This window comes from Actinomadura rugatobispora (assembly GCF_042656285.1).
Taxonomy (GTDB): domain Bacteria; phylum Actinomycetota; class Actinomycetes; order Streptosporangiales; family Streptosporangiaceae; genus Spirillospora; species Spirillospora rugatobispora.
Genome location: NZ_JBHSON010000083.1, coordinates 1 through 52,776, shown reverse-complemented (window position 1 = coordinate 52,776; position 52,776 = coordinate 1). Strand labels below are relative to the sequence as shown.

The 52,776-nt window shown below is 72.4% G+C and carries 44 protein-coding genes; 12 read left to right on the top strand and 32 right to left on the bottom strand.

The features are described 5' to 3' along the window. Positions 1-407 precede the first annotated feature (407 nt). Both ACFPZN_RS42110 and ACFPZN_RS42105 read left to right on the top strand, forming a co-directional pair. Positions 408-587 carry a hypothetical protein gene (locus tag ACFPZN_RS42110; protein WP_378288205.1) on the top strand — a complete coding sequence of 60 codons (180 nt, stop codon included), beginning with the start codon at positions 408-410 and terminating at the stop codon, positions 585-587. Between the two features lie 140 nt (positions 588-727). Continuing rightward, entirely contained in the window at positions 728-1,711 is a 984-nt protein-coding gene (locus ACFPZN_RS42105; RefSeq protein WP_378288204.1) for a hypothetical protein, read from the top strand. A gap of 398 nt (positions 1,712-2,109) precedes the next feature. Here ACFPZN_RS42105 and ACFPZN_RS42100 read toward each other — a convergent pair whose 3' ends face one another. Genes ACFPZN_RS42100 through ACFPZN_RS42080 form a run of 5 tightly spaced genes read right to left on the bottom strand, consistent with a single transcriptional unit; the run spans position 2,110 to position 8,698 of the window. Next, positions 2,110-2,709 carry an alpha/beta fold hydrolase gene (locus ACFPZN_RS42100; RefSeq protein WP_378288203.1) on the bottom strand — a complete coding sequence of 200 codons (600 nt, stop codon included), beginning with the start codon at positions 2,707-2,709 and terminating at the stop codon, positions 2,110-2,112. 10 nt (positions 2,710-2,719) lie between these two features. Further along, positions 2,720-3,934: a cytochrome P450 gene (locus ACFPZN_RS42095; RefSeq protein WP_378288202.1), complete on the bottom strand. Its 1,215-nt coding sequence runs from the start codon at positions 3,932-3,934 to the stop codon at positions 2,720-2,722. Between the two features lie 49 nt (positions 3,935-3,983). After that, positions 3,984-6,260: a CoA transferase gene (locus ACFPZN_RS42090; protein ID WP_378288201.1), complete on the bottom strand. Its 2,277-nt coding sequence runs from the start codon at positions 6,258-6,260 to the stop codon at positions 3,984-3,986. 4 nt (positions 6,261-6,264) lie between these two features. Further along, on the bottom strand, positions 6,265-7,905 hold the full coding sequence (locus ACFPZN_RS42085; RefSeq protein ID WP_378288200.1) for an N-acyl-D-amino-acid deacylase family protein: 1,641 nt from the start codon (positions 7,903-7,905) through the stop codon (positions 6,265-6,267). A gap of 49 nt (positions 7,906-7,954) precedes the next feature. Continuing rightward, positions 7,955-8,698 (bottom strand): SDR family NAD(P)-dependent oxidoreductase, encoded by a 744-nt coding sequence (locus tag ACFPZN_RS42080; protein WP_378288199.1) that lies wholly within the window; start codon positions 8,696-8,698, stop codon positions 7,955-7,957. Positions 8,699-8,864: 166 nt separating this feature from the next. Between ACFPZN_RS42080 and ACFPZN_RS42075 the strand changes: the two genes are divergently transcribed. Together ACFPZN_RS42075 and ACFPZN_RS42070 are read left to right on the top strand one after the other, a co-directional pair. Beyond that, entirely contained in the window at positions 8,865-10,325 is a 1,461-nt protein-coding gene (locus tag ACFPZN_RS42075; RefSeq protein ID WP_378288198.1) for an aldehyde dehydrogenase, read from the top strand. A 136-nt stretch (positions 10,326-10,461) separates the two neighbouring features. Then, complete coding sequence (locus ACFPZN_RS42070) at positions 10,462-10,800, top strand: hypothetical protein (protein WP_378288197.1); 339 nt, start codon at positions 10,462-10,464, stop codon at positions 10,798-10,800. A 75-nt stretch (positions 10,801-10,875) separates the two neighbouring features. Here ACFPZN_RS42070 and ACFPZN_RS42065 read toward each other — a convergent pair whose 3' ends face one another. Genes ACFPZN_RS42065 through ACFPZN_RS42045 form a run of 5 tightly spaced genes read right to left on the bottom strand, consistent with a single transcriptional unit; the run spans position 10,876 to position 18,036 of the window. After that, positions 10,876-11,202 carry a hypothetical protein gene (locus tag ACFPZN_RS42065; RefSeq protein WP_378288196.1) on the bottom strand — a complete coding sequence of 109 codons (327 nt, stop codon included), beginning with the start codon at positions 11,200-11,202 and terminating at the stop codon, positions 10,876-10,878. A 53-nt stretch (positions 11,203-11,255) separates the two neighbouring features. Beyond that, positions 11,256-11,981 (bottom strand): EthD domain-containing protein, encoded by a 726-nt coding sequence (locus ACFPZN_RS42060; RefSeq protein ID WP_378288195.1) that lies wholly within the window; start codon positions 11,979-11,981, stop codon positions 11,256-11,258. Beyond that, positions 11,978-15,511, bottom strand: coding sequence for an indolepyruvate ferredoxin oxidoreductase family protein (locus tag ACFPZN_RS42055; RefSeq protein ID WP_378288194.1), 3,534 nt, complete (start codon positions 15,509-15,511; stop codon positions 11,978-11,980). Before ACFPZN_RS42055 ends, ACFPZN_RS42060 begins: the two co-directional genes overlap by 4 nt. Continuing rightward, on the bottom strand, positions 15,508-16,758 hold the full coding sequence (locus tag ACFPZN_RS42050; protein ID WP_378288193.1) for a metal-dependent hydrolase family protein: 1,251 nt from the start codon (positions 16,756-16,758) through the stop codon (positions 15,508-15,510). Before ACFPZN_RS42050 ends, ACFPZN_RS42055 begins: the two co-directional genes overlap by 4 nt. A 48-nt stretch (positions 16,759-16,806) precedes the next feature. Next, positions 16,807-18,036, bottom strand: coding sequence for a cytochrome P450 (locus ACFPZN_RS42045; protein ID WP_378288192.1), 1,230 nt, complete (start codon positions 18,034-18,036; stop codon positions 16,807-16,809). Positions 18,037-18,280: 244 nt separating this feature from the next. On the opposite strand from ACFPZN_RS42045, the gene ACFPZN_RS42040 reads away from it, so the two are divergent. The 3 genes from ACFPZN_RS42040 to ACFPZN_RS42030 all read left to right on the top strand — a co-directional run bounded on the left by ACFPZN_RS42040 (position 18,281) and on the right by ACFPZN_RS42030 (position 23,879). Further along, on the top strand, positions 18,281-19,780 hold the full coding sequence (locus ACFPZN_RS42040) for an aldehyde dehydrogenase family protein (protein WP_378288191.1): 1,500 nt from the start codon (positions 18,281-18,283) through the stop codon (positions 19,778-19,780). A 256-nt stretch (positions 19,781-20,036) separates the two neighbouring features. Further along, positions 20,037-22,775, top strand: a complete 2,739-nt coding sequence (locus tag ACFPZN_RS42035; RefSeq protein ID WP_378288190.1) for an ABC transporter permease subunit — start codon at positions 20,037-20,039, stop codon at positions 22,773-22,775. A 27-nt stretch (positions 22,776-22,802) separates the two neighbouring features. Next, positions 22,803-23,879, top strand: a complete 1,077-nt coding sequence (locus tag ACFPZN_RS42030; RefSeq protein ID WP_378288189.1) for a phosphotransferase — start codon at positions 22,803-22,805, stop codon at positions 23,877-23,879. A 21-nt stretch (positions 23,880-23,900) separates the two neighbouring features. Here ACFPZN_RS42030 and ACFPZN_RS42025 read toward each other — a convergent pair whose 3' ends face one another. The 7 genes from ACFPZN_RS42025 to ACFPZN_RS41995 all read right to left on the bottom strand — a co-directional run bounded on the left by ACFPZN_RS42025 (position 23,901) and on the right by ACFPZN_RS41995 (position 31,335). Then, positions 23,901-24,737, bottom strand: a complete 837-nt coding sequence (locus ACFPZN_RS42025) for an MBL fold metallo-hydrolase (RefSeq protein ID WP_378288188.1) — start codon at positions 24,735-24,737, stop codon at positions 23,901-23,903. 41 nt (positions 24,738-24,778) lie between these two features. Continuing rightward, on the bottom strand, positions 24,779-25,639 hold the full coding sequence (locus ACFPZN_RS42020) for an SDR family NAD(P)-dependent oxidoreductase (RefSeq protein WP_378288187.1): 861 nt from the start codon (positions 25,637-25,639) through the stop codon (positions 24,779-24,781). After that, positions 25,629-26,735, bottom strand: coding sequence for an NAD-dependent epimerase/dehydratase family protein (locus tag ACFPZN_RS42015; RefSeq protein ID WP_378288186.1), 1,107 nt, complete (start codon positions 26,733-26,735; stop codon positions 25,629-25,631). The genes ACFPZN_RS42020 and ACFPZN_RS42015 overlap by 11 nt, the downstream gene beginning before the upstream one ends. 112 nt (positions 26,736-26,847) lie before the next feature. Next, the gene (locus ACFPZN_RS42010) at positions 26,848-28,020 is read right to left on the bottom strand and encodes an amidohydrolase family protein (RefSeq protein ID WP_378288185.1); all 1,173 of its coding nucleotides are present in this window, start codon (positions 28,018-28,020) and stop codon (positions 26,848-26,850) included. Positions 28,021-28,195: 175 nt separating this feature from the next. Beyond that, on the bottom strand, positions 28,196-28,912 hold the full coding sequence (locus tag ACFPZN_RS42005; protein ID WP_378288184.1) for an ABC transporter ATP-binding protein: 717 nt from the start codon (positions 28,910-28,912) through the stop codon (positions 28,196-28,198). 11 nt (positions 28,913-28,923) lie between these two features. Beyond that, a complete protein-coding gene (locus ACFPZN_RS42000) occupies positions 28,924-30,126 on the bottom strand; it encodes an aromatic ring-hydroxylating oxygenase subunit alpha (protein ID WP_378288183.1) in 1,203 nt (400 codons plus the stop codon). Between the two features lie 36 nt (positions 30,127-30,162). Continuing rightward, entirely contained in the window at positions 30,163-31,335 is a 1,173-nt protein-coding gene (locus ACFPZN_RS41995; protein WP_378288182.1) for an ABC transporter substrate-binding protein, read from the bottom strand. A 337-nt stretch (positions 31,336-31,672) separates the two neighbouring features. Between ACFPZN_RS41995 and ACFPZN_RS41990 the strand changes: the two genes are divergently transcribed. Next, entirely contained in the window at positions 31,673-33,217 is a 1,545-nt protein-coding gene (locus tag ACFPZN_RS41990) for a CoA-acylating methylmalonate-semialdehyde dehydrogenase (RefSeq protein ID WP_378288181.1), read from the top strand. 21 nt (positions 33,218-33,238) lie between these two features. On the opposite strand, the gene ACFPZN_RS41985 is transcribed toward ACFPZN_RS41990, so the two are convergent. The 5 genes from ACFPZN_RS41985 to ACFPZN_RS41965 form a co-directional block, all read right to left on the bottom strand. Continuing rightward, positions 33,239-33,952 (bottom strand): TetR/AcrR family transcriptional regulator, encoded by a 714-nt coding sequence (locus tag ACFPZN_RS41985; protein WP_378288180.1) that lies wholly within the window; start codon positions 33,950-33,952, stop codon positions 33,239-33,241. Positions 33,953-34,241: 289 nt separating this feature from the next. Next, complete coding sequence (locus ACFPZN_RS41980) at positions 34,242-35,747, bottom strand: class I adenylate-forming enzyme family protein (protein WP_378288179.1); 1,506 nt, start codon at positions 35,745-35,747, stop codon at positions 34,242-34,244. Positions 35,748-35,955: 208 nt separating this feature from the next. Beyond that, positions 35,956-36,435: a hypothetical protein gene (locus tag ACFPZN_RS41975; RefSeq protein ID WP_378288178.1), complete on the bottom strand. Its 480-nt coding sequence runs from the start codon at positions 36,433-36,435 to the stop codon at positions 35,956-35,958. A 14-nt stretch (positions 36,436-36,449) separates the two neighbouring features. Then, positions 36,450-37,058, bottom strand: coding sequence for a TetR/AcrR family transcriptional regulator (locus ACFPZN_RS41970; RefSeq protein ID WP_378288177.1), 609 nt, complete (start codon positions 37,056-37,058; stop codon positions 36,450-36,452). A 146-nt stretch (positions 37,059-37,204) separates the two neighbouring features. Next, a complete protein-coding gene (locus ACFPZN_RS41965) occupies positions 37,205-37,528 on the bottom strand; it encodes a hypothetical protein (RefSeq protein WP_378288176.1) in 324 nt (107 codons plus the stop codon). 296 nt (positions 37,529-37,824) lie between these two features. Here ACFPZN_RS41965 and ACFPZN_RS41960 point away from each other — a divergent pair, with 296 nt between their 5' ends. The 4 genes from ACFPZN_RS41960 to ACFPZN_RS41945 all read left to right on the top strand — a co-directional run bounded on the left by ACFPZN_RS41960 (position 37,825) and on the right by ACFPZN_RS41945 (position 41,030). Beyond that, on the top strand, positions 37,825-38,286 hold the full coding sequence (locus ACFPZN_RS41960; protein ID WP_378288175.1) for a pyridoxamine 5'-phosphate oxidase family protein: 462 nt from the start codon (positions 37,825-37,827) through the stop codon (positions 38,284-38,286). A 118-nt stretch (positions 38,287-38,404) separates the two neighbouring features. Then, entirely contained in the window at positions 38,405-39,025 is a 621-nt protein-coding gene (locus ACFPZN_RS41955) for a carboxymuconolactone decarboxylase family protein (protein WP_378288174.1), read from the top strand. Between the two features lie 228 nt (positions 39,026-39,253). Beyond that, entirely contained in the window at positions 39,254-39,820 is a 567-nt protein-coding gene (locus tag ACFPZN_RS41950) for a TetR/AcrR family transcriptional regulator (RefSeq protein WP_378288173.1), read from the top strand. A gap of 445 nt (positions 39,821-40,265) precedes the next feature. Continuing rightward, complete coding sequence (locus ACFPZN_RS41945) at positions 40,266-41,030, top strand: SDR family NAD(P)-dependent oxidoreductase (RefSeq protein ID WP_378288172.1); 765 nt, start codon at positions 40,266-40,268, stop codon at positions 41,028-41,030. Between the two features lie 63 nt (positions 41,031-41,093). On the opposite strand, the gene ACFPZN_RS41940 is transcribed toward ACFPZN_RS41945, so the two are convergent. From ACFPZN_RS41940 to ACFPZN_RS41895, 10 genes are all read right to left on the bottom strand, one after another. Next, the gene (locus tag ACFPZN_RS41940; RefSeq protein WP_378288171.1) at positions 41,094-41,705 is read right to left on the bottom strand and encodes a GTP-binding protein; all 612 of its coding nucleotides are present in this window, start codon (positions 41,703-41,705) and stop codon (positions 41,094-41,096) included. Beyond that, positions 41,686-42,069: a DUF742 domain-containing protein gene (locus ACFPZN_RS41935; protein WP_378288170.1), complete on the bottom strand. Its 384-nt coding sequence runs from the start codon at positions 42,067-42,069 to the stop codon at positions 41,686-41,688. The genes ACFPZN_RS41940 and ACFPZN_RS41935 overlap by 20 nt, the downstream gene beginning before the upstream one ends. A gap of 4 nt (positions 42,070-42,073) precedes the next feature. Continuing rightward, complete coding sequence (locus tag ACFPZN_RS41930; RefSeq protein ID WP_378288169.1) at positions 42,074-42,535, bottom strand: roadblock/LC7 domain-containing protein; 462 nt, start codon at positions 42,533-42,535, stop codon at positions 42,074-42,076. Continuing rightward, positions 42,532-44,898, bottom strand: a complete 2,367-nt coding sequence (locus tag ACFPZN_RS41925; protein ID WP_378288168.1) for a sensor histidine kinase — start codon at positions 44,896-44,898, stop codon at positions 42,532-42,534. The genes ACFPZN_RS41930 and ACFPZN_RS41925 overlap by 4 nt, the downstream gene beginning before the upstream one ends. 96 nt (positions 44,899-44,994) lie before the next feature. Next, positions 44,995-46,425, bottom strand: a complete 1,431-nt coding sequence (locus ACFPZN_RS41920; protein ID WP_378288167.1) for a FadD3 family acyl-CoA ligase — start codon at positions 46,423-46,425, stop codon at positions 44,995-44,997. A gap of 7 nt (positions 46,426-46,432) precedes the next feature. Beyond that, complete coding sequence (locus ACFPZN_RS41915; protein WP_378288166.1) at positions 46,433-47,611, bottom strand: amidohydrolase family protein; 1,179 nt, start codon at positions 47,609-47,611, stop codon at positions 46,433-46,435. 145 nt (positions 47,612-47,756) lie between these two features. After that, complete coding sequence (locus ACFPZN_RS41910) at positions 47,757-48,962, bottom strand: CaiB/BaiF CoA transferase family protein (RefSeq protein WP_378288165.1); 1,206 nt, start codon at positions 48,960-48,962, stop codon at positions 47,757-47,759. Beyond that, positions 48,959-50,401 carry an aldehyde dehydrogenase family protein gene (locus ACFPZN_RS41905; RefSeq protein WP_378288164.1) on the bottom strand — a complete coding sequence of 481 codons (1,443 nt, stop codon included), beginning with the start codon at positions 50,399-50,401 and terminating at the stop codon, positions 48,959-48,961. The genes ACFPZN_RS41910 and ACFPZN_RS41905 overlap by 4 nt, the downstream gene beginning before the upstream one ends. A gap of 325 nt (positions 50,402-50,726) precedes the next feature. Further along, positions 50,727-51,518, bottom strand: coding sequence for an enoyl-CoA hydratase (locus ACFPZN_RS41900; protein ID WP_378288163.1), 792 nt, complete (start codon positions 51,516-51,518; stop codon positions 50,727-50,729). Between the two features lie 10 nt (positions 51,519-51,528). Further along, the gene (locus ACFPZN_RS41895; protein ID WP_378288162.1) at positions 51,529-52,677 is read right to left on the bottom strand and encodes an acyl-CoA dehydrogenase family protein; all 1,149 of its coding nucleotides are present in this window, start codon (positions 52,675-52,677) and stop codon (positions 51,529-51,531) included. Positions 52,678-52,776: the final 99 nt, after the last annotated feature.

Below are 52,776 nucleotides of genomic sequence, written 5' to 3'. Positions count from 1 at the left end.
CAGCTCCTGCTCGACCGCGGCCGTGGTCGGCTTGTCGGACTCGGCCACCACAGCCTCCGTGCTCGTTCCGGTTGTCATGTGTCACTCCATGATCAGGAGTTACACCGAAAACCGTACAGTCCCGGAGGAGGGGGCCGACCGGGACGGTGGTCACCGCGTGCACGAGCAGTTCGGCCAGTTCCCTCGGACGGCTGAGGAACGGTGAGTGCGAGGCGTCGATGGTGAGCGGCTCGACACCGAGCCGCCGCACGACGGCGTCCGAGAGCCAGCGGGGTTCGGAACTGTTGGCGGGAGAGTGTTCATGAGTGTCCATGAACAATCAGGAATGCCCGTGGTGGCGTGCCGCCACAGTGTACGAGCAATCAAATCGATTGCACGTTCGAACAGCCTCACTTAAAGTGTTCGCCATGTCGCGTTCCGCTTCCAGGGTGGTGGTCGCCGACGAGACGGCCCGCGGCGATGCACCCGCCCCCCGAGTCCGCGCCGCGTCCGGCATGCGTGCGGCGTCCGGGGTGCGTGCGGTTGCGGCGCCGTTCGTGGCGGCGGGCCCGTCGGGGGTGGCGGTGCGTGACCGTTTCAGGGCCTGACCGCTGCCGACGAGCAGGTGCTACGGCTGGTAGGAGCGCATCTGGGTTCGCAGGCCGCCCGGGATCTGAAGGCCCGGTGCGGCGACGGCCTGCACCATGATGCGGATCGGTGGGCGGCGCGTAAGCGGGAGTTGACCGGGGTGTCGTCGGCGCGGTGGGCCGGTTCGATCACCAAGGCCACCCATGACCAGTGGGCCCTGGCCCGGCGCGCCCAGCAGGCCCACATCCAGGGCCTGGAGGCGGGGGTGCGGACGCTGGAGCACCGACTGTCCCTGCCGATCGGGGCCGAAGGCACCAAGCGCGCCCCGGGCGGGTACCGGTCCCGGCGCGAGTGGTTTCACAAGTCCCGCCGCCTGGGCGTCCTCAAAGACCGCCTCACCCGTGAGCGGGCCGACCGGGACGCCGGGATCGTGCACGTGGTGCGCGGCGGAACCAGGCTCGCCCGCACCCGCCACCACCTCGACGCCGCCGGGCTCACCGAGCAGCGGTGGCGGGAGCGCTGGGAGGCCGGACGCCGGTTCCTGCAGGCCGATGGCGAGAGCGGGAAGCGGTACGGCAACGAGACCATCCGCCTCACCCCCGACGGCCAGGTGTCGATCCGCCTCCCCACCCCCCTGGCGTCCCTGGCGAACGCTCCGCACGGCCGCTACGTCCTCACCGCCCGCGTCGCGTTCCGGCACCGGGGAGCCGAGTGGGCCGACCGCATCGAGGCCGACCGTGCCGTGGCCTACCGCATCCACCACGACCCCGAACGCGACCGCTGGTACCTGACCGTGTCCTGGCAGCGCACTCCTTCCCGCACCCTCCCCCTCCGGACGGCGTATGCGCGGGGTGTGATCGGGGTGGATGCCAACGCCGACCACCTGGCCGCATGGCGGCTCGACCCCTGCGGCAACCCCGTCGGCGACCCGCACCGGTTCGACTACACCCTGACCGGAAGCGCCTCGCATCGCGACGCGCAGATCCGGCACGCTCTGACCCGCCTGCTGCACTGGGCCGCGTCCTGCGGCGTCACCGCCATCGCCATCGAAGACCTCGACTTCACCGACGGCAAGACCCGGGAGAAGCACGGGCGGCGCAGGCGGTTCCGCCAGCTGATCTCCGGCTTCCCACCGGGAAACTGAAGGCACGGCTGGTGTCGATGGCGGCCGAAGCGGGCTTGGCGGTCGTGGCCGTCGACCCGGCCTACACATCCAAGTGGGGTGCCCAGCACTGGCAGCAGCCACTGCGCACCCCTGACCGAGAAGTTTCCCGGCACGATGCCGCGAGCATCGCGATCGGGCGACGCGCCCTCGGGCACCCGATCCGGCGACGGACGGCACCGCCCCCTGCCCACCAGAGCGATGAGCAGGGGCATCGGACCGCCCAGGCCCGACCCGGCGCACGCGAGCGCGAGGGAACCCGCCCACCCATCACGGAACGTGCACACGATGCACCCAGCCGGACGGGCAGACGAACGCGGGCGACCAGCGCATCCAACACCGTTCGGGATACGCGCAGTACCCAGAGCCGACATCAGATGTCACTCCTGGACACTGTTTAGGAACGGTTTCGCCCGGTCCTGGTCCGCCTCCCAGAACCGGGGAATCGACACCGTGGCGCTGTGGTAGTCGCCGAACGACTCGGGCGTGAGCCGTTCGAACGCCCATCGGGCGGTCGGCTCGTCGCAGTCGTGGTGGAAGAAGTCCCGCGCGCCCTCGTAGTCGGCGAACTCCATCCGCCCGTCGTCGTGGAAGCGCAGGTACCGCAGCATCCCGGTGACGTCGCCGTCGATCTCCCCGTCCTCGGCGTCGCGCATCGTCATGGCCTCGGGGATGGTGCGGCCCTCGCGCGGCAGCCCGGCCGCGAGGTACACGACGTGGCGCACCAGGCCGGTCGCCGCGTCCGCGGCGACCGTCGCGTCGTAGCCGCCGCCCGAGTGCCCGACCAGGACGTCGCCGGGCCGCAGCACGGACACGATCGCGTCCCGGCGGTCGCCCAGATCGCCCTCCTCGTCGCGGCGCTCGCCGTGCCCGGGCAGGTCGACGGCGACGGCCCGGTGCCCGAGCCGTTCCAGTTCGAGGATCGTCCGGCTCCAGCACCACGCACCGTGGAAGCCGCCGTGGACCAGGACGAATCTCATGGGCGGGGGGTCAGGACCGCGGGCCGGGGGTGAAGGTGATGGGCACCGACAGCGGGGCGCGGTTGAAGGTGGAGTGGAAGTCGATGTCGGCGTCCGGCTGGAGCCTGACGTCGACGAGCCGCTGCGCGATCTCCTCCAGGGCGATGCGCAGGTTCATGCGGGCGAGGTTGGAGCCGACGCAGCGGTGCGGGCCGGCGCCGAAGGCGATGTGGCGGTTGCTGGTGCGGTCGAGGTCGAAGGAGTCGGCGTCGGGGAACTCGGCCTCGTCGCGGTTGGCGGAGGCCCAGTAGATGAGGATCTGCTCGCCCTCCTTGATCTGGTGGCCCTCGAACTCCACGTCGTGCCTGGCCGTCCGGCCGATGCAGATGAACGAGCCGTCCAGGCGCAGCAGTTCCTCCACGGCGGCGGGGATCCGCTCGGGGTTCGCGCGGAGCTCCTCCAGGATCTCGGGGTGCTCGCAGAAGCGCTGCATCGCGGCGCCCAGCACGCCGGCGGTCGTCTCCAGCCCGCCCAGCACCAGCAGCTGGACGGTGCCGATGACCTCCTCGTGGGTGATGGGACGGCCCTCGACCTCGGCGTTCATGACCGCGTCGACGACGTCGCCGCGCGGCTCCTCCTTGCGCCGCCGCTCGATGAACTCGCTGATCCATCCGGCGAGCTTCATCAGGCAGTCGCGCGACTCCTCGATGTGCGGCAGGGAGGCCATCGTCGCGTAGTGGTTGACCTCGTCCAGGTCGTCGGAGGGCGCGTGGAGGGCGAGGTCGAAGAACGCCAGCCCGGGGTAGGGGCGGGCGAAGTCCTTCATGAAGTCGCACTCGCCGCGCTCGATGAAGTCGTCGATGAGCCCGGTGACCAGCCGCCGGGTGGGCTCCTCCCACGGCGCGATCTTCGCGGGGGTGAAGTGGACGTTGATCAGCCGTTTGAAGGTGCGCTGCAGCGGCGGGTCGATGGTGACCGGCAGGACCTTCATCCCGGCGCCGAGGTTGGGCACCGTGATGCCGAGCTCGGAGCTGAAGGTCTTCCAGTCCTGCGCGATGCGCAGCACGTCCTCGTACTTGGTGGCGTACCAGAACCCGCCGTACTGGTCGCTGTGCGCCACGGGGCACTTGGCGCGGGCGCGGGCCAGCGTCGGGTGGAAGTCGCGGGCCAGCTCCGGCGACAGATGGTCGAAATGGCGCTCGACCCATTCGTCGGTGATCGGTCCGCCCGACGCGCTCGTCTCCATCAGATCTCCTTCTCCGGCGGCCCCTTGCCGGCCGCTGTTCATAGCTTCGTCATTCATCCTGTCGCCGCCGTGCGCCGGTGGTGCCGGCCCCGGCGGCGTCGAGGCCCAGTTCTCGCAGCACCTCGTCGGTGTGCTCCCCGAGCCCGGGTATTCCCGCGGGGGCGGGAGTTTCGGGGCCGGGGCCGACGCGGGGCGGGAGGGCGGGCTGGTCGACCCTGCCGCGGGCGCCCCAGCGGTAGCCGACCACGCGCCCCAGGCGCCGGTTGACCGGGTCGTCGACGAATCCCGCCGCGAACTCGGTCCGGTCGGCGTCGGGGACGGGTTCGACGGGCACTCCGGCGGCGCGGAGCGCGGCCGTCCAGGCGGCGGCGTCCCTGGTCCGGAAGGCGTCTTCCAGAAGGGTCTCCTCGGGCTGCGGGCCGGAGGGCCCGGTGCGCAGCGGTGGGGGCGTCGCGGGCAGGCCGTCCAGCCCGGTGACCTCGCGCAGGCAGTTCCACGCCCGCTCGTCGGGCACGGCCAACGCGAACCAGGCGCCGTCGCCGCCCTGGTAGAGGCGGTAGGCGGCGCCGTAGCCGGTCTGCTCCGCGTCCAGTACCGGGCCGCCGACGACGCCGTCCGCGGTGCGGAACGCGCCCGACTTCAGGGTCAGGGCGGCGCCGAGCAGGCTGCCGGCGACCGACTGCCCGCCGCCGCGGCGGCGGCGGGCGTACAGTCCGGCGAGGATGCCGCAGGCCGCCAGCCAGCCGCCGGTGACGTCGACCGCGCCCCACACCAGGTACGTCGGGGGACGGCCGTCGCCGCCCTGGGCGGCCTCGACCCCGGCCAGCGCCTGCATCAGCTGGTCGTTGGCGGGCAGGAGGGCACGGGGGCCACGCTCGCCGAAGCCGCTGGCGAAGCTGTAGACCGCGTCCGGGTTGGCCGCCCGCACCGTCTCCTCGTCGTAGCCGAGCCGTTCGGCCGCCCCGACCCGGGAGTTGTGGTGCACCACGTCGCTCCAGCGGAAGAGCCGTTCCAGGACGGCCGGGGCGCCGGGCGACTTCAGGTCGAGGGCGAGGGCGCGCTTGCCGCGCTGGCCGGCGGCGAACATCGGCTCCATGCCGCGGTGCGCGTCGCCGCCGGGCGGTTCGACCTTGACCACGTCGGCGCCGAGCCCGGCGAGGACGAGCGGCGCGATCGGCCCGGCCAGGTAGGCCGACAGGTCGAGGACGCGGACACCGGCCAGCGGGCCCGCGGCGTCTCCGGCCGTAGGCGCCCCGCCGCCCCGGGGTGCGCCGTCGCGGGTGCGCGTGACGCGCACGACCGGCCCCAGTGCCGTGATGGCGCCGCGGTCGGGGTCGTGGTGGTCGGCGCTGAGGCCGATCTCGCGGACGTGGGGGTCGCGCAGCGCCTCCCCCGGCCGCCACACCGGCTCGCAGCGGAAGTTCTTGCCGCTCAGGTCCTCGACCCACCGGTCGCGGTCGCGGGTGGCGAACATCGCCGCCCACCGCTCGCCCCGCTCGACCATGGCGCCGCTCATCAGGTCGGCGTTGTAGCCCTTCTCGCTGGGCGGGTCGCCGACATGGTCGAGGAACGCCTCGTAGGCGCCCTTGGCGCCGAACCAGAGCTGCACGTACTCGCCGTCGGCGCAGCGGTAGGACAGCGCCTCGGCCGGGCCCTGCTCCTTCCAGAGCAGGGTGGTGGACGGCGAGTGGTGCTCGACCCTCCCGATGATCATCGGGAGGAGGGCCTGGAGGCCGTCGTACAGCGAGGTCTCCACCCAGCCGCCGAGGCCCGTCGACTCGCGCTCGTAGAGGCGGGCGAGGGTGCCGGCGGTCGCGGAGAGCCCGGCGCCGGCGGAGGCGACGGTGAGGTCGCCGAAGACGGGGCCGGGCCGGTGCCCGCGGATCTGGGTGAGCAGGCCCGCCCGGGCGTGGACGAGCAGTTCCAGGTCGGGGACGGGGCCCAGCGCGTTGTGGCTCGGCCTGACGCGCGTCACCACGAGCCGCGGGCTCTCCCGGGCCAGGTCCTGGTAGCGCAGCCCGCGCCGCTCGACCGCGTCCTCGGCGCCCGCGACGACCAGCACGTCGGCGTCCCGGGCGAGCGCGGCCACCGCGCCCGCGGCCCGGCCGGGGTCGTCGCCGACCTCGACGATCTCCTTGCCCCGGTCCCAGACGCGGTCGAACTCCACGCCGGCGTCGAGGGTGGAGCGGCGCGCCGGGCGCACGCGGGTCACCTCCGCGCCCAGGTCCCGCAGCAGCGTTCCGGGCAGGCTGACGGCCGGGCCCGCGCCCACGGCGCTGATGCCGAGCGCGGCCTCGACGACGCGCAGTCCCTCCAGCGGTGCCATGGCGTCAGCTGCGCAGGAGCCGGCCGGGGGCCACGTCGGCGACGTCCTCGCCGCCGGTCCGCGTCGCCACGCCGTTCACCCACATGTGCTCCACGCCGGTGCTGCGCACGACGAGGCGGTCGGCGCCGCCGGGCTGGTCGTCGACCCGTTCGACGGGCGTGGTGCCGACGGTGCCGGGGTCGAAGGCGACCAGGTCGGCGTGGAAGCCCTCGCGCACCAGGCCGCGGTCGGCGATGCGGAACGCCTTGTGCGGGTGGCCGGTCAGCCGCCAGACGGCCTGTTCGAGGGTGATCGCCCCGCGCTCGCGCACCCAGTGCCCGAGCAGGTGGGTCGAGTAGCAGGCGTCGCACAGCTGGGTGGCGTGCGCCCCGGCGTCGGACAGCCCGAGCAGCGTGCGCTCGTCGGCGAGCAGCTCGCCGACCTCGTCGTCGCCGTCGTTGTCCAGGACGATCCGGAACCGGGTGGCCATGCCGTCGCTCAGCGCCAGGTCGATCAGCAGGTCGAAGGGGGTGGTGTCGCGCTCCTTGGCCAGCCGGTCCAGGGGGATCCCGACCGCGTCGGCGTGGGCGCGGGTCTCCTCGACGCTGGTCTTGGGCCAGCGGTGGCTCCACGCCTCCAGGGTCTCCGGCCGGGCCCGCTCCCGCCACGCCTCGTCGCGGTAGAGGTCGGCGCGCTCCTCGCGAGGACGGGCCAGCACCTCCTTCCAGGCGTCGATCTCGCCGAGCGGGGTGGGGTCGGTCATGGCGATCTGCATGACGATCGGGCGGCAGGCGATCTGCGGGTAGACCTCGCCGGGGAGCTTGCCGCCGCGCTCGACGGTGCGCAGCGCGGCGCCGGGCTTGTCGGCGCGCGCCACCAGCGCCGTCCAGGTCACCGGGACGCCGTAGCGGACCGCGATCTCGGAGAACTGGTCGACGAACATGCCGGGGCCGATCGAGATCTGCATGACGCCCTTGCCGAGCTCGCCCAGCACCGACGCGACGGCGTAGATCTCGTCGGTCTCGGCGAACCGGCTCGGCACCGGGCGGCCGTAGGCGCCCTGGTGGGCGGGCTGCCGCGAGGTGGAGAACCCGATGGCGCCGGCCTCGATGGCCTCGCGGACGAGCCCGCGGAGGGTCTCGACCTCCTCCTCGGTGGCCGGGCGCTCCTCCCCGCCGACGGCGAACAGCCGCAGCGGCGAGTGCCCGACGAACGCGCCGACGTTGAGGCGCTTGCGGCGCCGGTCGATGGCGGCCATGTAATCGGGGAAGGTCTCGAAGCACCAGTCGATGCCCGCCTCGAGCGCCTCCATCGACATGCCCTCGACGTTCTCCAGGGTCCGCACGATGATGTCGCGGTGCTCGGGGCGGGTCGGCGCCACGCCGAACCCGCAGTTGCCCATGACGACGCTGGTCACGCCGTGCCAGCTGGAGGGGGTGAGGTCGGCGTCCCAGAGGATCTGCGCGTCGTAGTGGGTGTGGACGTCGATGAACCCGGGCGCCAGGACGAGGCCGTCCAGGTCCACCACCTCGGTGTCCGGGAGGGGGGTGAGCTCGCCGGGCGACCGGACGGCCGTGATGCGGTCGCCCTCGACCGCCACGTCGGCGGGCCGGGCCGGGCCGCCGGTGCCGTCGACCAACGTGGCCCGGCGCAGGAGCAGATCCATCGACACTCCGATCGTTGCGTTTCGGTCAGGCTCTCCGCCGTGCGGCGGCTCAGGCGAGGTGGGCGGCCCAGCCGCCGTCGACCGGGATGACTGCACCGGTGACGAACGAGGCCCGGTCCGAGGCGAGGAAGGCGGCCACCTCGGCGACCTCGTGCGGCTCCCCCGCCCGCCTCAGCGCGGCCTTCTCCACCATGTCCGGGAAGTCCCTGAGGCCCGCGGCGCCCATGACCTCGGTGAGGATGAAGCCGGGGCAGAGGGCGTTGGCGCGGACGCCCTGGGGGCCGTACTCGACGGCCGCGGCCTTGGTGACGGCGATGACGCCGGCCTTGGCGGCGGAGTAGACGCTGGTGCCCTTGGTGGACCCGTTCAGCCCGCCCACCGACGACCAGTTGATGATCGTGCCGCCGCCGGTGCGGAGCATGGCCCGGATGCCGTGCTTCATGCCCAGCAGCACGCCGCGCAGGTCGACGTTCATCGTCGTGTCGTAGTGGTCCATGGTGAGGTCGGTGATGGGCAGGCCCACGCCGATGCCGGCCACGTTCAGGACGGCGTCGACGCGCCCGAAGCGCTGCACGGCGGTTTCGATCATCGCCGCGACGTCGTCCTCCTTGGTGACGTCGCAGTGGACCGGCAGGACGGCCTCGCCGACCTCGGCCGCGGTGTCCTTCTGGGCGCCGCTGATGTCGGCGGCGACCACCCGGGCGCCCTCGCGCACGAAGACCTTCGTCGACGCCTTCGCCATCCCGGATCCCGCGCCGGTGATGACGGCGACCTTCCCATCCAGCAGGCCCATCAGTCCCCTTCTCGGGTTCGCGCTCCGGCCGCGTCCGGCTGCGCGACGAACCTAACGGCCACCGCGAAACCTTGGCAAGTGAGCCTTCACATACTTAGATCGGATTATAGCGGGCGTTCACTCATCATGTTAGGTTGTGGGCCCCTTGGCCGAGGTGGGAGGCAGCGTGGAAGACCGGCTGATGTACCGGCGGGAGTTCTACATCGGAGGCGACTGGGCGGCACCGGCGGGCGGGGAGCGCCTCGGCGTGGTGTCCCCCTCCTCCGAGGAGGTCGTCGGTGAGGTCCCCGTCGCCACGACCGCCGACATCGACCGCGCCGTCGGCGCCGCCCGCGCGGCCTTCGACGACGGCCCCTGGCCGCGGATGGCGCCCGCCGAGCGGGCCGACGTCCTGGCCCGCGCCGCCACCGCGCTGCGCAAGCGCGAGGGCGAGATCGCCGGCGTGACCGTGGACGAGATGGGCTGCGCCGTCAGCCAGGCGCCCCGGGCCCAGACCGGCCTGGTCGCCGCACTGTTCGACTACTACGCCGAGCTCGCGCGCACCTTCGACTTCGAGCGCGAGGTGACCGCCGGCGACCGCAGGGCGCTGGTGACCAACGAGCCGGTCGGGGTGGTCGCGGCGATCGTCCCGTGGAACGCCCCGGTCACCCTGTCCTCCTGGAAGACCGCGCCGGCGCTGGCGGCGGGCTGCGCGGTGGTGATCAAGCCGCCGCCCGAGGCCCCGCTGAGCAACTACCTGCTGGCCGAGGCCCTGGAGGAGGCGGGCGTCCCGGCGGGCGTGGTCAACCTGGTGCCGGGCGGCCGCGAGGCCGGCGAGCACCTGGTGACGCACCCGGGCACCGACAAGGTCGCCTTCACCGGCTCCACCGCGGCGGGCAAGCGGATCATGAGCCTGTGCGGGGAGCAGGTCAAGCGCGTCTCGCTGGAACTCGGCGGCAAGTCGGCCGCCATCGTCCTCGACGACGCCGACGTGGCCGGCGTCATGCCGACGCTGGTGGGCGGGGCCATGCACCTGTCCGGGCAGGTCTGCGGCGCCCACACCCGGGTCCTGCTGCCCCGGTCCCGGTACGCGGAGGCCGTCGAGGCCGCGGCCGCGGCCGCCGCGAAGGTGACGGTCGGCGACCCGCACGATCCCGCCGTCCTGGTCGGGCCGCTCGTCGCCGAGCGCCAGCGCGAGCGGGTCGAGGGCTACATCGCCCTGGCCGCGGCGGCGGGCGCCCGCATCGCGGCGGGCGGCGGCCGTCCCGCCCATCTCCCCAAGGGCTGGTACGTCGAGCCGACCATCCTGGCCGACGTGGACAACTCCATGCGGGTGGCGCGCGAGGAGATCTTCGGGCCGGTCCTGTGCCTCATCCCCTACGACGGCGAGGACGAGGCGGTGCGGATCGCCAACGACTCGCCCTACGGCCTCTCGGGCGGGGTCTGGGCGGGCGACCCGGCGCGCGGGCTGGCGATCGCGCGGCGCGTCCGCACCGGGAGCATCGCGATCAACGGCGCCTACCCGCCGTTCCCGCTGGTGCCGTTCGGCGGGTTCAAGGAGTCGGGCCTGGGACGGGAGCTGGGCCCCGAGGGGCTGCGCAGCTTCCTGGAGCCCCGGAGCATCGGCATCCCCGCCTCGCTCGGGTAGGAGCGCGGGGACCGGAACCCCCGGAATATCCCTTGGACGCCGTGGCCGCCGTATGGTGCCGCGGCGTCCTTTCTTATGCTGTGTGTTGGTGCTACCATACTAACTGAGTGAACACTTACTTGATTGGTGGTGGATCGTGGCGCAGACAGCCTCCCTCTCCGGTCCGCGTCCGGGCGAGACCTTTCTCCCGGCCACACTCGACTCCGTCCACCGCTGCCCCGCCCGCGCGGACTACATCGAGCTGTGTTTCACAACCCCCGAAGGCCCGATGAAGTGGTGCTTTCCAGAACCGCCCCGCCAGGCGGCGCGCTCCACCGGCCCGCTCGCGCTGACCATCGGGCCGTACGGCATCCAGGTCCGCGAGGTCGGCGAGAACGGCCTCGGGCTCGCGCTCGAGAACGCCTCCGCGCTGTCGATGATCCTCGCCGGCGCCGAGGTCTACATCGCGCGCAAGCTGGTCACCGCGAACCGATGACCGCCCGATGACGGACGTGCCCGGCACGGCGCCACCGCAATGCCGGGCACACCCCTCGGGACCCGATGCCGCGCGCTACTCGATGAGCTCGTAAAAGGTGACCACCGGCGCCGGGTCCATCTGGAGCGCGTCGCTCATCTTGATCTGCCCGGAGATGCTGCGGGCGCGCAGCTCCGCGAGCGGGGCGGCCAGGTCGTCCGCCTCGATCTCGTAGATCGCGAGGTAGGACGGCCCCGCCCCGCCCTCTCCCCCGCCGTCCCGCACCTTGTAGCGGCGGGCGCCCACGAAGCCTGGCACGGCGCACACGTCGGCCAGATGCGTCTTGCCGTACCACTCGTTGTACTCGTCCTCGCGCGCGGGATCGCTCGGGCCGGACTGGACGACCATGATGCCCTTCGGCATGCGCCTGCCTCCTGGATGTCGGTCACGGATGTCGGTCACGGATGTCGGTCACCCTAGGCCGGCGGCACGACCTCTTCCCGCACGGCGATGAACCACGACCGGCGGACGAGGTCCTCGTTGGCCTGCGCGGTGACGTTCTCCCGGAACCACTCGATCCGCTTCCGCAGGCCCTCGACGTCGTCGAAGTAGACCTCGTTCACGGCGTCGTAGGCCCACTCCCCGTTCGCCCGCGGGCTCGGGTGGTTCTGCACGTACGCCTGGCCGCGGGCGTCGGCGGGGATGGCGGCGGCGCCCGCCGGCCCCGCCCGCCCCACCCGGCCCGCGTGGTTCCGCCAGCGCTCGGAGAACTCCGCGGGCGTGAGCCCGGCGGCCCGCAGCGCGAGGGCCATGTGCTTGAGCCTGGCGCCCCCGTCCCGCCAGCGCCGTTCGAGCCAGTCCTCTCCGCGCATGACCGACTCCTCGGCGACGACCACCGGGCTGGCCCGGTACTCGACCAGCTCGACCGCCCTCCGCAGCAGCGTCCGCCCGCCGGACGACTCCAGCAGCCACGCCTGGTACCCGCGCAGGTGCCCGGCGTCGGCGAACCACTCGATGCCGACGCCGTCGTGCCTGGGCGCGGCGCCCTCGAGGCCGGGCACGGTCGTGCAGACCGCGACGCGCGACGGCCGGACGTCCGGCGGGGCGTGCGCCGCCCCGGCGACCACGCCCGGCCAGGCCTCCGCGAACTCCGCGGCCGACACGCCCTTGCCCCGGGCGGCGCACCGGATCCGTTTGATCATGCGCGCGGCTCCGCCGCGGCCGCCGGTGCGGTGAGCTCGGCGACCCGCTTCCGCCACGCCTCCAGGTTCCCGTCCTTGATCTCGGCGTAGCCCTTGACCGACAGGACGGACCCGGCGACGGCCACCCGCGTCTCGTACGGCAGCGCGGCCTCCGGCCGGAGGATCTCGCCCACCAGCCGCTCGTACTCCTCGATCAGGGCGCGCTCGGTGCGCCGGTCGGGGATCCAGCCGAAGACGTCGAACGGGGTGCCGCGCAGCCGCCTCATCCGGCGGAGCCCGCGGAACGCGATCTCGTACGGCCGGCCCATGGGCAGCTTCCGGTCCATCCCGAACCTCTTCAGGACGGGCGGGTGGAGGTGGTAGGTCACCGCGTAGGCCCCCTCGATCCCCAGCTCCCGCGCGACCCGGTCGTAGTCGACCTTGAGGTGCAGGCGCGCCACCTCGTACTCGTCCTTGTAGGTGAGGAGCCTGAACCACGCCTCCGCGACCGCCGTGGTGAGCGCCCAGCTGCGGTCGGCGCCGTCGCGGGCCGCGGTCCGCTCCACCAGGTCGAGGAACCGCCCGGCCCGCTTCGCGTCCTGGTAGTCGACCGCCTGCGCCGCGCGCCGGATGAGCAGGTCGTGCAGCTCGGCCGGCAGTGCGCTGCGGCCGACGAGCGCGGCCGCCGTCTCCAGCGCGTGCGGCGAGGGGTCGTTGACGTTCTCCGCTCCCCCGCCGTCGCCGTCGCCGGTGCCCTGGAGGGCCGCCTCGACGGCCGCCGGGTCGTGCACCGCCCAGCGGCCCCAGGCGAACGCCTCCCGGTTGGCGTCGGCGGCCCGGCCCCGCATCGCCCGCTCGACGTCGCCGAGCGCGACCGGCAGGCCGCCGAGCTGGAACGCGGCGCCGAGCAGGACCACGTTCGCGAGCAGGTGGTCGGCGAAGACGGCCTCCGCGATGCGCTGGGAGTCGAGGAAGGCCACGCGCTCCTTCCCGGCCCGCTCCGCGATCGCCTGCTCCAGGGCCGGGAGCTCGGGCGGGGCGACGTCGCTCTGCAGCATGGCCGCGGTCGGGGTGAGGTGCCGGTCGACGACGGCGACCGTGCGGCCGGGGCGGATCTTGGCCAGATGGCCCTCGGCGGCGGCCTGGATGATGTCGCCCGACAGGTACAGGTCGGCGCCGCCCTCGCTCACCGAGGCCGAGCCCAGGGCGTTCCTGCTCTCGGCCAGGTGCAGGTGCGACACGACCGCGCCCGCCTTCTGGGACAGGCCCGTCTGGTCCATGCCGCCGACGACGAAGCCCGCGGACTCCGCGGCGGAGGCGATGATGCGGTTGGCGGTGACGACCCCGGTGCCGCCGATGCCCGTGAAGTAGACGCCGTACTGCCCGTCCACCGAGGGGAGGGCGGGTTCGGGCAGCGCGCCCCGCGGCAGCGACGGCCGCGCCGTCCCGCCGTCCTGCGGCGCCCGCACCCTGCGCCGGCCCCGGCGCTTGGGGGTGACGGTCACGAACGACGGGCAGTTGCCGTCCAGGCAGGTGTAGTCGCGGTTGCAGGACGGGTCGTGGATCTGCCGCTTCTCGCCGAACTCGGTGTCGACCGGCAGCACCGACAGGCAGTTGCTCTTGGTGCCGCAGTCGCCGCACCCCTCGCACACCGCCTCGTTGATGACGACCCGCCGCGGCGGCTCCTCCAGCTCGCCGCGCTTGCGCAGCCGCCGGGACTCGGCGGCGCACCGCTGGTCGTAGATGATCACGGTGACGCCGGGGACGCCGCGCAGCTCCTCCTGCACCTCGGGCAGCCGGTCGCGGCCCAGCACCTGCACGCCCGAGGCCCACCGCGCGCGGCGGGGGTAGCGCCCGGGCTCCTCGGCGCAGACGACGATCCGCTCGACGCCCTCGGCCTCCAGCGCCCGCGTCATCGCGGGCACGTCCATCAGCCCGGTGACGTCCTGGCCGCCCGTCATGGCCACGGCCGCGTTGTAGAGGATCTTGAAGGTGATGTCGGTCCCGGCGGCGACGCTCGCGCGGATGGCCAGCGTCCCGGAGTGGCTGAGGGTGCCGTCGCCCAGGTTCTGGATCACGTGCGGTTCGGCGACGAACGGCGACAGGCCGATCCAGGGGACGCCCTCGGCCCCCATCGGCGTCGGCGGCAGGCTGCGCAGGTCCTGGTGCCGCGCCTCGAAGTACATGATCCCGTGGCAGCCGACGCCGCCGCCGACCAGCGCGCCGTCCGGGGCGACCGTGGACCGGTTGTGGGGGCAGCCGCTGCAGAACCCCGGCGCGCGCGAGGGGATCTGGACCATCGGCAGCCGCGTCTTCCGGGGCGCCTGCGCCGCCTGCGCCGCCTTCTCGGCCTCCCGGCGGCGGCCGAGCCCGGGACGGATCCGGGTGAGGATCGCCGCCACCGCGGACGGGTCCAGCTCGCCCACCGACGAGGCCAGCGCCTTCCCCGAGCGGTCGCGCTTGCCCGACACCGGCACCGTGCTCCCGGCCCGGTGCAGGACGGCCCGCAGGTGGGTCTCGATGAACGGCCGCTTCTCCTCGACGACCACCAGCTCGCCGACCGAGGCGGCGAACTCCAGGACCGTCTCCTCGACCAGCGGGAAGGTCATGCCGAGCTTCAGGATCCGCACGCCCGCGGCGGCGAGCCCGCCGGCGGTGACGCCCAGGTCGGCGAACGCCTGGATCACGTCGAAGTAGGTCTTGCCCGCGCAGACCACGCCGAGCGGCGCCCCCGGCCCGGCGCCCACCACGCGGTCCAGCCCGTTGTGGCGGGCGTAGGCCTGGGCGGCGCGGAGCCGGTGCTCCACCACCAGCGCCTCCTGGCCCGGCACGGCGTGGGGGCCGATCGTCTTCTGGGGGCGGTGGCGCCACGGCGAGCCCTCGATCACGACCCCCTCGGGGTCGCTCGGCGCGTGCCGCCCGGGGTCGAGGTCGACCGTGCCGACGCCGTCGGCGACCGAGGTGACGATCTTCATCCCGACCCACGCGCCCGAGTACCGGGAGAGGCGGAAGGCGTGCACCCCGAAGTCGAGCACGTCCTGCTGGTCGCCGGGGAACAGCACCGGGACGCACGCGTCCTCGAAGGCGTGGTGGCTGTCGCACGCCAGCGTGGACGACTTCGAGGCCGGGTCGTCGCCGCAGAACATCACGGCCCCGCCGTTGGGCCCGGCCCCCATCGCGTTCGCGTGCTTGAGCGCGTCGCCGGAGCGGTCGAGCCCGGGGCCCTTGCCGTACCAGGCGCCGACGACGCCGTCGACGCCCTCGGCGTACTCGATCACCGCGCCCATCTGGCTGCCCCAGACGGTCGCGGCGGCGAGTTCCTCGTTGAGGCCGGGGCGGTGGACGATGCCGTGCTCGGCGAGCGCGTCGCCCATGCGGTCCAGGGTGAGGTCGAAGGTGCCCAGCGGCGAGCCCGGGTACCCGGAGACCATCGTGGCCGTGGTGAGGCCGTCCCTCTCGTCGAGCCGCCGCCGCAGCAGGAGCAGGCGGGCGAGCGTGTCGACGCCGGACAGGATCGCGGTATCCGTCCGGTCCGGCCGGGTTTGCGTCACGGGTAGACCTCGGGGTTGACGTACGCGAAAGCACCGTCCTTGAGCACGGCCCTGCGGAGCTCGGGCCGCTGCAGGACGGTGATGTCGGCGGTGGGGTCGCCGTCGACGACGACCAGGTCGGCCAGGTAGCCCTCGCGGACCTGCCCGATGTCGAGCCCGCTGGCCGGTCCCATGTTGCGGGTGGCGGTGTGGATCGCCTCCGCCGGCGTCATGCCCGCGAGCTCGACGTACCTCTGCAGCTCGGCGGCGTAGGTGCCGTGGCGGGTCCACTGGTGGCCGAAGTCGCCGCCGGAGAGCATCCGGATGCCCGACTCCCGCAGCCTGCGCATCCCCTCGACCTGGGACCGCAGCTCCTCGCGGTAGCCGGACGCCTCGATCCGCTCGGGCGTCATGCCCCACGGCTCGGCGTGCCCGTTCACCATCGCGTACAGGTAGTGGAGGCCGGGGCACACCCAGACGTCGTCGCGCCGGGCCTCCAGCGCGCGCAGCGCCGCGTCGTCCAGGAAGCACGCGTGGTGGATGATCCGGACGCCGGTGCGCGCCGCCATGGCGACGCTCTCCGACCCGCGGGCGTGGACGGTGATGAACGCGCCGTGCCGGTCGGCCTCCTTGACGGCGGCGTGCAGCATCTCGTCGTTCATGTACACGTCGTCGGACGGGTGCGCGGGCACCACCCCGTCGCCGGAGATGAACAGCTTGAGCGCCCGCGCGCCCATGTCGCACTGGCGGGCGACGATCTCGCGGAGGGCGTCGGCGTCGGCGGCGACCTCCATCAGCTCGCCCTCGGCGCCCAGGCCGCCGACCTCGGCCACCATCGGCCCGCTGGGGATGATCCGCGGCCCCGGGATCAGCCCCCGGTCGATCGCGTCCCTGGCGAGCAGGTCGTCGCGCGGCTGGGTGGTGCCGGCGCCGATGATGAAGGTGTAGCCGCTCTCCAGGAACGTCCGCACCACGGCGGCGACGTCGAGCATGTGCTCGGCGGGCGGCGCCGCGGCGACGCCGGCGTGGTCGAACACGAAGTCCAGGGGCCAGCTGATGTGGACGTGCGCGTCGCCGAGGCCGGGCAGCACGGTGGCGCCCCGCAGGTCGACGGTCCGCGCCGAGGCGGGGTCGGCGTCGAGCCGGCCCTCCACGACCCTGGCGATGCGGTCGCCCTCGATCAGGACGTCACCGTCGAACGGCTTCTCCGACGCGTCGCCGGTGCAGGCGAGCACGCGCGCGTTCTTCAGGAGTGTCCGCTGGGCCATCTGCGTCCTCCCCGGTGGAGCGGGTGTCTGGGATGTCGGGGCGCCCGTTCAGGTCGCCGGGCCCAGGCACGGACCGGGCGTGAACGAGATCGGGAGGCTGTTCGGCGAGCGGGTCATGCCCCGGTGGTACCCGATCTCCGCGCCGTCCTGAAGCCTGATGTCGTCCAGGCGGCCGAGCAGCTCCTCCAGGGCGATCCGCAGGTTGAGGCGGGCGAGGTTGGAGCCGGCGCAGCGGTGCGGCCCGACGCCGAAGCTGAGGTGCCGGTTGCGCTCGCGGTCGAGGTCGAACCGGTCGGGGTCGGTGAACTCCTCGCCGTCCCGGTTGGCCGAGGCCCAGTGGATCAGGACCTTGTCGCCCTTCTTGATGCTGCGGCCGCCGAGCTCGGCGTCCTGGACCGCCGTGCGGCCGACGGACACGAACGACGGCTCCAGCCGCAGCAGTTCCTGGATGGCGTCGGGGATGAGCTCCGGCCGCTCGCGCAGCAGCGCGGGGATCTCCGGCTCGGCGCAGAACCGGGCGAACATCAGCCCCAGCGCGCCGGCGGTGGTCTCCAGGCCGCCGAGGATCAGCAGCTGGACGGTGCCGATGATCTCGTCCTCGGTGATCGGGCGGCCCTCGATCTCGGCGTTCAGCACGGCGTCGACCACGTCGCCGCGCGCGGGCTGCGTGCGGCGCTCCCGGACGAACTCCTTGATCCACTCGTACAGGCCGCGCCAGCACTCGGCCGCCTTGGGGTCGTCGGGCACCGAGGACTTGGACGCCAGGTAGGCGACCTTGTCCAGGTCCTCGGGGGGCGCGTTGAGGGCGAGGGTGAAGAACGCCAGGCTGGGCAGGGGCCGGGCGAAGGCGTCCATGAACTCGCAGGCGCCGTCCTCGACGAAGTCGTCGATGAGGCGGGTGACGAGGTCGCGGGTGGGCCGCTCCCACCGCGCCACGGCGGCGGGCGTGAAGAAGGGGTTGATGAGGCGCTTGTAGATGCGCTGCTCGGGCGGGTCGGCCTGGACCGGGAGGTTGCGGACGACGGTCGGCGCCTTGGACACGCCCAGGCCGTGCGCGGAGCTGTACACCTCCCAGTTCTGGGCGACGCTCAGCACGTCCTCGTACTTGGAGACGATCCAGAAGCCGCCGTGCTCCTCGCTGTGCGCGACGGGGCACAGGTCGCGCATGCGGGCCATGGTCGCCGGCATGGTGGCGGCGAGGTCGGGGGACAGATGGTCGAAGTGGCGCGAGCACCAGTCGTCGGGCATGGAAACGGCTTCCGACGTGCTCTTCTCCATCGATGTCCCCCTACGTGATCCGGGCCGTGCGGGCGACCGATCGGGCCTTCGCACTATAACAAGGTGAGTGATTACTTTCTAGAGTGCGCGAGCCCGGCCGCCCCGGTCGCGACCCTGGTGGCGAGCGTCGCCATGGAGGGCGCCCGACCGCCGACCAGGCATTAGTGAGTGAATACTCTTTTATAAGGGCGCGGGCGTCGCTACAGTGAGCCCCACGACGGCGCAGCGTCACGAAGGAGCACCCATGCCGACGCTTTCCCACCCCGGTACGCCGGCACTCCCCTTCCTCGACGGCCGCCCCAAGAAGCTGCTGATCGGCGGCCGGTGGGAGGAGGCGGCGTCCGGCAGGACCTTCCCCAGCGTCAACCCCTCGACCGGCGAGACCGTCGCCGAGCTGGCCGAGGCCGGTTCCGAGGACGCCGACCGCGCCGTCGCGGCCGCCCGGGCCGCGTTCGAGGGCCCCTGGCGGCGGCTCACGCCGCGCGACCGGCAGGCCCTGATGTGGGCGCTCGCGGACGCGGTGCAGGAGCACTACGAGGAGCTGCAGCTCCTGGAGGCGCTCGACATGGGCGCGCCGATCGGCAAGCAACGCTCCGGCCGGACCCCGCCCTGGGAGGCGGAGGTGCTGCGCTACTTCGCCGGCTGGGCCACGAAGATCCACGGTGAGACCCTCCAGAACTCCATCCCGGGCTCGGTGTTCAGCTACACCCTCAAGGAACCGGTCGGCGTCGTCGCCGCGATCGTCCCGTGGAACCGCCCGATCAGCAACGCCATCTGGAAGATGGCGCCGGTGCTCGCCACCGGCTGCACGATGGTCCTCAAGCCGGCCGAGGAGGCCGGGCTGGCCGCCCTGCGCATCGGCGAGCTGCTGACGGAGATCGGCCTGCCCGACGGCGTCGTGAACATCCTGACGGGCTACGGCGAGGCCGGTGCGGCGCTCAGCGGGCACCCCGGCGTCGACAAGGTGGCCTTCACCGGATCCACCGAGGTCGGCCGCCGGATCGTGGAGGCCTCGGCCGGCAACCTCAAGCGGGTCTCGCTCGAACTGGGCGGCAAGTCCCCCGACGTCGTCTTCGCCGACGCCGACCTGTCCCGCGCCATCCCCGGAGCGGCCTGGGGCGTGTTCTCCAACTCCGGCCAGATCTGCTGCGCGGGCACCCGCATCTTCGTCGAGCGCCCCGTCTACGACGAGTTCGTCGAGGGCGTGTCGAAGTTCGCCGACGGCCTCAAGGTGGGCGACAGCCTGGACCGCACGACCAAGATCGGGCCCGTGGTGTCGGCGGAGCAGCTCGAGCGCGTCACCGGCTACCTGGACCTGGGACGCGAGGAGGGCGCCCGCACCACGGCCGGAGGCCGCCGCCTCGAGGACGGCGACCTGGCCAAGGGCTACTTCGTGGCGCCCACCGTCTTCGCCGACGTCCGCGACGACATGCGGGTGGCCCAGGAGGAGATCTTCGGCCCCGTCGCGTGCGTGCTGCCGTTCGACTCCCTGGAGGAGGTCGCCGCCCGGTCGAACGACACCTCCTTCGGGCTCTCGGGCGGCATCTGGACGCGCGACGTCGGCAAGGCGCACCGGCTGGCCCAGGAGCTGCAGACCGGCACGGTCTGGGTCAACACGATGCTGCTCTTCGACCCCGCCGTCCCCTTCGGCGGCTACAAGGCCAGCGGCTACGGCCGGGAGATGGGCCAGCACTCGCTCGACGAGTACCTCAACGTCAAGTCGGTCTGGATCGACACCGCCTGAGCACCGCACCACCCGACCACCCCACCCCTGAACACACACCCCCAGCCCACCCCCGAACTCCCCACCCCCACCCCTGACTCCGAAGGCCCCGACGCGGTCCCGACGGCCGAGGCCGCCTTCCGCCTGCCGACGACCCGTGCCCGCTCGCCCCCGGTCGTGATCGGCGTCCCCTTTCCGAACAACCCCCGCGGCACCACGCGCCCGCGAACTCGACGCAGGGAACGCCGGCGGCGATCCCCCGCCGGAAGGAGAAGCGTTGACGGAACTATGGCAGTTCGCCCTGGTCGGCCTCGCCGGAGGCGGGGCCTACGCCCTGATCGCCCTCGGCATCGTGGCGGTGTACCGCGGCTCGGGAATCCTCAACTTCTCCCAGGGCGCCATCGGCATGATCGGCAGCTACGCCTTCTGGGACCTGTACGAGGGCGGCCGGGGCTCCCTGCCGGTCCTGCCCGCCCTGGCGATCGGCGTCGCCGTGGGCACCGCGCTCGGCATGCTCTTCTATCTGGTCATCGTGCGCTTCCTGCACAACTCCTCGGAGATGGCCAAGGTCGTGGCGACCCTCGGGTTCATGCTCCTGCTGCAGAGCGTGGCGGTGAAGATCTACGGCACCCAGCCCCATCTGCTCAAGCCGCTGTTCGGCTCCGGCAAGATCACGATCTTCGGCGGCATCGTCACCCACGACACGCTGGCGATCCTGCTCATCACACTGGCCCTCGGCATCGGGCTCTCGCTCCTCTTCCGGCGCACCCGTCTCGGCATGAACGCGACCGCGCTGCGCGAGAACCCGCAGGCCGCCGCCGCGATCGGCGTCTCGCCGCACCCGACGGGCATCATCACCTGGGGCATGGGCGGCGCCATGGCGGCGTTCGCCGGCATCCTGCTCATCCCGGTCACCGGGCTGACCCCGGGCGCCCTGACGCTCCTGGTCCTCCCCGCCATGGCGGCCGGCCTGGTCGGGCGGTTCGTCGGCATCTGGCCCACGATCGCCGTCGGCCTGGCGCTGGGCGTCCTGCAGTCCGTGATGCGCGAGTTCGAGATCAACTCCGGGATCATCTCGTCCGTGCCGTTCGCGCTGATCATCATCGCGGTGGTGCTCGGCGGCTCGGCGCTGCCCGGGCGCGGCGAGACGCTGACCCGCCGCCTGCCCCGGGTGGGGACCGGGCGGCTCAGGCCCGCCACGGTGGCGATCTGGGCCGGGGTCGCCGTCGCCGTCTCGGTGCTCCTGTCGCCCACCTGGGCGTCCGCGCTGATCAACACCGCCGTCTTCGGACTGCTGGCGCTCTCGGTCATCGTGGTCACCGGCTACGCCGGGCAGATCAGCGTGGCGTCCGCCGCGCTGGCCGGATTCGGCGCCTTCGTCGCCGCCCGGAGCAGCAGCGACCTGGGCCTGCCCTTCCTCGTCTGCGTGCTTCTTGGAACGCTCTCGGCGATCGTCCTCGGCCTGCTGATCGGCGGGCCCGCGGTGCGGGTGCGCGGGGTCAACCTGGCGATCGTCACCCTCGGCCTCTCGCTGGCGGTGGAGAACCTGATCCTGCTGCAGCCCACGATGACCGGCGGCAGCGACGGCGTGGTCATCTCCAACGCCACCCTGTTCGGGATCGACCTGAACCCGGCCGCCTATCCGGACCGCTTCGCCGTCCTCTGCCTCATCGTCCTGGCCCTCGGCGCGGTGGCGGTGCTCAACCTGCGGCGCGGCGAGTCCGGCAGGCGTTACCTCGCCGTGCGGGCCAACGAGCGGGGCGCCGCCTCGGTCGGCGTCTCGGTCGCCGGCGCCAAGCTCGGGGCCTTCGCGATCTCCGCCGGGCTGGCCGGCCTGGCGGGCGCGGTGTCGGCGTTCCGGTTCAACATCGCCGACTTCTCCAGCTACACCGTCTTCCACTCGATCTCGACGCTGGCCTTCACGGTCGTGGGCGGCGTCGGGTACGTCGCGGGCGCCGTGTTCGCCGCCGTCACCGCGCAGGGCGGCGTCGTCGCCAACTTCGTCAGCAACGACCTGAACCTGTCGTCGATCGACGCCTGGCTCGCCATCGGCTCGGGGCTGCTGGTCCTGGACGTGATGGTCCGCACCCCGGACGGCATCATCCTGCAGTTCGCCGCCATGAGGAGCCACCTCGCCCGCGTCCTGCCGGTGAAGCGGCGGCCGTCCGCGGCGGGCGCGCACGCGAAGGCCGCTCCGGAGGCGGGCACGGAGGCGGGGCCCGAGCCGGAGAGGACGACGGCGCTGCCGCGCGTCTCGGGCGTCACGCCGGGCACGCCCGTCCTCACCGCGAGCGGCATCCGGGTCACCTACGGCAGCACCGTGGCCGTCGACGACGTGTCCCTCGAACTGAAGGCCGGCGAGGTCGTCGGCGTCGTGGGGCCCAACGGCGCGGGCAAGACGACCCTCCTGGACGCGCTGACGGGCTTCTCCCCCTCCGCCAAGGGGACGGTCGAGTTCCGCGGCCGCGACATCGGCGGCCTGCCGGCGCACCTGCGGGCCCGGCTCGGCATGGGCCGGACGTTCCAGAACCTCGAACTGTTCGACGACCTCAGCGTCCGCGAGAACATCCTCACCGCGCTCGACAGCCGCAGCCGGCTGTCCTACGCGCGGGACCTGGTCCTCCCCCGCCGCCACGACCTGAACGAGGCCACCGGGGCGGCGGTGTCCATCCTGGACCTGGAGAAGGACCTCGACACCGTCGTGGCGGACCTCCCGCAGGGCCGCCGCCGGATGGCCGCGATCGCGCGGCTGGTCGCCCAGGAGCCCGCCGCCGTCCTGCTGGACGAGCCCGCCGCCGGGCTCAACGGCTCGGAGCGGCGCACCGCCGGCGAGCTGTTCCGGGCGCTGGCCGACGAGCTCGGCGCCGCGGTCCTGCTCGTGGAGCACAACATCGACGTGGTCGCGGCGACCTGCGACCGGGTGATCGTGCTCGACCACGGCCGGACGATCGCGTCCGGGCCGCCGGCGGACGTGCTGCGGGAACCGGCCGTCCGCGAGGCCTACCTCGGCCGCTGAGCCGATGACGAGGAGAAGGAGCCCGGGATGAGGCGGCGCGTGCCGAAGCGGTGGGACGATCTCACGCCCGAATGGATGACGGCGGCCCTCGCCGCCGAGCATCCGGGGGCCAGGGTCGGGGAGATCTCGGTCGTCGCCCGCGACGACGGCACCAACCGGCGCGCCCGCCTCGGGCTGTCCTACGCGGCCGGGAGCGGACCCGGCACCGTCTTCGTCAAGGCCCACAACGACGCGCACCGGATCGTCCACCTCCGGAACGGGAACCTGTTCGGCGAGGCGCGCCTGTTCGGCTCGGGCGTCACGCTGCCGCTCGAGCACCCCGTGGTGTACCGGGCCGTCGTCGACCGCCCGCACCTCGACTTCCTGATCGTGATGGAGGACCTGAAGGCCCGGGGAGCCGATCCGCGCGACTCGACCCGTCCGATGACCACCGAGCAGGTGGCGAACGGCCTGCGGGGGCTCGCCCGCATGCACGGCGCCTACTGGGGCCTGTCGCGGGCGACCCGTCCCGGCCTCCGCTGGGTGAAGACGTGGAAGCCCACCAAGGGATGGCAGGTCGGCCTCAGGAAGCGGGTCCCGGCCGGCCTGGAGCGGGCCGCGGACCGGCTTCCCCAGGAGGTGGGGCGCCTGGACGCGGACGGGCTCGTGGACCTCTGGGTGCGCTACGTCGAGACCCTCACCGACGGTCCCATGACCCTGCTGCACGGTGACACCCACATCGGCAACACCTACGTCCTGCCCGACGGCGAGGTCGGCTTCCTGGACTGGCAGGTCGTCCGGCGCGGGAACTGGTCGCACGACGTGGGCCACTTCCTGATCGGGGCGCTGCCCGAGGAGGACCGCCGGGACGCGGAGACCGGCCTGGTCGAGGAGTACCGGCGGTCGCTGGAGGCCGCTGGAGCCGCTGGGCCGTCGGCGGAGGAGGCGTGGCTGCGATACCGGGCCTCGGCCGTCTACGGGCTGGTCATCTGGCTGTCGACGCTGGGCTCGGCCGGGTACCAGCGCCCCGAGGTCTCTCTCGCGCTCGTCGAACGGTTCTCGGCCGCATACGCCGAACTCGAGGCCGAGGACGCGCTCGCCCGCCTGCGGAGCGGCGGAGCCTGACCGGCCCCTCCCCTGCCGGGCTCAGTCGACGGCGAACTCCCACTTCTCGCCGCGGACGACGATCCGTCCGGCCGTCGGGCCGGGGAAGTGGGTGCCGATGACGAGGGCGCCGTCGTCCAGCCGCGCGCTGCGGAAGCGGCGGCGGGTGGCCTCCGACCCGGCCCGGTCCGAGTCCGCGGTGCTGCACAGCTGCGGCTCGGCGAACTGGACGGGATGGTGGGCGAGGTCGCCGGTGATGAACGCCCGCTCCCCCTGGCTCTCGATGCGGACGCTGACATGGCCCGGCGTGTGCCCGGGGGTGGGTTCGAGCCGCACCTCGTCGCAGAGCACGTGGTCCATGTCGACCAGGTCGGCCTGCCCGGCCGCGACCACCGGCCGCACGGTGTCGGTGAGATCGACGACGTCGCTGGCGGCCTGCTGCCAGTGCTCCCATTCGCGGCGCGCGAACAGGTAGCGCGCCCGCGGGAAGGTCACCGTCCACGCGCCGTCGACCAGGCGGGTGTTCCAGCCCACGTGGTCGAAGTGCAGATGGGTGCACACGACCGTGTCGATGTCCTCCACCGCGTAGCCCGCGGCCTCCAGCGCCTGCGGGAAGGCGCTCGGCATGCCCGGCATCGCCGCCGTCTCGCGCATGTCGCCGATGCAGGTGTCGACCAGGACGCGGCGCGCGCCGGTGTCGATCACCAGGCCGTGGATCGAGGTCCGCGCGGCGCCGTCGCCGGTCACGAAGTGCGGGACGAGCCACGGATGGTCCCCGGCCGGATCCGGCGGGACGCCGGTCAGCAGGCCGTCGAACGGCACCGCGAACTCGTGCTCGACGACCTTGGTCACCTGGACGTCGCCTATGGTCCACCGCATCGTGCCGCCTCGGCCTCTCGCATCTCAGTGCATCCCGGGTCTCAGGTGAGGGGGCGCCGGGTCGGGGGGCGCCCGGTGGACCCGTCGGCGAAACCGGCGTACCGGCGGGTCAGCCCCCTCGGGTCGACGGTGCCGGTCATGCGCGGCCCCCAGGCGACCATACCGCCGTCGGCCCGGATCGCCTCCCCGGTCACGAACGCGCTGTCGGGCCCGGCGAGGAACAGCACGAGGCCGGCGATGTCCTCGGGACGGCCCAGCCGGGGCCACGGCTGGAACGTCGCCATCCGCTCCAGGATCGAGTCCTCGTCCTTGCCCATCACCAGCGGCGTGTCGACGAGCCCCGGGCAGACCGCGTTGACCCGGATGCCGTGGCCGGCGAGTTCGACGGCGGCGTTGGCGGTGAAGCTGACGACCGCCGCCTTGGCCGCCGAGTAGGCGAGCGGGCCGCCGCCGCCGACCAGACCGGCGACGGAGGCGTTGTTGACGATCGACCCGCCGCCGCCACCGGCGATCATCGCCCGCGCGGCGTGCTTGGTGCCGAGGAAGGCGCCGCGGCCGATCACCGCGAAGGTCCGGTCCCAGTCGGCGGCGTCGATCTCGGTCAGCGGGCCGAACGCGCCGCCCACGCCGGCGTTGTTGAACATGACGTCGAGCCGGCCGAACCCGTCGGCCGCGGCGGCGACCAGCGCCGCCACCTCGCTCTCCTCGCAGACGTCCGCGCGGACGAAGCGCAGCCGCGAGCGGTCGTCGACCTCGTCCAGGAGCCGCTCGGCGTTCCGTTCGTTCAGGTCACCGAAGACCACGCGGGCGCCCGCGTCGAGGAAGCGCAGCACGGTCGCCCGGCCGATCCCGCTGGCGCCGCCCGTCACCACGGCCACCCGGCCGTCCAGTTCACCGGCCACGGTGGTCGACCAGTCCGGGGGTGCGGGGGTGCGGCATGCTGTGCACGGGCGGCGCCGGGTGCTGCACGACGGTGGACGTCACGCGGTGGGCGGCGGCGCCGTACTCGGCCATGAGCGCGTCCTCGGTGGCGTAGTCGAACCGGTCGGTGAAGGAGGGGCTCGTGCCCGCGTCGAAGCCGGGCCGCGCCTCGTACCAGGCGAGGAGCTCCTCCAGCGCCTCGACCGGGTCGACGGCGGGCCGGTAGTCCAGCTCGCGGCGCGCCCGCTCGGTGCTCAGCACGCAGTGGGCCGCCGTCGTGCCCGCCAGCGGGAGCAGCGCGGTCGTGGCCTCGAGCGCGATCTCCCGCGGCACCGCCACCATCTCCAGCTCCGCGCCCATCAGGCGCGCGACCGTCTCGGCCCAGTCGCGCAGCGACCAGTTCACGGGGTCGCCGCAGTTGTAGATCCGCCCGGCGGCGGCGTCCGCGCCGCGGACCGCGGCCAGGACGAACGCCGCGGCGTTGCGGGCGGCGCACCGGGTGTGGATCTGCAGTCCCCCGTCGGGCAGGATCATCCGCCGCCGTCCGTCGCGGACGCGCCGCACCACCGACCATTCGTGCGGACGGGCGTTGTCCGGGCCGTACAGCATGGGGAACCGCAGGATCGTCGCGCCCGGGTGGCGGGCGAACACGGCGGCCTCGGCGTCGGCGAGCCTGCGGGAGAACCGCAGCGCCGGGTCGCCGGAGGACTCGGTGACGACCGGGTGGTCCTCGGTCACCGGCATCGGGAGGGCGGCCTCGCCGCCGCCCGGGAAGTACCCGCGGTAGACCGGCACCCCGCTGATGCCGACGTAGCGGCCGCACCGCCCGGCGAGGGCCGGGGCGAGGTGCCGCACGCGCCCGTACATGGCGACGGCCAGGTCGAACGAGCGCGTCCCGAGGGCCTCGTCGATCGAGTCGCGGAAGTGGGGGTCGCCGTGGAGGTGCTCGACGTCGGCGAGCCCCGGCGGCTCGTGCGTGCCGCGGTGGAAGATCGTGACGTCGTGGCCGTCCTCCAGCAGCCCCCGGACGATGTGCGGGCCCGTCGGCCCGGTTCCTCCGATGACCAGTACCTGCATCGCGTCCCTCCCGCACCGCGTGGGCCGGCCGTGCTGGATCGTGGTGGAGCGTGGTGGTGAGAGCCCGGGGCACGCGGGCGGCGGAAGGAGCGCCCGCGTGCCCGGGGGCGTGTCAGATGCGGTAGAGCTTGGCTGCGGTGTCGCCGAGGACCTTGCGGCGGGTCTCGGGCCGCAGCGCCGACATCCGCTCCTCGACCGCGGTCAGCGGGTCGGGGTACAGGCAGGTGGGGTGCGGGAAGTCGGTCTCGAACATCACGTTGTCCTCGCCGACCTTGTCGATCAGGTACTGCAGGTCGCCGCCGTTCTCCTCGAACCAGAACGTGGCGTACCAGTGGTCCTTGAAGTACTCCGAGGGCTTGCGCGACAGCTCGGCGGCCTGCTCGGGGGCGTTCTCCAGGATCTCGTAGTCGGCGGTCTCCATCATGAACGGCACCCAGCCCATGCCGCTCTCCACCGACACCATCTTCAGCTTCGGGTGCCGGTCGAAGATCCCGGCGTAGATGCTGTTGATCACGACCCGGGCGTTGTTGAGGAACAGCATGCCGCCGCCGACGGCGGGCTTGAGGTTCTGGTGCAGCGACGGCCAGAAGTACTTGCCGTAGAAGTTCAGCGAGGTCAGGCTCGCCCCGATGTGGAAGTGCACCGGCAGCTGCAGGTCGGCGCACGCCGCCCAGAACGGGTCCCACTCGCGGCTGGCCAGGTCGGGGGCGCCGGTCTCCTGCGGGTCGGAGGTCATGTTCACCCCGCGGAAGCCCGCGGCGGCGGCGCGCTGGGCCTCCCGCACGCACTCGTCGACGCTCCAGGCGGGCATGATCGCCATGGGCAGGAAGCGGTGGCCCGACCAGTCCTGCAGCTCGCCCAGGTAGTCGTTGAAGATCTCCACCGTCAGCCGGCGCAGCACCGGGTCCTGGACGTTGTTGGAGATGCCCTGGCCGCCGATGCCGATGGCGTTGGGATAGAGGACCTGGGCGTGGAAGCCGTTCTGGTCCATGTACTCCAGCCGCGCCTCGTGGTCCCAGGCGGCCCGGTGCACCCAGTCGATGCCGTTGTGCTTGCTCTCCTCGAACGGGAACTTCTCCCCGTTGAGGCTGACCACACCGCCGCCGCGGGCCGGGCCCAGCCGCCCGTCCTTCTCCACGATCCACCAGGGGGCGCCGTCGATCTCCACCACGCGGGGGACGCGGTCCTCGTATCCCTTGGGAGCGCGCGTGGTGAACAGATCATGTCGTTCGGTGAGATGCGTGTCGGCGTCGATGACGCGCACCTCGTCAGCCAGCTTCACCATCTGCCCTCGTCTCCCCGCGCCACGCGACCGCCGGGGTCGCAGGCGAGGCTTTCATCGCATTCATCGCACTTCGAACCAGCTCGCGGTCCGAATCTATGGGGCGGCACAATCAAAAGCAAGCATTCACTCTCTACGGGCGGACGGCCGGCGCCGCCGGCGGCCGGCCGTCACCCGGTCACGCGGCGTCGTCGAGACCGCCGAGGTAGATGCGCTCGATCTCGTCCTCGCGCTCGGCCAGCTCCGCGCCGGGCATCTCCGCGCGGATCAGCCCCTCGTTCATGATGAGGACCCGGTCCGCCACGCTCGCCGCGTAGTGGATGCCCTGCTCGACGAGCAGGACCCCCACCCGGGTGGTCTCCGCCACGTGGCGCAACCGCGCCAGGAGGCGCTCGCACACCGTGGGGGCCAGGCCGAACGACAGCTCGTCGATCAGCATGACCGCCGGATGGCGGCACACCGTGCGCGCCAGCGCCAGCATCTGCTGCTCGCCGCCGCTCAGCACGCCCGCGCGCAGCGCCAGCTTCGGCCGCAGCTCGGGGAACAGCTCCAGCGCCTCGTCCCGGTCCGCGCCGGCCAGCTCCAGGTTGTTCGCGACCGTCAGGGACGGGAAGACGCTGCGCCCCTCCAGGACGATCCCGACCTGGCCGCGGCTGCGCTTGTAGGCCGGGCCGCGCAGCCGCACGTCGTCGACCTTCACCTCGCCCTCGCAGCGCCCCAGGAACCCGGCGATCGCCATCAGGGTGGTCGTCTTGCCGGCCCCGTTGCGCCCGAGCAGCCCGACGATCTCGCCGTGGCCGACCGAGAGCGTCACATCGTGGATGACCGCCATGGCGCCGTACCCCGCGGTCAGCCCGCGGACCTCCAGCGCCCTGACCTCGGTGGTCTCCGTCATCGTCCGTCCCTTCAGGTGGCCGCGAAGCCGGGCGCCCCGGGGCGGGAGCCGCCCGGCACGCCGTTCTCGGCCGCCGCGAGCGCGGCGTCGAATCCCCGGTGCAGGTGCTGCGGAGCAGGCTCGTTGCGCCCGAACACGACCGTGTCGAGCAGGCCCGTCCGGACGCCGGGCTCGGTCCGGCCGGCGACCCAGAAGTCCTCCCCGTCGACCACCGTCTCGCAGATCCACGGCGCCATGTCCACGACCTTCGCGCGCTCCTCCTCGCTCAGGTCGGGCCGGAGGTAGGCGGTGTGCACGACCTCGGAGCCGGCCTCGTCGACCGGGAGGATCTGCCAGAGCTCGATGTGCCTGCTGTCGAAGGTCAGGCTGGTGTTGGGGAAGAGCGCGTACTGGTAGCTGAAGTGCTGCGCGACGTCACCCCACCGCTCCTCGGGGATCTCCTTCAGCTCGTCGATGGAGCGCAGCGCCGAGCAGTTGCGCAGGTGCGGCCCGAAGGCGTCGAAGGTCAGCACGCCGCCGTAGGCGTAGGAGGCCAGCGTCCGCCGGTGCAGGTAGTTGAAGTGGTAGTTCTCGCGGAAGGTGTCGAGGGTGACCTTCCAGTTGGCGTTGACGCGGTGGACGTGCGGCTCGCCGTGGGGCGCCCAGTCCTCGAAACCGAACATGGCGAGCTCGTCGGTGAGGCCCGGCCCCAGGTAGTCGTCGACGTCCAGCTCCGGGCCGGGGCGGAGGCGGCCGATGATCAGGCCGTACCCCTCGGCGACCGGCAGCTCGACCAGCCCCTTGTCCTCCAGGCACATCCCCTCGAACGCCTCGGGGACGGGCACGCGGACGAGGCGACCGTCCAGCTCGTAGGTCCAGGCGTGGAACGGGCAGGTCAGCCTCTTGGCCTTGCCCGCCCCGTCGGCGACGCGCACTCCCCGGTGGCGGCACGCGTTCGCCAGGGCGTGGACCTTGCCCGCCGCGTCCCGGGTGAGCAGGATCGGCGTCCCGCACAGGTCGACCGTGTGATAGGTCTCCGGCCCCGGCAGCGCGCCCGACAGGCACAGCACCAGGGGCTGGTCGCGGAACAGGACCTCGACCTCCCTGTCGTGGCGCGCCCGCGAGTAGACGTCGGCGGGCAGCTCCATCAGGTCGTCGGCGAGGTCGGTGGTGCGGTTCTCGATGTGGTCCAGCAGCCGCCGCGCGAGGCTGCGTTCCAGGGCTTCCCTGTCCACGGTCATCCTCCTGATCGGCCGGTGGGGCGTCGGGGGCTAGGGGTTCTTGAGGGTGAACGGCTTGGGGTCGGTGGAGACCAGCCTGCCATCCCGGATCTCGCCCTTGCTCGCCGAGATGTTCTTGACGCGCGGCATCCCCGGGACGGGCGAGGCGGTGAAGTCGATGGGGGCGGTCACGCCGCCGGTGTCGAAGGCGGTCTGCTTGTCCAGCCAGGACTTGATCTTCGCCGCGTCCGGGCCCCCGGCGGCCGGGATGACCTTGGCCAGCAGCTTGACCCCGAGCCAGGCGTTGACCGCGCTGTCGGCGATGGTGTTGTCGATGCCGCCGACCTGGCGCCCGTACTTGGCGACGTCGGCCCCGAACCCGTCGAAGGCGGTCTGGCCGAAGGCCATGACGGTGGTGTTGGGCTGCTTGAGCTCGGTCACCGTCTTGAGCACCTGCGGCGTCATCTCGATGCTCGGGATGACCCAGTGCAGCCGGTTCAGGCCGATCTGGTTGCAGGTCTGGATCAGGGAGGGGATCTGCGCCGGGTTGACGGCGATCACGGCGGTGTCGGCGCCGCTCTGCTGGACCTTCAGGCAGGTGGGCTGGAAGTCGGTGGCGGTCGGCGCCACCGTCAGCGGCGTGATCGGGATCGTCGGCGGGAAGTACTTGGCGGAGGTCTTCTGCCCCTCCTGGGCGACGACGGTGTCGGCGGAGATGTAGGCGACGCGCTTGGTCGCGGGCGACAGCATCTGCGGGACGATCTTGTACTGCGCCAGGACGGGCTGCAGGACGTAGACGCGGTCGCTCTTGAGCGAGTCGAGGCTGGCGCCCTGGCTGGACCACGAGATCGTCTTGGCGACCTTGAGCGTCGGGATGAGGCCGGGCTCCATGGTGCCGTCGTTGCCGACCATCATGAGGACCTTCTCCTGCACCAGGAGCTTCTGGGCGCAGAGGGCCGCGCCCTGCGGGGTGCCGTGGTCGTCGCAGAAGCGGATCTCCACCTTGCGCCCCATGATCCCGCCCGCGTCGTTGATCGCCGCGGCCGCGATCTTGGCGGCCTGCGGCACCCACGGGTGCGAGATGGCGTTCGTCTGCACCCCCGCCATGATGCCCAGTTTGATCGGCCCGTTGCCGCTGGAGCTGTCCGCCGAGGCGCCGCATCCGCTGGCGACGACCAGCGACGCGGCGGCGAGCCCGACCATGAACCGGTTGCGGTTGCGCATGTCACTCCATCACAGAAGGTGATCGGGATCACATTCGATCCTGGTCGGAGCTTAGATCAGTAATCACTCACTCCGCAAGAATCAATCATGCGAGCCCACCTCGTCTCCGGCGGCCGACCCGCCGCCGTTCGGTGTGTTCCACCGGTCGGCACGCCGCGCTATCGGAAGCATTGACGCCATGAGGGCCGCGACTTCCCAGCTCACCCCTCCTTCCCGCATCCCCCCGGCCAGGCGGTCCCGCGGACCCGGCGCACACCTCGTGGGACCGCTCCGCGCCCACCCGTCCCGAACCAAGAGAGTGAAGACTTGCTCAGTTACCCTCGGCGACCATATTCTCATGCCGAAGCCAGGCCGGCACGGGTCACGGGAGCCGGACGGCCGGAGGAAAGGGACGCGCGTGAAGCGGATTTCGCACTGGATCGGCGGCAAGGTCGTCCCGGGCGCCTCGGGGCGCTCCGGCCCTGTGTGGGACCCCGCCACCGGCGAGCGGCAGGCCGAGGTCGACCTCGCCTCGGCCGCGGAGGTCGACCGCGCGGTCGCGGTCGCCGCGGACGCGTTCCCCGCCTGGCGCGCGACCAGCCTGTCGCGGCGGGCCGAGATCATGTTCCGGGCCCGCGAGATCATCTCCGCGCACGGCGAGGAGATCGCCGCCCTGGTGTCCGCCGAGCACGGGAAGGTGCCCTCGGACGCGCTCGGCGAGGTGTCCCGCGGCCTGGAGAACGTGGAGTACGCGTCCGGGATCCCGAACCTGCTGAAGGGCGGCTACAGCGAGCAGGCCGCCACCGGCCTCGACGTGCACAGCGTCCGCCAGCCGCTCGGCGTGGTGGCCGGCGTCACGCCGTTCAACTTCCCGGCGATGGTCCCGATGTGGATGCTCGCCAACGCCCTCGCGTGCGGCAACACCTTCGTCCTCAAGCCGAGCGAGCGGGATCCCTCCGCGTCCATGTTCCTGGCGGAGCTGCTGAAGCGCGCCGGCCTGCCGGACGGCTGCTTCAACGTGCTGCACGGCGACCGGACCGCCGTCGAGCGGATCCTGGAGCACCCCGGCGTCGCGGCCGTCAGCTTCGTCGGCTCCACGCCGGTCGCCCGGCACGTCTACGAGGCCGGGACGCGCAACGGCAAGCGCGTCCAGGCGCTCGGCGGGGCCAAGAACCACATGCTCGTGCTGCCCGACGCCGATCTCGACCTGGCCGCCGACGCGGCGGTGAGCGCCGCGTACGGCTCGGCCGGCGAGCGCTGCATGGCGATCAGCGTGGTGCTCGCGATGGACGCCGTGGCCGACGACCTCGTCGCGAGGATCCGGGACCGCATCCCGGGCATCGCGGTGGGCGCGGCGGGCGAGCCCGGCAGCGAGATGGGACCGCTCATCACCGCCGAGCACCGCGACCGGGTGGCGGGGTACCTCGCGGGGGCCGCCGACGAGGGGGCCACCCTGGTCGTCGACGGCCGCGAGGACGTCCCCTCCGCCGGCTTCTTCCTCAAGCCGAGCCTCATCGACCACGTCAAGCCCGGCATGCGGTGCTACGACGAGGAGATCTTCGGGCCCGTGCTCACCGTCGTCCGGATCGGCGACTACACCGAGGGGCTGCGGCTCATCGACGACAACCCGTACGGCAACGGCGCGGCGATCTTCACCCGCGACGGCGGCGCGGCCCGGCGGTTCGAGTTCGACGTGCAGGCCGGCATGGTCGGGGTCAACGTGCCGATCCCCACCCCGGTCAGCTACTACAGCTTCGGCGGGTGGAAGGCCAGCCTGTTCGGCGACCAGCACATCTACGGTCCCGAGGGCGTCAACTTCTACACCAGGACGAAGGTCGTCACGAGCCGCTGGCCCGACCCCGCCACCTCGTCGGTCGACCTCGGCTTCCCGCGCACCCGCTGACCGGCACGGGCGGCACGCGCGTCACGCCCCCGGGGGCGGTGGGCCCGCGGTGAAGGTCTCCCTGACGAACCTCAGGAACTCCTCCGCGTCGATCCCCTCGGGCTCCTCGCTGATCACCGGGTCCATCAGGGTGAACCCGTCCAGCAGCGCGCAGCACAGCCGGGCCAGGGCCGGCGGGTCGCCGGGACGGATCGTGCCGTCCCGCTGCCCCTCCTCGATGACCCTCGCCAGCAGGCCGACGATCTCGGCGTAGAAGTCCTTGTAGACCTCGGGGACGCCGGCGCCGGACCGTCCGCCGATCTTGGTCATCTGGGCGTGCAGCTGGCCCCAGGCCGGGTGCGCCCGCCGGCGATCGACCTGCGCCTTCACCATCGCGATCAGGCGCGCGCCGGCCGGGCCGTCCCCGGCCGCGATCCGCTCCATCTCCTCGCGCTGCCCGGCCCCGCGCCGCATGAGCACCGCCAGGTAGAGGGCGTCCTTGCTGTCGAAGAAGGAGTAGATCGAACCGACGGAGAACTCGCAGATGTCGGCCACGTCCTTGAGGTTCGTCTCGTAGTAGCCGCGTTCCGCGAAGAGCTCCTCGGCGGTCTCCAGCAGCTGCTCCCTGCCGAGCTCGATCCGCTGCCGACGGCGTATCTCACGGGGGCTGAGCCGCTCCGCCGGCGCCGGCCCGGTCCCGCCGCCCCCGCCCGGCCCCTCGCCGCTCTTCACCCCAGCGGCCTTTCCACTCGTCACACGCACCTCCCAGCCTCTTCCGTGATGCGGATTCCGCAAATCTGAGCCCATCATCCCTCAACTGAACCGTCGCTCAGTCTAAGTCACACCGAGTTTGACGGCCGTGCGGCGCGGCGAGTCAGCCGCGGTGAAGGCGGCTGAGGGTAGGCGAGGGTAGCCGAGGGCGCGCGGCCGATCGAGGCGGCGCAGCTCACAGGGGACGGCTCAGCGGGACGTCGCCGAGCTAGAAGGAGGGGGAAGGAGAAGGAGAAAAAAGGTGGAGAGAGCGGGGCGAGGGGTTCGGGAGGGCTCAGCCCCCGGCCGGCGCGCCGGCGTCGTCCTGCACCATCGCCACGAGCTCGCGCCGCAGCACCTTGCCCGTCGGCGTCGTCGGCAGCTCGTCGAGGATCACGACGTCGTCGGGCGTCTTCGAGCCCCGCAGGCGCTCGCGCACCCACTCCCGCAGCTCCTGCGCCTCCGCCCGGTGCCCGGGCCGCGGGACGACGAACGCCGCGATGCGCTGGCCCCACTCCAGGTCGGGCACGCCCGCGACCGCGCACTCCAGCACGGCCTCGTGGCGCGCGAGGACGTCCTCGATCTCGGCGGGCGCGATGTTCTCCCCGCCCCTGATGATGGTGTCGTCGGCCCGGCCGCGGACGAAGAGGAAGCCGACCTCGTCGAGGTAGCCGCGGTCGCGGGTGGGGAACCAGCCGTCGTCGCGGACCAGGCTGCCCGCCTCGACGTACTCCCCCGCCACCTGCTCGCCGCGTACGACGATGTCGCCCACCTCACCGGGCGGGCAGGGCTTGCCGTCCTCGCCGTGCACCTCGATCTCCACCGAGGGCAGCGCCCGGCCCACCGACCCCAGCCGGGCCCGGACGGCCGGGTCGGAGGAGGCCGCGGCCTCGCGGTGGTCGTCGGGCCCCAGCACCGCGATCGAGGAGGCGGTCTCGGTCAGCCCGTAGGCGTTGACGAACCCGGTCTCGGGGAACAGCCGCAGCGCCTCGCCGACGACCTCCTCGGCGATCTTCGCGCCGCCGTAGGAGAGCGAGCGCAGGTGCGCGGGCCCCTGCCGCCCGGAGGTCTGCAGCTCGGCGACGATCCGCGCCAGCATGGTGGGCACGACCATCGCGTGGGTGACGCCCTCGCGCTCGACCGTGCCGAGCCAGCCGGTGGCGGTGAAGCGGTCGAGGTAGACGATCCGGCGGCCGGAGTAGAGGTTGGACAGCGCGTTCGCGACCGCGGCGATGTGGTACGGCGGGACGCTGACCAGGGTGGCGTCGGTCTCGGCCACGGACCCGAACTCGACCGAGCCGAAGAGGTAGGCGGCCAGGTGCCGGTGCCGCAGCACCGCGCTCTTGGGCGCCGCGGTGGTGCCGCTCGTCATGAGCAGCACGGCGATCGAGTCGGCGTCGATCTCGTACGCCTGGTGCGGCGCGGGCCCGCCGTCGGGCAGCCGCAGGAACTCCTCGACGCCGATGGTGCGCGCCCCGGGCGTCCGCTCCGGGGTGTCGGTGACGACCAGCGGGGCGTTCTGCCGGCTCATGATCTCGTCGAGCTGCTCGCCGCTGAGCCGGTAGTTCAGCGGCAGGAACGGGACCCCGGCCAGGGTGGCGGAGAACAGCGCCACCGGGAAGACCGGACCGTTTCCGCCCAGGTAGACCAGCCGGTCCGCACCCGCGGAGACGATGTGCGCGGCGCCCGCCGTGGCCCGCGTGCGGAGTCCGGCGCCGGTGAGCCCGTCCTCACGGCCGCCGAGCAGGACGCGGTCGGCCATTCCGTCGGCGACCATGTCGAGGATCATGGCCAGGTTCATCGGAGGGCTCCTCACCGGTCCGGCCCCTGCGGCGCAGGTCAGGCTGTGCGGGGATCTCAGGTCGAGCGGAGATCTCCGACGTGATTGGAAATCGGACTCTCGTTAAATGAGATTATTACTTTCGTGCCGTGGCCGCAACGGCCGCACGGCCGCGCACCGCGTCCGCCGGCGACGATCCGGCGGGCGCGGCACGGAGCGGGAGGGCCGCTCAGGCACCGGCGGCGCGCAGCGACTCCCCGCGGCGGAAGGTCTCGGTGACGACCGCGGCGCCGTGGGACGGGGCGGCGGCCGCGGCCAGGGCCTGGGCCTTGAACGCCCGCGCGGCCACGCTCAACCGGTGCAGCACCGGGGAGTCGCCGATGCCGTCGCCGAGACCCGCGGTCTTCTGGTCGCCCCAGAGCCGGACGTCGGCGAGGCCGTCGTCGATGGCCTTGAGCACGATCTGCCGCACGCGGGAGTCGGATCCGCACGAGTCGGCGCCCACCGCGATCGCCTGGGGCGGCCACGGCCCCTGCACCGGCGACGACAGCGCGCACTCCAGGTCGACGGCGTGCGCCCCCAGGATCCGCAGCGGCCGCAGGTCGCCGTGGTCGGCCGTGAGGACCAGCACCTCTTCCCCCGCCATCACCCGGTCGAACAGCCAGCCGCCCGCGAACCGGACCGCGTCGACCATGTTCGGCGCGACCACCAGGATCCGGGGCCTCAGGGCCTGTCTGGCGGAGGAGCGAGCTGACGGCCGAGCGACCCGGTGTACTCCTTGAACACCTGGGTCAACGGAATCGAAGGGTCGAGCAGCCATAGTGACTCCATCCCGTTGATAAAGGCGACGATCTCCACGGCCTTGACGGCCGGATCCAGGTCGGTGCGGTACCGCCCCGCGCGCTGCCCCTTGCGGAGGACCCTGGCGACGATGTCGACCGCCGCCCGGTACCGGTCGACGAACCGGGCGTGCAGGGGGGCGTCCGGGTCGATGTTCTCCATCATGAGGACGGCGAACATGCCGACCAGGTCCGGGACCTCCTGCATGCGGACGGCGGCCCGCTGGACTTCCACGACGATGTCGCCGGACATGTCGGCATGGGACTCGTCGTAGGCGTCCCGCTGGTCGAGCGCCGCGTGGAGCAGGTCCTCCTTGGAGGCGAAGTGGTGCAGGAGACCCGCCGACGTGACCCCCGCCTCCCGGGCGATCTGCCCGAGAGTGACGCCACGCCACCCGTGCAGCCTCAGCAGCCGCTGCGCGGCCACCAGGATCTGCTGCCTGCGGTCCTCGCCCTTGGCGAGGAGAGCGGCGTACGGCCGTTGATCCGACACGGGCTCGTCCTCCAACTCACCAACTGAACATACAGTAGGTTGGTTTTCCGCGTGTGACAAGGGTCACGCGGGCGTCATGCGGGAGTCGCGCCGGGAGTCATGCGGAGGGTCGCACGGGACCCTCGGTCGTCTCCTCTCCCCCCGGGTCAGTCGGAGGCGGGGAGCGGCTTGGCCGACTTGAGGCTCAGCGGGTCGCCGTCGCCGGTCAGCGCGCCCGTCCCTGAGGCGGTGCACAGCAGCTCGAGCGTGCCGGCGGCGTCGACGTAGCGCTTGCCGATGAGCGTGACGGGGTCGCCGCCCGCACCGGCGGGCGGCGCGGCGGGCGCGGAGGCCGCGGCGACCATCGGCTCGCCGCCGCAGGCGATCAGCGGCCGCCCGTCGGCGGGCGCGCGGACGACGACGACCCGCGTCGCGCAGACGGTGCTGGCGAGCTGCTCGCCGGGACGCAGGGCCTGTGCCGGTGCGGTCATGCTGGTGATTCCTTTCGAGACCGTTCCATCATGAAGTCGTGGGCGCGTCGCGATGGTAGGCGCCCGTGCCGGGCTCGAAACCGTGGGCCCCGCGGGGCCGCCCCCTCGGGGCCGCCCTCGGGGCGTCGCGACGGGCGGGCGGGGCGTCCGCTCGGAGAGATCAGCCGCCGGCCCCGGAGGGCGTGTGGCCTGCGCGGCGGTGGCGTGGACCTCGGCTCATCTGTCATTCTCCTCCCAGTGAGTGGAAACTAGCTTCTCCAGAACAGAGAAGCAAGAATGCGTAGGGAGCAACCCAGATGGGGCAGCGCCGTGGAACCGCCATCGCCATGACCGGGGAGGAGCGGGACGTCTTCCTGCGCGAACAGCCCATCTGCCGGGTCGCCACCGTCGGCCCCACCGGGCACCCGCACGCCAGCGCCCTGTGGTTCGCCTGGGACGGCGCCTCCCTGTGGCTCAACTCGCTCGTCCGCAGCCGCCGCTGGGCCGACCTCGACCGCGACCCGCGGCTGAGCGTGATCGTGGACGACGGGGGCACCGACTTCCTGCGCCTGCGCGGCGTCGAACTCCTGGGGAACGCGCAGATCGTCGGCGAGGTGCCCCGCAAGGGCGACCCCGTCGAGGACCTCACCGCGCCCGAGCGGCTGTTCGCGGACAAGTACGCGGGCGGCGGGGAGTTCCGGTACGACGGCAAGCACGGCTGGCTCCGGCTGACCCCGGAGAAGATCGTGAGCTGGGACTTCGGCAAGCTGCGCCGATGAAGGTTGACGACGCCGCCGCACTCATGGAAACCTGACATCCAGAGTTAGAGAATAATATTCTCGCGACCGGCGGAGGCGCCGGCCCGAGCCTCCCCGCCCACGCCGGAAGGGACCCACGATGCGCGTGCCCCCGCCACAGAACGACACCTGGGACGAGCACGCGCGCACCGCGCTGGCCGTCCTGTCCGACGGCGACCGCGGCGACCAGGGCGACCGGGACGAGCGGGACGAGCGGCGCGATCGGGGCGAGGCCGGTGACGCGCTCGCCACCCTCGTCCGCCACCCCGACCTGGCCGAGGCCCTCCTCACCGTCAACACCCACCTGCTGCTGCGCTCCACCCTGCCGCCCCGCCTGCGCGAGCTGGCGATCCTGCGGGTCGCCCGGCGCCGCGGCTGCGAGTACCAGTGGACCCATCACGCGCGGCTCGCGGCGGAGGCGGGGCTGACCGAGGCGGAGATCGAGGCGGCGGGACGGGGCGAGGCCGCCGACGCGCTCGAGCTCGCCGTGCTGGACGCCGTCGACGAGCTCGACGACGACTCGGCCCTGTCCGGCCGCACCTCGGCCGCGCTCGGCGAGCACCTCGACGAGCACCAGCGCATGGACCTGGTCTTCACGATCGGCACCTACTGCATGCTGGCGATGGCCTTCAACACCTTCGGCGTCGAGTCCGGAGGCGGGCCGGGCGCGGGCCGGCAGACCGCCCCGGCGGCCGACTCCCGGACGTCGGCCGGCCGTTGAATTCGATGGCGGGGATGTAAGGTTCTCAGTTTGGGAGAGTAAGAATCTCGTATTAGTTCGGAGATACGCGATCGGAGCTCAGGTGGCCTACCGGTACCGTGCAGTAAGGTTCTGCATATGGCGCAGAGGACGGACCCGCCCGTGAGCACGACGAGCGAAGAACCGGCGTGGAAACAGCGAGCGGTCGAACGCTCCACCAAAGCCGCGAAGCTCCGCGCGGAGCAGAGAGTGCAACGCTTTCTGGACGCGGCTCAGGCGATCATGAGCGAGAAGGGCACCACCGACTTCACCGTCCAGGAGGTCGTCGACCGCTCCCGCCAGTCGTTGCGCAGCTTCTACCAGCACTTCGACGGCAAGCACGAGCTGCTGCTGGCCCTCTTCGAGGACGCGCTGCGGCGGTCGGCCAACCAGATCCGCGCGGCGGCGGCCGGTCACTCCGACCCCCTGGACCGGCTCAAGGTCGCCGTCCAGCTGCTGTTCGAGCTCTCCCGGCCCGACCCGGCCGCGCAGCGCCCGCTGTTCACCGACTTCGCCCCGCAGCTGCTGATCTCCCACCCCACCGAGGTGAAGGTCGCGCACGCGCCGCTGCTCGGGCTGTTCACCGAGCTGATGACCGAGGCCAAGGCGGTCGACCGGATCCGGACCGACCTGAAACCGCATCGCGCCGCCGCGCTGACGATGCAGACGGTGATGTTCATCGCCCAGTCCGCCACCGGTGAGAGCGACGAGGCCGGGCATCCCATCACGGCCGACGAGGTCTGGGATTTCTGCGCGACCGGCTTCGCGAAGCTCTAGCGAGCGGCCCTTTACCCCCTTCTCCGGAGAAGCTCCCCTCTCGCTCCGGAGGGGACTCTTCACGATCGGTGCATGACCGATGCCATGCGAAGGCGACGGTCTCGATCGTCGACCGTAATTTCGGTCACACCTCGATCACTTCCCACCTCCGCCGGCGCCCATGAGGCCCCGCCGGGGATCGCGCTCCGTTCGTCCGGGCGGGTGCCGGTCCCGGCGGGGCCTCTCGCCTTCTCCGGCCGCCCGCGTCGCGCGCTCCCCACGGCGCCCCGGTTTCGGCGCGGCGCGCGTGCGGGCCGATTCCCGCGCCGGGAGGAGTTCCACCGGAACGCACCCGGAATGTCCCAGAACGACCGCCCTCGGAACGCCATTCCGGACCCTTGCCAATCATCGCGAGAATGATATTCTCGGATCGCTAGAGCCTTGCTTGCTAGAAAGGAAAACGTTGATGGAGATCAGTGGCAACTCCGCGATCGTGGTCGGCGGGACCGGGGGCCTGGGGGAGGCCACCGTCCGCCGCCTGCACGCGGCGGGGGCGAAGGTGGTCGTCGCCGACCTCGCCGACGACAAGGGCAAGGCGCTGGAGCAGGAGCTGGGCATCCGCTACGTGCGGACCGACGCCACCGACGAGGAGTCCGTCCAGGCGGCGATCGCCGAGGCCGAGGCCGCGGGACCGCTGCGCATCTCGGTCGACGTCCACGGCGGGCCGGCCAGCGGCGGGCGGCTGCTCAACAAGGACGGCTCTCCCCTCGACCTCGCGGGCTTCCGGACGACCGTCGACGTCTACCTGACCGGCGTCTTCAACGTGATGCGCCTGGCCGCCGCCGCCATCGCCAAGCAGGAGCCGCTCGACGAGGGCGCCCGCGGGGTCATCGTCAACACCGCCTCGATCGCCGCCTACGAGGGCCAGATCGGGCAGATCCCCTACGCCGCGGCCAAGGGCGGCGTCGTGAGCATGACCCTCGTCGCGGCCCGCGACCTGTCCCCCGTGGGCGTCCGCGCGGTCACCATCGCCCCGGGCACGTTCCTGACCCCGGCCTACGGCAAGGCCGGCGACCAACTCGAGGCGTACTGGGGCCCCCAGGTCCCGCACCCCAAGCGGATGGGCCGCTCCTCCGAGTACGCCTCGCTCGTCCAGCACATCTGCGAGAACGACTACCTCAACGGCGAGGTGATCCGGCTCGACGGCGCCCTGCGGTTCCCGCCGAAGTAGGGCGGCGCCCTCCCGGCCGGGGCACCGGAGCGCTCCGGCCGGCCGCGGGTCCGCCCGCCCGGGTCAGTGGCCGCGTCCCGAGAACCGGAGCGCGTGCTCGACCAGCGCGACCAGGACGTCCCGGGCGAGGTCGTGGCGGCGCACGTCGCAGAGCATGACGGGGACGTGCGGATCGACGTCCAGCGCGTCCCTGATCTGCTCGACCGTGTAGCGGCGGGCGCCGTCGAAGCAGTTGACCGCGACCAGGAACGGGATCCCGCGCTGCTCGAAGAAGTCGATGCCGGCGAAGCTCGCGGTGAGCCGCCGGGTGTCGACCAGCACGACGGCGCCGATCGCGCCGTAGGAGATCCGGTCCCACATGAACCAGAAGCGCTCCTGCCCCGGCGTGCCGAACAGGTAGAGCCGGATCCCGCCGGGGAAGGTCAGCCGGCCGAAGTCCATGGCGACGGTCGTCGTCGCCTTGCGCTCCACGCCGCGCAGATCGTCCACCGCGTCGCCGACCTCGGTGAGCTCCTCCTCGGTGCGCAGCGGCCTGATCTCGCTCACCGCCCCGACGAGGGTGGTCTTGCCGACGCCGAAGCCGCCGGCGACCAGGATCTTCAGCGTGTGCCGCGGGACATCGTCCTCCACCCCCCGCGGCGAGCGGGACGAGGAGTCAAAGGCGGCGAAGTTCATCGAGCAACCTCATCAGAATGCGGGGGTCGGGCCGGCCGTCCTGCTCGTCCTGCACGGCCTGCGGCAGCTCCTCGATCAGCCCGTACTGGTGCAGGTCCTCCAGCAGGATCTGGACGACCCGGAACGGAAGGTCGGTCTCCGAGGCGAGGTCGGCGGGGGTGGACGGCCGCCGGCACAGCTCCAGCAGCGTCCGCTGCTCGCGCGTCAGCCGCACCCGCCCGTCGGGCCCGCGGCCGGTGGCGACCAGGATGGTGATCAGATCGATGGCGAGCCCGCGCGGGCGCACCCGCCCGCGCGTGACGGCGTACGGCCGCACGATCGGCCCGGCGTCCCGGCCGATCCAGCGCTCCTTCGGCGATTCCACGGGATCATCCCGGTGCGGCCGGGCCGCCCGGCGCCGGCGGGTCCGCGGCGCCCGGGACGGGGCCGGAGGCGGGCCTGGGCGCCGCCGCCAGCTGCCGCCGCAGCCGCTTGATCAGCACGGTGGTCTCGTAGGCGACCAGGCCGGCGTTGCCGCCCGCGTCGCTCAGCACCGCCAGGCAGCTGCCGCTGCCGGCCGGGATGACGAAGAACAGCAGCCCGTCCAGCTCGACGACGGTCTGCCGCACGCGCCTGGACTCGAAGTGCTCGCGCGCCCCGTTGGCCAGGCTGTGGAACCCCGACGACAGCGCCGCCAGGAACTCGGCGTCCTGCCGGGTGACACCGCCGGAGGCGGCCATCACCAGCCCGTCCCGCGACAGCAGCACGGCCTGGCGCACCTCGCCGACCCGCTGCACCAGATCGTCCAGCAGCCAGTCCAGCTCGCCGGAGGCCCGGGTCCCCTGCTTCATGATCGCCCCCATTCGTCGAGCTGATCGTTGTCGTCCGGATCGTCGTCGTCCCGGCCGCGCTGCCATCCGGACTGGAGCGAGCTCATCAGATCGCGGCTGACCTCGGGGCTCGGCTCGTCGAAGTCGTCGTCGGGCGCGGCTCCCCGTCCCGGCCGGGGCGCCGGACGGCCGCGCAGCTGCGGGGCGAGGTGCTGCTGCCGCACCCTGCGGGGCAGCTCTCCCGTGACCTCGCTCGACTCCGGCTCGGGCGGGCCGCCTTGGAGCGGACGGTCCAGGCCGCCGGGGGGCATGCCCCAGACCGAAACCTGGGGCGGGGGCGGCGGTTCGTGGACCGGGGCGCCCGGGAGCGCGGGCCTGATCGGAGGGTCGAGCCGGTGGGCGGGCACCGGGACGGCCTCGGCGGGCCGCGCCACCGCCTCCGGCCCCGCGCCGTTCAGCGGCCGCCGCTGCTCGTCATGGGTCACCAGCGCGTACGGGACCAGCACGATCGCGGTCGTCCCCCCGTACGCCGAGGGCTGCAGCGTCACCTGGACGCCGTGCCGCGCGGCCAGCCGCGCGACCACGAACAGGCCGAGCCGGTCGGCGTCGGCCAGGTCGAACTCGGCGGCGTCGGCCAGCCGCCGGTTGAGCTCGGCGCGCTCGTCCGGGTGCAGGCCGACCCCCCGGTCCACCACCTCGATCGCCAGCCCGTTGGCGACCGTCTCCACCTTCACGGTGACCTCGGTGGTCGGCGGGGAGTAGGCCGCCGCGTTCTCGATCAGCTCCGCCAGCAGGTGGATGATGTCGGCGACGACCCGGCCGGTCACCGCGGAGGACGAGGAGCCCGCCACCTCGACCCGCGTGTAGTCCTCCACCTCGGCGATGGCGGCGCGGACCAGGTCCTCGGCCGCCACCGGATGGTCCCACGCCCGGACGGTCGGCGCGCCCGACAGGATGACCAGGCCCTCGGCGTGGCGCCGCATCCGGGTGGTCAGGTGGTCCAGCCGGAACAGCGCCTCCAGCTCCTCGGGGCTGGACGCCCGCCGCTCCATCTGGTCCAGCAGCCGCAGCTGCCGGTGCAGCAGCGACTGGCTGCGCCACGACAGGCTGACGAACACGCGGTTGATGCTCGCGCGCAGTTCCGCCTCCCCGACCGCGGTGCCGATCGCGGTGCGCTGGACGGCGGCGAACGCGTCGGTGACCAGCGCGACCTCCCGCGTCCTGCCCGCGGCGGGCCGGGGCGCCTCGGCCTCCACGTCCACCCGCTCGCCGCGCCGCAGCCGCGCCACCACCCGCGGCAGCCGCTCGTGCGCCAGCTCCTGGGCGGTCCGCTGCAGGGTGCGCAGCTCGTCGGCCAGGCGCCGCGCGAACAGCAGCGACAGCACGATCGAGGCGACCACGGCCAGCAGGCCCACCCCGCCCGCCAGGTAGAAGCGGGTCATGATGCCCCGCTCGACCGGCTCGATCTGCCGCCGGGTGAGGATCTGCCCCGCCTGCTGGCTGACCTGCAGCCACAGCGGGGCCAGCGTCGTCATCGTGCCGCGCCACTCGGCCGCCCGCGGGACCGTGCCACCGGTGACGACACCCTCCTCGAACCCGCGGTAGGCGAGGTAGGACGGCGCGCCGGTGAGCCGGCCCAGGAACCGGGCGATCTCGCCGTCGGCCGTGGCGAGGCCCGTCCTGAAGAACTCCCGGCCGCTGCCGGCCCACCGGGCGAAGGCCGCGCGCTCGGCCGCGGTCATCCTGCCCCGCTGGACGCTCGACAGCAGCAGGTCCTCGCGGAGCATGAAGTCCCGCGCCCAGTAGACGTTCAGCAGCGACATCGTCTGCTGCTGGACGGCGATGTCGTCGATCCTGGTCAGGGTGGTCAGCAGCATGGTGGTGGCCGTCACGACCTCGCTGTACTCGTCGATCAGGCGCAGCGGCGCGCCGTCTCCCGAGCCGGCCCGCGAGCGCAGCGCCGCCAGGCCGCCGAACGCGCGGTCGAGGTCCTGGTAGCGGTGGGCGGCGGCGCCCTCCCGCGGCCCCCACGCCTCCGGCGTGCCGGCCGCCTTGCGGACCGCCGCGATCGCCGTGTCCGTGGCGGTCACCCGTTCCCGGAACCGTGCGGCCTCGCCGCCGGCGGGGTCGGTGACCAGCGCCACGGCCGCCGCCCGCTCGTCCTGGAGCGTCTGGGCCAGCCGGCCGAGGGGATTGCCGACGCGGTCGTAGACCGTGGCGAAGTCGAGTCGTTGCAGCGCCGCCGACAGCGTCGTGGACGCCGAGAACACCCACAGCGCCACCAGCGACGTCAGCGGAATGACCAGCAGCAGCGCGATCCTGCGGCGGATGGGCCGCGTGCGCGGCCTTCCGCGCGAGCCTTGGACATGCTCGGCGTTGAACACGGTCTGCTCCGTGGGCTCAAAGGGGGTGGGGTCCCAGCGGTCAACTCAGCCGTTCTTCTGTTTCAGCCGTTCATCTCAGTCGTTCATCTCAGTCGTTCATCTCAGGCGTTCCTTCATCACCTTGCCCGTGGCGTTCAGGGGCAGTTCCTCGAGGAACGCCACGGACCTCGGCGCCTTGTAGCCGGCGATCCGGTCGCGGCTCCAGGCGATCAGCTCCTCCTCCGACACCTGGCCGCGGCGCACGACGAACGCCCGGCCCACCTGACCGAGCCGGGCGTCCGGGACGGCGACGACCGCGGCCTGCGCGACCGCCGGGTGCTCCAGCAGGCAGCCCTCGACCTCGGCCGGGTAGACGTTGAAGCCGCCGACGATGAACATGTCCTTCTTGCGGCCGGAGATCCGCAGCAGGCCCTTCTCGTCCAGGGTGCCCAGGTCGCCGGTGTGCAGCCAGCCGTCGGCGTCGACGGCGTCGGCGGTCGCGGCCGGGTCGTCGAGGTAGCCCTTCATGACCGTGTAGCCGCGGACCAGCACCTCGCCGTCGTCGGCGATCCGCACCTCGACGCCCTCGCAGGGGCGTCCGACCGTGGTCGCGATGTCCTCGAAGGAGTCCGCGGGCCCGGTCGTGGTGACCGTTCCCGACGCCTCGGTGAGCCCGTACCCGGTCATGATCCTGCGGAACGGCAGCTCGCCGCGCATCCTGCGGACCAGCTCCACCGGAATGTCGGCGGCGCCCGTCACCGCGACGCGCAGGGACGACAGGTCGCGCCGGCCCGGCGCCTCCAGCAGCGAGTGGTACAGCGTGGGCGGCCCCGGCAGCATCGTCACCCGCTCCCGCTCCACCAGTTCCAGGACGCGGTCCACGTCGAAGACCGGGACCGGGATCATCGTGGCGCCGCGGATCAGGGAGGCGATGCACCCGGCCTTGTAGCCGAACACGTGGAAGAACGGGTTGACGATCAGGTAGCGGTCGCCCTCGCGCAGGTCGGCCCGGTCGCACCACTCCGAGTAGAGCCGGAGCGACTGCCGGTGGTCGCACATGACGCCCTTGGACCGGCCGGTCGTGCCCGAGGTGAACACGATGTCGCTCACGTCGCCGCCGCTCATCGCGCATTCGTACGGCGTGCCGCTCTCCAGGAAGCCCGACTTCAGGTCGAAGACCGGCACGCCGGGCGGGACGGGGAAGTCCAGGCCGAGGAAGCCCTTCTGGACGAGCACCGCCCGGGCCCCGCTCCGGCGGATGACCTCGCCCGCCTCCTCGGCCCGGTACCGCGTGTTGACCGGGACCAGGACCCCGCCGGCGGTCTGCAGCCCGAACGCGGCGATGATCCACTCGGCCGAGTTGGGCGCCCAGACCGCGCCCCGGTCGCCCTTCCGGATCCCCGCCGCCGCGAACGCTCCGGCGGCGGCGCGGGCCCGGTCGGCCAGCTCGGCGAAGCCGAGCCTGAGCGGGCCGTCCACCACGGCTTCGGCGTCACCGAAGCGGTCGGCCGCGCTCAGCACCATCTCGGGGATGGTGTCCCAGCTCATGCCGGTCTCACACGCCGACGAGCTTGGCGAGGTTGCCGCCCATGACCTTGGCCTTGTCCTGCTCGGTCAGCCGCTGCAGCTCGTCGACGTAGGTGATCGGGTCGGCCAGGCCCTCGGGGTGGGGGTAGTCGGACCCGAACAGCACCCGCTCGATCCCGATGAGGTCGCCGAGCTCGGCCATGTCCTCTTCCCAGAACGGGCTGACGTTGATGTGGCGCTTGATCTGCTCGACCGGGTTCTCGCCGAACTCGTGCGGCATCTTCTTGTAGAGGTCGGTGAGGTTGTTCAGCAGCGGCGCCACCCAGGAGGCGCCGTTCTCGATGACCGCGATCTTCAGGTCGGGGAAGCGGGTCAGGGCGCCGTGGCAGACCAGCGAGCCCACCGCGTCCTCGACGGGGCGCCAGCTGCTGAGCTGCCGGAAGGCGTTCGGCTTGAAGGGCAGCATCTCGTTGCGCTGGCCCTCCCAGTCGCTGATGTAGCGGGCGTAGCCGCTGTCGGAGGAGTGCATGGCGACCAGCACGCCGGTCTCCACGACGCGCTTCCAGAACGGGTCGAACTCCGGCAGCGCGAACGAGCGCGGGCCGCGGTAGCCGGGCACCGGCGCGGGCCGGATCAGCACCGCCCGCGCGCCGCGCTCGACGCACCAGTTGAGTTCGTCGATCGCCTTCTCCACGATCGGGAGGGTGATGACGGGGGTGGTGTAGATGCGGCTCTTGTAGTCGAACGACCAGGTCTCGTGGAGCCACTCGTTGAGCGCGTGGATCACCACGTGGGTGAGCTCCGGGTCGTCCCGCATCCGCTCCTCGATGAGGCTGGCCAGCGTCGGGAACATCAGCGACTGCCGGATGCCCTGCTCGTCCATCAGCTCGAGGCGGGGGGCCGGCTCGCGGAAGGCGGGGATCGACTTCATCGGCTCGCCGAAGATCTCGCGGCGGGTCTTCCCGTCGGGGTTGCCGACCCGGTAGTACTCCTCCATCGCGCCGGGGCGGGCGACCACCTCGAAGGTGGGGTTGGGGATGTACTCGCTGATCTGGCCGCGAACGGCGATCTTCGTCCGGCCGCGCACCTGCACGTACTCGATCGCGCCGCTGTACTCCTTGGGGAGGTACTGGGTCAGCGCCTCCGGCGGCTCGTACAGGTGGTTGTCCGCGTCGAACAGGGGATACGACAGCTCACGCGACGCCATGGAGATCCTCCCTCGTCAGTTTGGAGAAGCATATTCTCTTAATGAGAGCATGGCAATATCGACGCGGGGGGCGTGAGCGCCGGAGCGGCGGGACGTCCCAGGCAGGAGGCCCGGGACGCCCCGGCGCGGCCGGGTGGCGGCGGGGTCAGGTGACCGCGCCCGCCTCCTTCAGGGCGATGATGCGCTCCCAGTCCAGACCGAGCTCCAGGAGGACCTCCTCGGTCTGGGCGGCGAACTCGGGAGCGGGGCCGAGCTCGGGCGCGGTGACGTCGAACTGCACCGGGTTGGCGACCAGTTCGAGCTCCCCGGCCGGGAGGATGTACTCGTTGGCCCGGATCTGCGGGTCCTCGCCCACCTGCAGGGAGTCCTGCACCGGGGCCCACGGCCCGGAAAGGGTGGCGAAGCGCTCGGTCCACTCCGCGAGGGAGCGCTCCGCGATCGCCTCGCGCAGGATCTCGACGGCCTGCTCGGTGTTGGCCGCGATCAGCTCCGCGGTGGCGAACCGGGGATCGTCGACCAGCTCGGGACGGCCGATGTGCTGGACCACGTCCGCCCAGTACCTGCCGGGCTGCAGCATCACCAGCGACAGGAAGCGGCCGTCGGAGGTCCGGTACAGACCGGACAGGGGGTTGTTCGGCGAGCCGTGCGAGCCCGGGACGGGCGCCACGCCGGGCTCGCCGAGATGCTGGGACAGCCCGATCAGGTGCCCCATGGCCCACAGCCCGCTGCCGAGCAGCGAGACGTCCACCACCGACGGCTCGCCCGTCCGCTCGCGCTTGAACAGCGCCGCGCTGATGCCGCCCGCGAGGTTGGTGCCGGAGATGGTGTCGCCGTAGGCGGGCCCCGGCGGGCCGATCAGGCCGTCGATGGTGGGCGGGGTGATGCTGGCGGCCGTGGACGCCCGGCACCAGAACGCCGTCATGTCGAAGCCGCCGCGCTCGGACTCGGCACCGCGCGGGCCGAGCGCGCTCCCCCGGGCGTAGATGACCTTCGGGTTGAGCGCGCGGACGTCCTCGACGTCGATGCCCAGCCTGCGGCGGGCCGCGGGCAGGAAGTTGGTGAGGAACACGTCGGCGCGGCGCACCAGCTCGTCCAGCACCTCCTTGCCCTCGGGGCTGGCCACGTCGAGGCCGAGGCTGCGCTTGCCGCGGTTGGCGTGCTCGACGTTGGGGTTCGGGTCGCCCTCGACCTTCATGGTGCCGGTCTGCCGGAGCCCGCGCTGCGGGTCGCCCTTGACGGCGTGCTCGACCTTGATCACCTCGGCTCCCCAGTCGGCGAGCACGGCCCCCGCCGACGGGACGAAGCCGTACATCGCGACCTCCAGGACGCGGATGCCCTCCAGCGGCTTCACGCGACCACCACCGCGAGGGTCTTGCGCTCCTGGAACTCCTCGAGCCCGGCCACGCCCATCTCCCGGCCGATCCCCGACTGCTTGAAGCCGCCGAACGGCGCGTCCGGCGCGAACCACGCGCCGCCGTTGACGCCGATGGTGCCGGTGCGGATCCTGCGCGCCACCGACAGGGCCCGCTCCTGGTCGGCGCCGTACACGCCGCCGGACAGGCCGTAGATCGAGTCGTTGGCGATCCGGACCGCGTCATCGTCGTCGTCGAACGGGATGACCGCCAGCACCGGACCGAACACCTCCTCCTGGGCGACCTCGCTCGACGGGTCGACATTGCTCAGGAGCGTGGGCTTGTAGTAGTAGCCCGGATCGACCTTCTCGCCGCCGGTGACCAGCGTGGCGCCCGCCTCGACGGCCCGCTTGACCATGGCGTCGACCTTGTCGCGCTGCCGCTCGCTGATGAGCGGCCCCATGTAGTTGTCCGCGTCGGACGGGTCGCCGTAGCGCACCTGCCCGAGCATGGCCGCGACCTGCTCGACGATCGCGTCGTGGTGCGCGCGGGGCACCAGCATCCGGGACGTGATCGCGCAGCCCTGCCCGGAGTGCGAGCAGATGGTGAAGGAGGCGACCATCGCGGCCAGGCCGAAGTCGGCGTCGTCCAGCACGATCATGGCGGACTTGCCGCCCAGCTCCAGGAAGACCTTCTTGACGGTCTCGCTGGCGGCGGCCATGATCTTGCGGCCGGTCGGGGTGGACCCGGTGAAGGTGACCATGTCCACCCCGGGGTGGGTGGTGAGCACCTCGCCCACCGCGATCTCCGAGGAGGTCAGCACGTTCACCACGCCGGGCGGGATCTCGGTGTCGGAGGCGATCAGCTCGCCCAGCGCCAGCGTGATCAGCGGCGTGTCCGGGGCGCCCTTGAGCACCACCGTGCACCCGGCCGCCAGCGCCGGGGCCAGCTTGGCCAGGGCGAGCTGGGTCGGGTAGTTGTAGGCGGTGATCGCGGTGACCACGCCCGCGGGCAGCTTCTCCACCCAGCGGCGGTGGCGCTGGCCCCGCACCTCGATCTCGCCGAGCTCCTCGGTCTCGGGCAGGCCGGCGACCAGGTCGGCGTAGTAGCGGACCAGCTCGATCGGCTCGTCGAGGCCGGCGCCGTGCGTGCTCACGCGGGGCGCGCCCACCTCCGCGATCGTCAGCTCCCGCAGGTCCTCCTTGTGCTTGTTCAGCGCCTGGTACAGCTGGTTCAGGCACTTGACGCGGAACTCGCGGTCGGTCGCCCAGCGCGTGGTGTCGAAGGCGCGCCGCGCGGCCTCGACCGCGGCCTCGGCGTCGGCGACCGTGGCGTCCGGCGCCTCGCCGAGCACCTCGCCCGTCGCCGGGTTCAACGAGGAGAACGTTCTGCCGGTCTCCACGAGCCGACCGTCGATGAGCAGACGCTTCACAGCCACACCACCCGTCCACCGTTCACGTGCATTCCGGTGGCCATCGCCACCCTGTCCTGAGTTCGCATCCTGTCCATCCTCCGCAGTGGTCGAAAACTACATTCTCAATCTGGGTAAATCAAGTATTCACACAGGAGAACGTCATCTGACAGGACGATCAGGAGCAGCCCGTGGCGAAGGGTCGACGGAGCGGCGGCACATAAGGCGCGCCGCCCTTGATCCACCGCGGGAATGCGGTGCTGAAGGACGGCGCAAAGGCTTGATCGATATGGGCGCCCCGGCGGCGGGCACCGCCCCGGGCGGGCGCCGGCGCCCGCCCGGGGCCCGCGGCTCAATTCGACTTGAGCTGCTTCTTCATCTCGTCGAGGCGGACCATGATCGGGTACCCGCCGTCGCTGAGGGCGTTGCCGTGCCCGGTCTGGTGGATGTCGAAGACCGACTGGATGGCGGCGTAGAAGCCCTGGACGTCCAGGCTCTGGTTGACCGCGCGCTTGGCCTGCCGCAGCGCGAAGGGGTGCATCTTGGCGATCTGCCCGGCCAGCTCCATCGCCGCGCTCTCCAGCTCCTCCAGCGGGACGACCTTGTTGACCATGCCCACCTTCTCCGCCTCCTCGGCGGTGACCGGGCGGCCGGTGAACAGGATCTCCTTGGCCTTGCGCGGGCCCAGCTCCCAGGTGTGGCCGTGGTACTCCACCCCGCCGATGCCCATGTGCACCACCGGGTCGGAGAACTGCGCGTTCTCGGCCGCCACGATCAGGTCGCACGGCCAGCACAGCATCAGCCCGCCCGCGATGCACTTGCCCTGCACCGCCGCGATCGAGGGCTTGGGCACGTTGCGCCAGCGCAGCGTGTACTCCAGGTACCGGCGCGACTCGATCTCGTAGATCGACTCCAGGGTGATCTTGTCGGGGGCCGGGCCGCCGCCCTTGATGTCGTGCCCGGCCGAGAAGTGCCGGCCGTTGGCCTTGAGCACGATCACCCGCACGTCCTGGTCGGCCGCCGCACGGGTCCAGGCCGCGTCCAGGTCGTCCAGCAGCGCCATCGTCTGGGCGTTGGCGGCCTCCGGACGGTTCAGCGTGATGACCGCCACCCCGTCCTTGGCCTCGTACAGAATCTGGTCCATCCGGATGTCCTTACCTGGGTAGGCCGAGGATGCGCTCGGCGATGATGTTGCGCTGGATCTCGGAGGTGCCCCCGGCGATCGTGCCGCCGAAGCCGCGCGAGTACCGGTCGAACCAGCCGGCCGACATGACGTCGAGCCCCATGTGGTTGAACGGCGCGGTCGTCGTGGGATGGAGGAGCGAGTCGGCCCCGTTCTCCTCCAGCGCGTTCAGGTTCCCCGCCTGCACGGCCTCGGACCCGAGCACCTTGAGCACCGACAGCTCCGCCGGGTCCCGGTCGCCGGCGAGCTGGCGGTAGCCCAGCAGCCGCAGCGCCTGCAGGTCCATCTCCAGCGTGGCGTACCACTCCTGGTCGCTGGGCGCGTCCCGGAGCAGCCACACCATCTGCTCGGCGTAGCCCAGCCACAGCAGGTTCCGCTCGTGGCCCAGGGAGCCGTGCGCGACGCTCCAGCCCTTGTTGAGCTCACCGATCAGGTTCTTCCGGGGCACCCGGACGTCGGTGAAGAAGACCTCGTTGAAGTCCATGTCGTCAGGAGAGGTGAGGGACCCGAAGGGCCTGCGCACCACGCCCTCGGCGGCGGTGGGGATGAGCAGGACGCTGATGCCCTTGTGCTTGGGAGCCTCGGGATCGGTCCGCACGAACGTCAGCAGCACGTCGGCGTGATGCGCGCCCGACGTCCACACCTTCTGCCCGTTCACCACGAACTCGTCACCGTCCAGGACGGCACGCGTCCGCAGCCCGGCCAGGTCGGACCCCGCACCGGGCTCGCTCATGCCGAGCGAGGCCGTGATGTCGGCCTTCAGGATGGGGACGGCCCACTCGCGCTTCTGCTCCTCGGTCCCGAACGTCAGGATCGAGGCCGCGATGATGCCGACGCCCTGGGGGTTGTAGCTGTGGTAGATCCGCCGTTCCGACAGCTCTTCCCGGTAGGCGAGCTGCTGCGCCAGGGTGGCGTTGCGGCCGCCGAACTCGGGCGGGTTGCCGGGAAGCAGCCAGCCCGCGTCGAACAGCTTGCGCTGCCACCGCCTCGCCCATTCGGGGACGTCCGAACTCGATCGCGGCCGTTGCGCGGCCTCAACGGGGTTGGGGAGATTGGCGTCCAGGAATTCTGCGAACTCGGCGCGGAATTGTTCGACTTCGGGGTCGATTCCGAGTTTCACGCGACCAGCGCCTTCCTGTGCACCGACGCGGTACCCAGCAGCAGATCACACGCCTTCGCCCGCTTCAAATGCACCTGCACCTCGTTCTCCCACGTGAAC

Excerpts from the sequence above, each read along its gene's own strand:
- ACFPZN_RS42110 (WP_378288205.1), top strand. The coding sequence starts at position 408 with ATGTCGCGTTCCGCTTCCAGGGTGGTGGTCGCCGACGAGACGGCCCGC.
- ACFPZN_RS42100 (WP_378288203.1), bottom strand. The coding sequence starts at position 2,709 with ATGAGATTCGTCCTGGTCCACGGCGGCTTCCACGGTGCGTGGTGCTGG.
- ACFPZN_RS42095 (WP_378288202.1), bottom strand. The coding sequence starts at position 3,934 with ATGGAGACGAGCGCGTCGGGCGGACCGATCACCGACGAATGGGTCGAG.
- ACFPZN_RS42090 (WP_378288201.1), bottom strand. The coding sequence starts at position 6,260 with ATGGCACCGCTGGAGGGACTGCGCGTCGTCGAGGCCGCGCTCGGCATC.
- ACFPZN_RS42085 (WP_378288200.1), bottom strand. The coding sequence starts at position 7,905 with ATGGATCTGCTCCTGCGCCGGGCCACGTTGGTCGACGGCACCGGCGGC.
- ACFPZN_RS42080 (WP_378288199.1), bottom strand. The coding sequence starts at position 8,698 with ATGGGCCTGCTGGATGGGAAGGTCGCCGTCATCACCGGCGCGGGATCC.
- ACFPZN_RS42065 (WP_378288196.1), bottom strand. The coding sequence starts at position 11,202 with ATGCCGAAGGGCATCATGGTCGTCCAGTCCGGCCCGAGCGATCCCGCG.
- ACFPZN_RS42060 (WP_378288195.1), bottom strand. The coding sequence starts at position 11,981 with ATGATCAAACGGATCCGGTGCGCCGCCCGGGGCAAGGGCGTGTCGGCC.
- ACFPZN_RS42050 (WP_378288193.1), bottom strand. The coding sequence starts at position 16,758 with ATGGCCCAGCGGACACTCCTGAAGAACGCGCGCGTGCTCGCCTGCACC.
- ACFPZN_RS42045 (WP_378288192.1), bottom strand. The coding sequence starts at position 18,036 with ATGGAGAAGAGCACGTCGGAAGCCGTTTCCATGCCCGACGACTGGTGC.
- ACFPZN_RS42040 (WP_378288191.1), top strand. The coding sequence starts at position 18,281 with ATGCCGACGCTTTCCCACCCCGGTACGCCGGCACTCCCCTTCCTCGAC.
- ACFPZN_RS42030 (WP_378288189.1), top strand. The coding sequence starts at position 22,803 with ATGAGGCGGCGCGTGCCGAAGCGGTGGGACGATCTCACGCCCGAATGG.
- ACFPZN_RS42025 (WP_378288188.1), bottom strand. The coding sequence starts at position 24,737 with ATGCGGTGGACCATAGGCGACGTCCAGGTGACCAAGGTCGTCGAGCAC.
- ACFPZN_RS42015 (WP_378288186.1), bottom strand. The coding sequence starts at position 26,735 with ATGCAGGTACTGGTCATCGGAGGAACCGGGCCGACGGGCCCGCACATC.
- ACFPZN_RS42010 (WP_378288185.1), bottom strand. The coding sequence starts at position 28,020 with ATGGTGAAGCTGGCTGACGAGGTGCGCGTCATCGACGCCGACACGCAT.
- ACFPZN_RS42005 (WP_378288184.1), bottom strand. The coding sequence starts at position 28,912 with ATGACGGAGACCACCGAGGTCAGGGCGCTGGAGGTCCGCGGGCTGACC.
- ACFPZN_RS41995 (WP_378288182.1), bottom strand. The coding sequence starts at position 31,335 with ATGCGCAACCGCAACCGGTTCATGGTCGGGCTCGCCGCCGCGTCGCTG.
- ACFPZN_RS41990 (WP_378288181.1), top strand. The coding sequence starts at position 31,673 with ATGCCGAAGCCAGGCCGGCACGGGTCACGGGAGCCGGACGGCCGGAGG.
- ACFPZN_RS41980 (WP_378288179.1), bottom strand. The coding sequence starts at position 35,747 with ATGAACCTGGCCATGATCCTCGACATGGTCGCCGACGGAATGGCCGAC.
- ACFPZN_RS41965 (WP_378288176.1), bottom strand. The coding sequence starts at position 37,528 with ATGACCGCACCGGCACAGGCCCTGCGTCCCGGCGAGCAGCTCGCCAGC.
- ACFPZN_RS41960 (WP_378288175.1), top strand. The coding sequence starts at position 37,825 with ATGGGGCAGCGCCGTGGAACCGCCATCGCCATGACCGGGGAGGAGCGG.
- ACFPZN_RS41955 (WP_378288174.1), top strand. The coding sequence starts at position 38,405 with ATGCGCGTGCCCCCGCCACAGAACGACACCTGGGACGAGCACGCGCGC.
- ACFPZN_RS41945 (WP_378288172.1), top strand. The coding sequence starts at position 40,266 with ATGGAGATCAGTGGCAACTCCGCGATCGTGGTCGGCGGGACCGGGGGC.
- ACFPZN_RS41940 (WP_378288171.1), bottom strand. The coding sequence starts at position 41,705 with ATGAACTTCGCCGCCTTTGACTCCTCGTCCCGCTCGCCGCGGGGGGTG.
- ACFPZN_RS41930 (WP_378288169.1), bottom strand. The coding sequence starts at position 42,535 with ATGAAGCAGGGGACCCGGGCCTCCGGCGAGCTGGACTGGCTGCTGGAC.
- ACFPZN_RS41920 (WP_378288167.1), bottom strand. The coding sequence starts at position 46,425 with ATGAGCTGGGACACCATCCCCGAGATGGTGCTGAGCGCGGCCGACCGC.
- ACFPZN_RS41915 (WP_378288166.1), bottom strand. The coding sequence starts at position 47,611 with ATGGCGTCGCGTGAGCTGTCGTATCCCCTGTTCGACGCGGACAACCAC.
- ACFPZN_RS41900 (WP_378288163.1), bottom strand. The coding sequence starts at position 51,518 with ATGGACCAGATTCTGTACGAGGCCAAGGACGGGGTGGCGGTCATCACG.